The sequence below is a fragment of the Methylobacillus caricis genome, from assembly GCF_020532705.1.
Taxonomy (GTDB): Bacteria; Pseudomonadota; Gammaproteobacteria; order Burkholderiales; family Methylophilaceae; genus Methylobacillus; species Methylobacillus caricis.
The window spans coordinates 402,149-459,819 of sequence record NZ_JAJAVD010000004.1 but is presented as its reverse complement, the minus strand read 5'-3'; the positions used below and the strand labels follow the sequence as shown (position 1 = coordinate 459,819).

The following is a 57,671-nucleotide window of genomic DNA, read 5'->3' as shown; positions in this document are numbered from 1 at the left end:
CCATCAATGGCGGTGCCGGCAATGACACCATCGACAGCGGTGGCGGTGACAATATCCTGAATGGCGGTTCGGGCAACGACCGAATCATCAGCCGCGATGGTAGCAATACGATTGATGGCGGAACCGGCACCGACACGGTGGAATATGCAACCAGCCACTCCGTTTATGTTGACCTGCGCAATGAAGAGACCCGCGATTTAACCAATAACAATCTAAAAGACACACTTGCTAACATAGAAAATATTATTGGTTCAGGAGGAGACGATCTGCTGATCGGTGATCAAAATGCAAATCGCATCGAAGGCGGCGCAGGCAACGATACGATTGAGGGCATTGCCAATACAGGCACTGTTGGAGACACGCTGATTGGTGGTACTGGAACAAATACCATCAGCTACGAACATGCAACAACCACTGGTACAGTCACTGTTAACCTAGCTACAGGAAAAGGCCAAGTAGGCTCATCTCAAGAAGATACATTGAGTCAGTTCACTCACATTATCGGATCAAAAGCTGCTTCAAACACCTTAACAGGCAATAATGGCAACAACGAAATTACAGGTGGAGACCTGGCCGACAAACTAAATGGTGGATCGGGTAACGATACATTGATTGGCGGAGGCGGTAATGACACCCTGATTGGTGGCAACGGAAATAACAAATTGTATGGTGGCGATATATCAGGTGCTCTGACCACAGAAAAAAATACTGCCAGTTATGAAACCATGAGTAATACCCAGCATGTATATGCTTATCTCAAGGACGACGGCACAGGATGGGGGTATGTAAACTCAGGGGCTAACACCCCTGATGAAAAAGCCATCATCACAAACACTGGAAATGTTGCGATTGATGAATACATGAATGGCATCCAAAACCTCACCGGCGGTAAGGGAAACGATCTATTAGCTGGCAACTCAAAGAGCAACCATATTATTGGCGGCGATGGGAGCGATACTCTAATTGGCGGCGGCGGTAACGATATACTGGATGGTGGCTCAGGCACCAATAACTGGGTTTCTTATGCCAATGTAGCTGGCACCGGGAACATTGGTACGATTGATTTATCTGCTGGTAAAGCAACGATTACAGGCGCTGATAACCCACTACACAATAGTGCTAGTGGTGATACGCTCCTGCATATTCAGAATGTCATTGGCACACAAGGAAATGATGTTATCTATGGCAGTACCGAGAACAATACAATTCGTGGCGATGCAGGCAATGATACGATCATCGTCACCGGCACTGGACAAGGCGGTAACGACATCGTTTATGGCGGGAATGGCAATGACATCATTACAGCCTCGGTAGATGAAATACAAGGCGGGGGTAGTACTTATTCAAATCGCTTCACTCTAATAGATGGTGGTCAAGAGGCTGGCAGTAAGGATACCTTAATCCTAAAAGGACTCACTACCGATCCATTCAACTTCTCAACCTTTAGAACAGGCTCTGGAGATGGAAGAGCAGAAGTCACCAATATTGATGTGATTAATGTACGTGAAGACACTCCTATCTCGACAGCCTTCTCAATTGATGCATTATCTATAGAGAAAATTACTGGTGGAACTAACGAGTTAACGATCAAAGCGAATATTAGCGACTCGATATTCATTGTAGGAAATCTGATCGGCACACCATCCACCAGCTCTAATAATGGCGAAACTACAACAACATACACATTAAGTTACACCGATTCTGCAAACCAAGCACAAACAGCAACTGTTCACTGGGTAGTTGCTTAATTTGGAAAACAGTACGCAAAAATCTTCTGTTGCTTTCTCCAGCCTGAAAAGCTTATTAAGTCGACATTGGCTTGAAGTCGGACTCTCCAGCCTATTGATCAACAGCGGCCAGATCCTGCTGCCGCTGTTCTCCATGCTGGTGTACGACAAGATTGTCAGCAATGGCGTATTCGAGACGTTATGGGCGCTGGTGATCGGCATGCTGATCTTCATCGCCTTGGACGTGGGCATGCGCGTGACCCGCAATTGGACAGTGGAGCGGGTGGCAGCGGACATGGCGCGCAAGACGGATGAGGGGCTATGGCACAAGCTGCTCGCGGACCGCGACATGCCGTCGGGCGGCGTCGCTACTTTTCTGGCGCATTACCGCGACCTGACCAATGCGCTCAATTTTGTTTCCTCCACCTATTTACTCGCCATAGCTGATTTGCCGTTTTACCTGCTTTATATGCTGGTGATCGGTTTTATCGCCTGGCCCGTGATGATTCTGGTCGGGGTGTTGACCCTGCTTTATGCTGGAATAGGTTATCTGCTTCAGCTACAGACGCTCAGGCTTAATCGCGAGACAGAACATAAATCCACGCAGCGCATGGCATATATCGGCGAAGTGCTGCAAGGCATGGAGATTGTGCGCACGGTGCCGGGCGTGACGGGATTATTGCAAGGTTGGCGTACGCAGTCTGAAACAGTAAGTGAGTTGGAGTCTGCACGCCGCCTTTCAGCCAGCCACAGCAACACATTGTCTGCCGGCATGATGACATTCACCACGGTATCTGTACTGGCATTGGGCGCATACCTGATTGAGGCGCGAACATTGTCGGTGGGTGGGTTGATTGCCTGCTCACTGCTTGCCGCCCGCGCCATGATGTTGGTGACATCCTTGTACCTCGTGCTGGGGAAATGGGAAGACTTTACCCGCTCTGCCAAGCGCATGGATGCTCTGCTAGAAAGCGGCAAACAGGCACAAGGTGTAAGTGATGAGGTGGAGCAATCGGCACCGCATGCCTCATTTGCGGTCAGCAAGCCGCAAGCCAAGGGGGATATTACCTTGCTGCGCCTGACCAAGCGATATCCAGATCGTCCTGCTGCCCTTGAAAATGTCACCTTGAATATAGTGGCGGGTGAGAAAATCGGCCTGTTGGGTCGCCCTGGCGCTGGCAAGACTACACTCCTGAAAGCCATTGCCGGCTTGAGTATTATGGATGAAGGTGAAGTGTTGATTGATGGCTACGAGTTGCATGCTATTTCACCTGCAGACCGGGCAAAATGGATGGCCTACAAACCGCAAGACCCGGTGCTGTTTGCGGGTACGCTGGAAGCCAATCTGCTTCTGGCCGGCGTGAAACCGCAAAGCGAACGCATGGAACAGGCGCTGTGGGCATCTGGACTTGATGAAGAGTTGCGTCAGGGAAGGTTGACCTTGACCATGGCGATTGCTGATCGGGGAAGTAATCTTTCAGGTGGGCAACGGCAGAAAGTGGCATTGGCACGTGCTTTTGCCCAGCAGAGTTCCATTCTTTTACTGGATGAGCCCAGCCTGGGGCTGGATCCAGAAGGTGAGCAGTCACTTGCCATACGTTTACCGCAGCTGGTGGGTAAGGGAAACCTCATCATGATTAGTCACAGTGCGGCCATGATGTCCGCAGTGCAGCGTATTGTGGCGATGGATGGTGGAAAGATTGTGGCAGATGGCCCTAAGGAAAAACTATTGCGTTCAGCTTAGTGAAACATAGAATTAAAAAAACCAGCAATCGCTGGTTTTTTATTGGACTCTACTTCTGCATCGCTCTCTGGATTTTCTGGTCTGTCTTGTATTCACTCAATGCGTATACAGACCAGATTGCTGCTGGAATCCAGCCGATCACTGTAATTTGCAGGATAAGGCAAATGATGCCGGCAATTGGGCGGCCTATGGTGAAAAACTGCAACCAGGGCAGGAAAATAGCAAGTATCAAGCGCATTTCAATCTCCTCTTCATCTATATCTTATTGAACGCCAGTTTAGCCCAGAATCTTTTCCAGGGCGAATAACTGCTCTATCGTTTCGCGCTGGCGGATCAGGTGTACTTTGTCGCCATCCACCATGACTTCTGCAGCTCTTGGGCGGGTGTTGTAATTGGAACTCATGCTCATGCCATAGGCGCCGGCCGAGAGAATGGCAAGCAGGTCACCTTGCTTCAGTGCAAATTTGCGGTCATGACCGAGGAAGTCGCCGCTTTCACAGACCGGGCCGACAATCTCGTACACCGTATCGGCATCTTCTGTGGCAGGAGTCACTGCTGCAATCTCATGATATGCATCGTAGAGCGCCGGACGCATGAGGTCGTTCATGGCCGCATCCACAATGGCAAAATTCTTGGATTCCGTATGCTTGAGATACTCGACCTTGGTGAGTAATGCGCCAGCATTTCCAACCAAGGCACGGCCAGGTTCAAACACTAGCTTGACTTGACGGTCACCCAGTTTTTTCAGCATTGCTTGGGCATAGGCGGAAAATTCAGGAGGAGTTTCATCTGCATAGCAGATGCCGATGCCACCACCGACATCAATGTGCTGTATATGGATGCCGGCTGTTTCAAGCTGATCAACCAGCGCCAACACGCGATCAAATGCATCCAGGAATGGGGAAAGCTCGGTCAGCTGGGAGCCGATGTGGCAATCAACACCATGTATTGCAATGTTGGGTAATCCTGATGCACGTTGATATAAGCTGAACGCATCTTCATATGCCACGCCGAACTTGTTGTTCTTGAGGCCAGTGGAAATATAAGGATGGGTCTTTGCATCCACGTTGGGGTTCACGCGCAAGGAAATTGGCGCTGTCTTGCCCAAACGGCCAGCAACGGCATTCAATCGCTCAAGTTCACTGGCTGATTCGACGTTAAAACAATAGATGCCGGCTTTCAGGGCTGCCTCCATCTCGACCTCAGTTTTACCAACACCGGAGAAAACCACCTTGGCTGGGTCGCCGCCTGCTGCAAGCACACGGGCGAGTTCACCGCCAGAAACAATATCAAAGCCTGCACCCAGGCGGGCAAACAGGTTGAGTACTGCCAGGCTTGGGTTCGATTTCACTGCGAAGCATACAAGGTGGTCTGTGTCAGAGAACCCTGCCTGGAAACGCGTGAATGCAGATTCCAGAGCTTGCCTGGAATACACATAACAGGGCGTACCAAACTCTGCTGCAATATTGGTGAATGGGACATTTTCGGTGTGAAGTGTGCCGTTTTTGAGGCTGAATGAAGTCAAGGTCTGGCTCAGGAAGTTATTTTTGCGGAGTGCTGTTTTGCGGGTACTCTTTCTCGGGGATATATAAATCTCCTTTTGTACCGCATGCAACAAGCATTAAGCTAGCAATCAATATGAACAGGATTGTGCGCATTATGTAATTAATTCAAAGATTTTATTTTAGCATAAAGGCGGGAGTCCTCTGAAATAGACCGCTTATCTGCACCGTATTGCCGAATATCGGCTGAGAGTGGATATCGTGCTATTTTTTGAGGATGATATATGAGTGCAAAAGGGGAAAGATATGCAATCCAGCAATAAGGGATTTACGTTGATCGAGCTCATGATTGTGGTGGCTATCATCGCAATCCTTGCATCCATTGCAGTGCCTTCCTATTCAAAATATGTGGCGCGTGCCAAGGTTGCAGAGGCAATCTCACAATTGTCGGATATCAGAAACCGCATGGAGCGCAGCTATCAGGACCGGCGTCTCTATGACTGTAGCCAGGTGGCAATGCCAGCCAGCCCTGCTGTGCGGTATTTCACCTATGCATGCAGCAATCCCAATGGTAACCAGACTTTCCTTATTACTGCGACAGGCGTGGCTACCGAAGGAGTGAGTGGATATAGCTTCACCATCAATCAGGACAATGCACGCCGCACCACAGGGTTTCCTGACTCAACGGTGCCTGCAAATTGCTGGATTACAAAACCTGGTGGTAGTTGTTAATGACAGAGTTCTCCCAAAAAGGATTTACGCTGGTAGAGCTGGTGATCACGATGACGATCGTGGCTATTCTGCTGGCCGTTGCCGTTCCTAGTTTTCGCAGCATGCTGGTCAATTTCCAGATCCGGTCCGCAGCAGAGGGCTTGAATAGTGGATTGCAACTTGCCCGGGCAGAAGCTATACGCCGTAATGCCAATGTGATTTTTACATTAGGGGTTGGGCCATCTTGGTCGATTGGTTGCCAGGTGGTGGTAGCCGACAGCGACTCGGATGGTGTTGATGATTGCCCCGAGGTGATACAGGAAAAACCTTCGGTTGAAGGGGCGGCAGCTGTGACGATAGAGGTTTTGCCCGCTGCGGCCAACAAAGTGACGTTCAATGGTTTGGGACGTGTCACTTTCAATAACGATGGTAGCAATGTATTGCGGCAAGTGGATATTGATTCAGCCGGTATCGATGCTGCTGACACTCGAAACATGCGTATCCTGATCCGGGGCGGCAGTGTGCATTTTTGCGACCCTAACGTGACAACAGTCGGAGACCCTAGGGTATGTGCGTAAAGGCAGAAACGCCAGTCAAGTCACCATTCATATTGCCAAAACAGCAAGGCTCTATCCTGCTTGAAGGATTGATCGCAATCCTGATTTTCTCCATGGGTATCCTTGCCATTGTTGGTTTGCAGGCTTCCGCCATGAAAACAGTATCGGATTCCCAATATCGACTTGAGGCAAGTTACCTTGCCAACCGCCTGGTGGCGAATATCTGGACGGCAGGACCTTCCGGAATTGCCAATTACGGCTTGCCTGGGGGGAGCTCATCTGACTTGGCCTTGTGGCTGGCCGATGTGAAAACTCGCCTGCCGGGGGCTGAAAACAAGGCGCCTACAGTGATAATCGATGGTGATGCCACAGCCGGATTCACAGCGACCGTGACTGTATTCTGGCAAAGCCCGGCAGAAACAGAGCCGCATAGTTATACCACTATTGCGTATATCAATAGCAATCCTACGCCTTGAGTACAGATATGAAGAGACACGATAAGGGTTTTAGCTTGGTTGAAGTCATGGTCGGGATGACTATAGGCCTGCTTGGCCTGTTGGTGATCGCACAGGTCTTGTCGATTACCCAGAGTAGCAACCGGACCACCAGCACAGGCGGTGATGCGCAACAAAACGGTGCGTTGGCCTTATTGGCAATTGAGCGCGACATTCGTCAATCCGGGTATGGCATGAATGTGTCGCAGAATCTGGGCTGTCAGGTGGTGGGTATTGATAGCACTACGGGACGGGATGTTCGTTTTCTGTTCACCCCTGCAGTCATTACACAAGGACTGGATACTGCCCCTGATGTGATCCAGCTGACCTACAGCAATGCCAGTATGGTCACCAGCCCATCTGCATTGATGCAGACCATGGCAAGCGCCGATGCGGATTATGTCGTTTCCAACCGATTTGGTTTTACCGTGAATGATGTCCTTGTCGTTGCGGCACCCGGCCAGGAATGTGACTTGACACAGATTACTGCGACCCCTGGCACTCCTTATCAAAATAATATTACCCATGCTGCCACAGCACGTTATCGCGGTAGCCAGATATATAGCAGTGGTGCACAAATCTACAACATGGGACGGAATCCGGTCAGCAACCGTTATTCGATTGTGGATGGCGGGCTCCAGGTGCTCTCCGAGATTACGGGTGAGACGGAGTTGATTGCAGATGGCATCGTCGATTTGCAGGCCGATTATGGATTGAACCTGGATGGCGATACGGAAAACACCGTGGACGAGTATCGCGCATCGCCAGACCTGGATGGCAATGGTGTAATCAGTTGGGATGAATGGGAGAAAGTCATCGCCATTCGTGTTGGGCTAGTGAGCCGCAGTAGCAAGAAGGAAACAGATAACGTCACCACTGACTTACCCACATGGGTGGGCGGCCCATTCAGCAATGTGGCCAATCTGGCAGATTGGCAGCAATACCGTTACCGGGTGTTTGAAACCACAGTGGTAATACGCAACATCCTATGGAAGCCTCCCACATGAAGACATCTATGCGAACACACCATGCCCTGTCACGCCAGCGTGGGGTTGTGCTCATGGTGGCGTTGGTTGTATTGATTGCCATGACGCTTGCGGGCTTGGCCTTGTGGCGTGCCGTAGATTCCGGCAACGTGATCGCCGGCAATCTCGCTTTCAAGCAATCCGCGACTATGTCTGCAGACCGGGGCCTGCAGGCAGCATTGGTATGGCTTGATAACAACCGCAATGCACTGCATAACAATAACCTCCCCCACGGTTATATCGCCAACACCCTCATAACAGAGCCGGACTGGTATAGCAATGCTATCTGGAACAATGCGGTGGATGTAGGTACCGATGCTGCCAGTAATCGTGTGCAATATCTTATTCATCGCTTGTGTACTACTACTGGTGCTTATAATGGAGAAGACGGGGCAGGGCAGGTAAATAATTGTTCAACTTCTTTGTCGAAAAGCCCTGCTACCAATGCCAATGCCGGTAATGGGATTGGAGTTGATTCTCCTGCGTATAGTACTACTCCATCTGTATATTACCGGATTACGGTTCGGGTACTTGGGCCACGAAATACAACTAGTATCGTTCAGGCAACCGTTATGGTGCCGGTTTGATTTATGGGAATAATAGCCCTCTTGGGGATGACAATAATGAAACGGAAAATAACGATCAGATTAAGTATGTTGTTGACCTGTTGGATGTTGGCAAATAGCTGGTTAGCTCATGCGGCAGTAACAGATATTTCGAGTAATCCTCTTTCCACGGCGTCTGGTACGGTTATTCGTCCTAACGTTATGTTTGTACTCGATGATTCAGGTAGTATGAACTTTAATTTTATGCCTGATCATGTAGGCTATACGCAGACTGGTAATAAATGTCGTTCTGGAAGTACAGGACGTACAACTATTTCCTGTGCCGGTACATCGCAGACTGGGTATCAAAAGCCAACTGCAGGTGGCGATCCTCCCGTCTATAGTCCTCATTTCAACGCTATCTATTACAATCCAGCTATTAGTTACTCGCCACCTACAAATCCTTGTGATGTGTCGCAATCACTGCCAACGATGAACGGTACAAATACAAATGGTTGGGCTGCGGTCAGAGTACAAGGGCATACGTTAAATAACAGTTGTGTACAGAATTCATCCATAGCCAATATTCTCTCTGAATACCCGGAACTTGCCTATTGCCGTAATACCTCAGATTGCATGCGCAATGGCATAAATCAGCGAACAACAACAACTAATAGTGCCTTTGACAATCGCGATGGCGATTATGACTGGCCTTATGGTAACTATACTACTCGACGTACAATTAACAGTAACCCACATTACTTTCTAATCACTCCTCGAGAATACTGTACGGATAGCACACTAAGTATTTGCGTGCTTGCTACTAGTGCTAGTACTACTCATCCAGTACCTGCATATGTGAGGTATTGCGCCTCAGCCGATGATGTCGACAGAGTGGATGTTGTTAGTGGAACTTCCGGTGGTAGCAATAAATGTCAGGCTAAATTGGATGCGAACCATCTTCGGGCCCGCTATGGCAATTTTGTGCGTGTAGACATTACTTCTGGAAATACTTATACAAAGTATCCAGATAGAATTGATTGCTTAGGAAACACTTGTAGTTATGCAGAAGAAATGACCAATTTTGCTAATTGGTATGCCTATTACAGAACACGTCTGTTTACTATGAAAACTGCTGCTGGTCTGGCATTTTCCACAATAGATAATACCTATCGTGTAGGTTTTCTTACTATTAACCCAGGTTCACCGGTATCAACTAATAAGTACCTGAAGATTGATGAGTTTGAGCCTGCCCATAAAACAAACTGGTATAAAAAATTCTATTCGACAGATGCGTCTGGCGGCACTCCTCTACGGCAGGCATTGTCCCGCGTTGGCAGGCATTATGCTGGTGTGATTAACGGCATTAATTCTGGTATGAGTGACGATCCCGTACAATTTGCTTGTCAACAAAATTTCACTATCTTGACGACGGATGGTTATTGGAATGGTGCTGCTGGAGTAACCATTGGCAATGGTAGTATCGGAAATCAGGATAATGTAGATGGCGGTTATTCGAAGCGTAGCGATGGGGCATATGATGGTGCGATCAGTGGAGCAAGCGATACTTTGGCAGATGTTGCCATGTATTACTACAAAACAGATCTACGGGATATGGAAAATAAAGTACCGACTACCAGTAAGGATAAAAATACCGCTCAGCACATGAATACTTTCACACTGGGTCTTGGCCTAGATGGTGAACTGGATTATCGCTCTGATTATGAAATTGTTAATGAAGGACATTTTGCCGAGATCAAACAAGGATTGCGTAATTGGCCCAAGCCAGATGCAGATTCGCCTACAGCGTTGGATGATTTATGGCACGCTGCAGTGAATGGGCGAGGCCTATACTTCAGTGCTAAGCAACCAAATGAGCTTATTTCAGGTTTGCGTCGCGCGCTGGCTGGAGTTTCTGATCGCACAGGATCGTCTTCTGCCGCTACCACTAGCACTCCCAATATCACTCAAACTGATAATAAAGTATTTAGTGCAACTTACCGTAGTTTATATTGGGATGGAGAATTACTATCGCAAGTGATTAATCCGGTTGATGGAACCATTAGTGAAACCGCAGAATGGGGTGCTCAGGCCAAACTTAATGCTTTGGCGGGAGCCTCTTCTGATAGTCGGAGGATTTATAAAATCAAGAGCAATGCCCCATTGCTAGAAAATTTTTCTTGGGAAAGCATGACGTCCGAGCAAAAGGTTTATTTCAGCAATAAATGTGACGTACTTTCACAATGCAATGGTTTCAATGAAAGCACCAAAGTCATTGCGAACTCCGGTCAGAATATGGTGAATTATTTGCGAGGGCAATCAGGAAATAGTGGGGAGTCTGTGCAAACAGACAAAGCTTATCGACTACGCAACAATGTTTTAGGAGATCTGGTTTCCTCAACACCCGCTTATGTCAAGCAGCCTAATTACAATTATGCCGATAATGTGGCACGTAATTACCAATCATTCAAGAATGAGCAAGCTGGTCGCCATGGTATGGTATATGTTGGCGGAAATGATGGAATGCTGCATGCATTTAATGCAGAAACTGGTACGGAAAGCTGGGCTTACGTGCCTCATTCTATAATGCCTAATATGTACAAGTTGGCAGATAAAAACTATGGCGAAAGTCACCAGTATTTTGTTGATGGTTCGCCTCAAGTTAGGGATTTCTATGACACTACAAGCAATACTTGGCGGACTATTCTTGTCGGGGGATTTAATTCTGGCGGCCGCGGATACTACGCTCTAGATGTGACGAATGAGGATAATCCCAAGGCATTGTGGGAGTTTTGCCATAGTAGTGCGCATTGCCAATTGTGGGATGAAGATTTGGGCTATACCTATGGTAATCCAGTGATTGCCAAAATGCCCGCAGGTAGTGCCTATGCTGGGCGATGGGTAGTTATGCTTACCTCCGGCTATAACAATATTTCACCTGGTAATGGACAGGGTTATCTTTATATTGTCGATGCACTGACTGGAGCGTTGCTACAAAAAGTAGGGACGGGTGTAGGAACATCTACAACTCCAAGTGGATTTACCAAGTTAGCAAGCAGTGTTGGTATTAACGGAAATGCTGATGTAGATGCGACCGTAGTTGCATTGTATGGCGGGGATCTGGAGGGTAACTTATGGAAATTGGATTTGCAAACTAATGCCGTTACGATTTCAAGGATGGCAACACTGTTGGATACCGCAGGCATTGGGCAGCCAATCACTACTAGGCCTATCGTCGGTAAGGTTCCCTCTGTTACTGACCCTGTTGTGTTTGTTGGTACAGGCCGATATCTCGGTTTAAGCGATGTCGGCAATAATCAGCGACAGTCGATATATGCTATACGAGATAATGGCACAAGTTACAATGGCCGCTCTTTGACACAGAGAGTGATTACTCAGGGGGATAATACATCTTCAATCTCTGGAGATAATTTAGATTGGGCCAATGGGGGATGGTATGTAGATCTGCCAGGTAACCGTGAGCGCGTTAATATTGATCCACAGCTAAGTAGGGGAACATTGGTTGTGGCAAGCAACAGCCCAGAGATCAATAACGAGGGATCTGCTGCCGATGGTTGTTCGCTTGGAGGTACTGCAAGATTATATCAATTCGATTACCGGACTGGTCTCATGATTCCAGGGTCCACCACTTTTGGGGTTACGCTCCCGATTGGCTCTGTTGTAGGTTTGACTATTATGAGCTTGCCGAATGGTAAATTAATCGGAACAATGAGTGGTCCCGATGGTGAAAAACCTCAAGTCCCAATTGATACAGTAGCATCTGACCAAGCTTCCAGGCGAACAGGCTGGCGTGAGCTGACTAAGTAAGCTGGTAATTAAGGAGTTTAAAAAGCCAGGGGTATCCCTGGCTTTTTTATTGCCGCAATCTGCCCTCTAGTTTATCCAACAATATTGCCGCAGGGTTGCAGTCTGTCTGTGCCGCAATCTCCACCATACCCGTTGGGCTGGTCACGTTGATCTCCGTCAGGTGGTCGCCAATCACATCAAGGCCTACCAGGAATAGGCCTTTTTGCTTTAACACTTTCCCTACGGTATTGGCAATGTGCCAATCACGCTCACTTAGTGGTTGCGCGACGCCTTTGCCGCCTGCGGCCAGGTTGCCACGCGTTTCGCCATTTTGGGGAATGCGGGCCAGTGCGTAGGGGAGTGGCTCTCCATCGATGACGATGATGCGCTTGTCTCCCGCTGAAATCTGCGGCAGGTAGCGTTGTGCCATGATGGTCTGTTGACCATGCTGGGTAATGGTTTCCAGGATGACGCCAAGGTTGGGATCGCCATTTTTTAGCCTGAATACACTGCTGCCGCCCATGCCGTCTAGTGGCTTGACTACGATATCTCCGTGCTCGATGAGAAATTCGCGGATCAGTTCCTGCTGGCTGGTGACCAGGAAGTCAGGCACGAATTGCGGGAAGTTGAGTACCGCCAGTTTTTCATTCCAGTCGCGTATGGCAGTGGGGTTGTTGAAGACGCGGGCACCTTGATTGACTGCCTGTTCCAGCAGGTAGGTGCTGTAGAGGTATTCATTGTCAAAAGGTGGGTCCTTGCGCATCAGGATGGCATCGAACTCTTCTGGGGCAGCTTCAGTCGTTGCTCCCAATCTGTACCATGTATTGCCTGCATCGAAATGGAATGTTTGAGCCCTGATGCGTAGCTTGTCATGGCGGAGTAGCAAATCATGTTGCATGGCGATAAACAATTCATGGCCACGGTTCTCTGCTTCGCGCATGATGGCAAGGCTGGTGTCCTTGTATGGCTTCAGGCTTTCCAGTGGATCGAGAATAAATGCAATGCGCATGCTTAGTTTTCCGGGTCGCTTTCCTGCAATTCTATAGCGGCTGCCAGCAGGGCAAGCCGGGCAACTACGCCATAGGCGTAAAAGCGGTTAGGGACGGCATCAGGAGCTCCGGCACAATCGGGGGTGGAGCAAGGTGTTTCAAAGGCCAGTGGTTCAAAATGCATGCCCGGGGCATTGAGGTTTTCATCCGCGCCGCGAGAGGTATGTACGCGGTAGAAGCCGCCCACCACAAAGTGATCCATCATATAAATCACCGGTTCGGCAACGGCATCATTGAGGTGTTCAAAGGTGTATACCCCTTCCTGAATAATGACTTCGCTCACTTGCAAGCCTTCCTTGACCACAGACATTTTGTTGCGTTGCTTGCGGTTGAGGTCGCGGACATCATCGGGAGATTTCACCGTCATGATGCCCATGCCGTAGGTGCCTGCATCGGCTTTGACAATGACAAACGGTTCTTGGGTTACACCATATTCAGCATATTTCAGACGTATTTTCCCGAGTAGTTCTTCCACCTTTGCCGCCAGGCATTCTTCTCCGGTACGAGCATGGAAATCTATTTCGCCGCAAGTTTCAAAATATGGATTAAGTAGCCATTCGTCGATATCAATCAACTGTGCAAATTCTTTCACTACCCGGTTATAGGCGGCAAAGTGCTGTGATTTGCGCCTGGTCGCCCATCCTGCATGCAAAGGTGGAATGATCGACTGTTCCAGATTCTGCAGGATATCCGGAATGCCGCTAGACAGGTCGTTATTCAGCAATACAGCGCAACTGTCAAAGTCATCCAGTACAAGGCGGTTGCCCTTGCGCTTGACCGGTTCGAGGAGAATGGTGTTGCCATCATGGGTTTCCAGGAAGGTGGGCGCTGTAATTTCAGGTGAAATGCTGCCTATGCGTACTTCAAGGCCTGCTTGGCGCAGTATGTGGGTCAATGCATAGATATTGCGCAAATAGAAAGTATTGCGTGTGTGGTTTTCCGGGATGACCAGAAGCCTGCGAGCTTCAGGACAGATTTTCTCGACAGCGATCATGGCCGCTTGTATACAAAGGGGCAGAAAATCCGGGTTCAGGTTATTGAATCCACCAGGAAAGAGGTTGGTATCGACTGGAGCCAACTTGAAACCGGCATTGCGCAGGTCTACAGACGCATAGAACGGCGCGCTGTTTTCCAGCCATTGGGTACGGAACCAATGTTCAATGCGCGGCATACTTTCCAGTAGACGCTTTTCCAGGGTGAGTAGGGGACCGTTTAAAGCAGTAGTCAGGTGGGGAACCATAAAGGATTTATTAGCCTGTCATTTTCTAGAATGACGCTGATTTTAGCCTAGATGCATGTAAAGGGCTAAAAAAAGAGGGCGCTTAATGCGCCCTAGAGGAGGAGGAGATAATGCATAAAACTAGGCAGTAAGATGTTCCGAGTCTTGCGACGTAAAGATCAAATTACGCTTGCTTAATAACTAGCAATTGCCGTGCCAGTTTTTGACCCTGAATATTTGGGTATCTTGGGGCAGGAACACAATAAAACGTCATGGAATGGTGCAACTCTGCTCTGATTTAGTGCGCGTTGTTATAGCGCAACTGCATAAAAAAACGGGCGCCTAGGCGCCCGTTTCGCATTGCAATACTGCTAACTAGGGATTAATAGTGGTAAGCACGTTCACCGTGTTCGGAAGTATCGAGGCCTTCGCGCTCAGATTCTTCACTGGCACGCAGGCCAATCACTATATCGACAATCTTGAACAGGATGTAGCTGCCAATACCGCCCCAGATAATAGTGACGCCAACAGCCACGGCTTGTGCATACAGCTGGCTACCCATGGTGACGCCTTCTTCATAACCTACACCACCGAAATCTGCACTCATCAGGATGCCAGTGCCGAGAGCGCCGATCAAGCCTGCAACACCGTGGATGCCGAAAACATCCAGGGAGTCATCATAGCCAAGCTTGATCTTGAGGCTGGTAACTGCCCAGAAGGCGATGACGCTAGCCACGAAGCCAAGGACGATTGCACCAACAGGGCCGAGGAAACCACAAGCCGGTGTAATGGCGACCAGGCCTGCAATAGCACCGGAAACCGCACCCAGCAAGGAAGGTTTGCCCTTGAACAGCCATTCAGCGAACAACCAACCCAATACGGCAGCAGCGGTAGCTGCTTGTGTATTGATCATGGCGAGGCCGGCAATACCGTCAGCAGCCAGTTCACTGCCCACGTTGAAACCGAACCAGCCGACCCATAGTAAGGATGCACCGACCATGGTCAATGTAATGCTATGGGGAGGCATGGCTTCCTTGCCGTAGCCTATACGTTTGCCAATCACAAGGGCCCCTACCAATGCAGCTATACCTGCGTTCAAGTGAACAACGGTGCCACCAGCAAAGTCAGCTGCGCCAAGTTCACCCAGGAAGCCACCACCCCATACCATGTGGGCGATAGGGATATAGATGAATGTGACCCATAACGCCAGGAAGGCCAATACTGCAGGGAATTTCATGCGCTCCGCAAAACCACCCACAATCAGCGCTGGTGTGATCGCTGCAAAGGTGAGCTGGAATGTGACGAATACATATTCAGGAATAGTGCCGCCATCCAGCAGAGTGTCAGGCGTAATGCCTGACAGCAGTGATTTGCTGAAGCCGCCAATATAGGCATTGAGGCTGCCACCATCAGTGAATGCGAGACTATAGCCATATACCACCCAGATAATGGACATCAGCGCTGTGGCCACAAATACCTGGGTAAGAACGGAAACCATATTCTTGGTGCGGACCAGGCCGCCGTAGAATAAAGCGAGGCCAGGAATAATCATGGCAAGCACCAGCACCGTAGCTACGATCATCCAGGCAGTATCGCCGGCGCTCAACGTCAATGCAGCTTCTGAAGCTGGTTCGGTGGCAGCTGGTGCCGCTTCTTCGGCAGCGGCAGGAGCCACTTCAGTAGTGACGGTTTCGTCAACTACAACGGTTGTTTCTTCAGCCAGTGCCAGGCCGGAAAAGCCCAATGCGCTGACCAATGCAATCATGGAGAGAATTTTTTTCATGACATACCCCTTAAAGCGCATCAGCGCCGGTCTCGCCGGTACGGATACGATAGACCTGCTCAAGATTGAAGACAAAAATCTTGCCATCGCCAATTTTGCCAGTAGTTGCAGATTTTTCAATTACTTCAACTACCTGGTCGAGCAGTTCGTCCTTGATGGCGACTTCCAGTTTTACCTTGGGTAGGAAATCGACAACGTATTCGGCACCACGGTACAGTTCCGTGTGGCCTTTCTGGCGTCCAAACCCCTTGACTTCTGTAACGGTGATGCCTTGTACGCCAATGGCGGAAAGAGCTTCCCGTACCTCGTCAAGCTTGAACGGCTTGATGATAGCGGATACGAATTTCATAGTGGCCTCCTCATGTTTTAAATACATAAGGCAAGGCATGCGCCTTGCCCCTGTTTAAACCAGACTTATTAGAAAGTCTTTTGTACGAAGACGGTCCAGTTTTCCTTGCCGGAGAACACTGGGCCGTAAGTGAAAGCGCCACGGTCAGCATCGGTGTCGGTATAATAACCACCAACAACTATGCCGTTATCCCAAGCCTTGCTCAAGCCCAGTTTCCAGTCAGTATAGTCAAAATAGCTAGGACCATTACCGAATTCTTGGCGGCCTACGTGAGCGATTGCGCTATAGCCGCTGTCGCCAAATGGGATGTCCAGTGTCAGGTCGACATAACTCGCACCACGGCCTTCAAAACCAAAGGCAGATTTGCTTGGAGACCAGGAGTACTTGGCGGAAACCCACTTGTAGGAAATACCACCGTAGATTTCGGTCGTATCGGCGTTATAGGTGCCGCTTACGGAATTGCGGCGGCCTGGATAGATGTACTGGTTTACGCCGACGTCGTAGGTAATGCCGGTTTCGCCGATTTCAGCGGTGTAGCCTGCATAGATATCCCACTCCATGCTGGAGCTGTTATAAGCACGGCCATCATCTACTTCTGTATCTGCCAGCCAGCTGATGCTGGAAGCCCAGGTGCCAACATAGAAACCGCTGGAGTGGGAATAGTCCACACCGCCTTGGACCGCTGGACGGTCACCGGATTGGCTGGTGCCGCGGAAAATGTAGTTGCTGGTAAGGCCAATGTTATATGTCACAGTATGTGGCGAGGTTGGCTCAGCAGCTGGAGCAGCTTCTTCGGCCATGACAGCGGCAGGTGCTGCAAAAGTGCCAATGATGGCAGCAAGTAGAAGCGAATTACGCATGATTTACCCTTTCAAGGATTTTAAAGTTAAACGACAACGAGAATTCTGCATGGGTTAATAAGCAACACCTGTGCCATAAAAACAACATCCTTTTAAAACAAATGTTTAGTGGGTATTTTTTGATGTTTTTAGTGTTAATTCATTGGTATTCACCTGATAACTATTGATAAGTGGTTGAGTTGATTGTTTTAAATGGGATTTTTTCCAGTAAAAAACCTGATAAACTTCGTTTGTTTTTCTACGGAAATTAAAAATGGATTCAGTTTTTTTTGATGATTTATCTAAAAAAATCAGGGATATATATTCATCTGTGCCAGCAGGGGGCATAGAGCGTAATTTAAATGCACTGTTGCAGGGCGCATTCACCAAACTGGAGCTTGTTTCACGCGAAGAGTTTGATGTGCAAACTGAGGTCTTGCGCCGCACACGTGAAAAACTTCAGCAACTGGAAAAACAAGTAGCTGAGTTAGAGGCTGGCTTGGGATCACGTTCCTGAGATGTCCCTGGCCGTTTTGCATAGCCGCGCCTTGGTCGGCATGGATGCTCCCGAGGTGGTGGTAGAGGTCCATTTGGCAAATGGCTTGCCCAGTTTCACCATTGTCGGTTTGCCCGAGGCGGAGGTTAAGGAAAGCAAGGACAGGGTCCGCGCTGCCTTGCAGACAGCCAGGTTTGATTTTCCTGCGCGGCGTATTACCGTTAACCTGGCGCCGGCTGACCTGCCTAAGGAAAGTGGCCGGTATGACCTGCCGATTGCCCTGGGTATCCTGGCTGCTTCAGGCCAGATCCCGGCGAATCAGCTTGATCAATATGAGGTTGCAGGCGAGTTGGCATTGACTGGCGAACTCAGGGCGGTAAGGGGTGCGTTGGCAATGACGCACAAAGCCACCAGGAATGGCCGGGCCTTTATCCTGCCCCAGGATAGTGCATCCGAAGCATCGCTGGTGGGTGATGCCAAGGTATTGCCAGCACAAAGTCTTTTGCAGGTTTGCGCTCATCTTTCCGGCCATGAGTTGCTTGTGCCTCAACAGGCAAGCGAGCTGGCAACGGTAGCGGATTACCCGGATTTTGATGAAGTCAAAGGCCAGTTGCAAGCCAAGCGGGCGCTTGAGATTGCAGCCGCGGGGGGACATAGCCTTCTGATGTCGGGCCCGCCCGGGACTGGCAAGTCCATGCTGGCGGCACGCTTCCCTGGCATATTGCCGACGATGACGGAGGAAGAGGCGCTTGAGTCTGCAGCCATTCAATCACTTAATGGCGCATTCCGGCAGGATGCCTGGCGGAAACGGCCGTATCGTGCGCCCCATCATACGGCCTCTGGCGTGGCATTGGTGGGTGGCGGCGGGGTTCCCAGGCCCGGCGAGATATCACTTGCTCACCATGGGGTGTTGTTCCTTGACGAATTGCCTGAATTTGATCGCAAAGTTCTGGAAGTATTGAGGGAGCCTCTGGAGTCTGGGCATATCACTATCTCACGCGCTGCGCGGCAGGCTGACTTTCCCGCGCGTTTTCAGTTGATTGCGGCAATGAATCCTTGTCCCTGCGGATATCTGGGCCATTTCAATGGTAAATGCCGTTGTACACCGGATCAGGTGGCGCGCTACAAGGCCAAAATATCCGGTCCGTTATTGGACCGGATTGACATGAATATAGAGGTGCCGGCCTTATCTGAAGATGAGTTGGTCAATTCTGCTGCCGGTGAGCACAGTGAAGCCATCAGGCAGCGGGTGGAGGCAGCAAGAGACATCCAACTCAAGCGCCAGGGCAAAGCCAACTTCCTGCTTGGCAGCAAGGAAGTGGATCTGTTCTGCCAGCCTGATGCTGCTGGCCTCGTATTATTGAAGCAGGCGATCAGTCGCTTGAATTTGTCCGCGCGTGCATATCAGCGCATCCTCAAAGTGGCACGTTCTATTGCTGATCTGGCGGGTGCAGAGCAGATTGCCCCTGTGCATATTGCCGAGGCGGTGCAATACCGCAGGTTTGAAGCCTGATATGCCACACGCCTTGAACAGCTGGCGTGAGGAAAAGCGGGCGGCACATCTTTATCGTGAGATAGCGACTATCGAGAAGGATGCGGTTATCCGCAAGATGTTCCTGGCACTTGCGCAGGAGGCTGCAAACCAGGCAGATATCTGGGAAGGCAAGTTGACCCGGGATGGGCATGCTGTTCCCGTTTATGTCCCGGACTTGCGGACGCACTTGCTGGTATGTCTGTTGCGGTTTTTTGGAATGCTGCCTATGCGGCATATACTCGCCGCCAGCAAAGTGCGGGGGCTGTCTGTCTATTCCAGCAAACGGACAGTGGCTGGGCACCCAATGCCAACCAGCCTGGAGGAAATAGGCGCGCGGCATCGCACCATAGGGAATAGTGGCGGTTTGCGCGCAGCCGTGTTTGGGGTCAATGATGGCCTGGTGTCCATCGCCTGCCTGGTATTGGGCGTGGCTGGTGCAGCAGCCAATGTGCAAGTGATTTTGCTCACGGGGATCGCCGGATTGCTGGCCGGAGCTTTTTCCATGGCAGCCGGGGAATATATTTCCATGCGTTCGCAACGGGAGATGTTTGAGTACCAGATCGGGCTGGAGCGCGAGGAACTGGCACAATATCCCGAGCAGGAAGCTGCCGAGCTGGCCTTGATCTATCAAGCACGCGGCCTGGATAAAGAGGAGGCGCAGGCACTGGCACAACGCATGATCGCTGATCCGGAGTTGGGCCTGGATACCCTGACGCGTGAGGAGCTGGGCCTGAACCCGGATGAGTTGGGTTCTCCGTGGCTTGCCGCAATGTCATCATTTACTGCGTTTTTGCTGGGCGGCGCTATTCCATTGCTGCCCTGGTTGCTGGCGATGCAGTCCCGTGCACTGGAAACCGCTGTTGCATTGACGGCGATGGCATTACTGCTCATTGGAGCGGTACTGGCACTGTTTAGCGGGCGCAGCATGGTGTATGGCGGCGTACGCATGCTGTTGATAGGTGCAACAGCAGGCTGCCTGACATACTGGATAGGCAGTTTGCTCGGCGCCAACCTGGCCTAGCAGAACGTTTCCAATTCAACCCCGATTTTTTTTGAGGTGTTTTTCTCAGAAATACAGAGGTTTAGTTGCGCCAATGAGTGTCCTCCCTTGCAGAGGTGTTTTATAATCACGCCCTGACATTTTCGGTCTGGTCACTAACCTGGCCGCCAGTTTTTAAGGTTCTGCATGAAACAAAACATGATTTCCCCAACTGAATTGCTGCTCCGGGACATATTGTCGCGCCGTATCATGGTGCTGGACGGTGCGATGGGAACCATGATCCAGCAATACAAGCTGACAGAGGAAGATTATCGTGGCGGCCCGAATGGCCGCTTTGCCGATTTTGCGGCACCTGCGGGTGAACGTGAACTATTCGTCAAGGGTAATAACGAGCTGCTCACCATGACGCAGCCGCATATTATCCAGGAAATCCATGAAAGATATCTGGCGGCAGGTGCCGATATCATAGAAACCAACACGTTTGGTGCGACCAGTGTGGCCCAGGACGACTATTTCATGTCGCACCTGGCCTATGAAATGAACTTGGAAGCGGCCAAGCTGGCGCGAGCAGCCTGTGATAAATATTCCACGCCAGACAAACCGCGCTTCGTTGCCGGCGCACTTGGCCCCACGCCCAAGACCGCTTCCATTTCGCCCGATGTGAATGACCCTGCAGCACGGAATGTCACGTTTGACCAACTGGTGGAATCCTACTTGGAGCAGACCCGGGGACTGGTGGCAGGCGGTGCCGATATCCTCATGGTTGAGACCATCTTCGATACGCTCAACTGCAAGGCTGCCTTGTTTGCCATAGAAACCTATTTTGAGGAAACCGGCAAACGCTGGCCCATCATGATCTCCGGCACGGTGACCGACGCATCCGGCCGTATTCTGTCCGGCCAGACCGTACCCGCGTTCTGGAATTCAGTACGCCATGCCCGTCCGTTGACTATCGGCCTCAATTGCGCGCTGGGCGCTGCCCTCATGCGGCCTTATGCCGAAGAACTGAGCAAGGTTGCGGATACCTTTGTCTGCATCTATCCCAATGCGGGCTTGCCCAATCCGATGTCGGATACCGGCTTTGACGAAGAGCCTGCCGATACCTCAGCCCTGCTCAAGGAGTTTGCCGAGAGTGGCTTTGTCAATATCGCTGGGGGATGCTGTGGCACTACGCCGCCGCATATCCAGGCGATTGCGGAAGTCGTCAGGGATATTGCTCCCAGGCAAGTGCCACGGATTCCGGTTGCCACCAGGCTGGCCGGCCTGGAGCCATTCACCATTGATGAAGGCTCGCTCTATGTGAATGTGGGCGAGCGGACCAATGTGACAGGTTCCAAGGCATTTGCGCGCATGATCCTCAACGAGCAATACGAAGAAGCCCTCATCGTGGCGCGCCAGCAGGTGGAAAACGGCGCCCAGGTTATCGATATCAATATGGATGAAGGCATGCTGGATGCCATTCATGCCATGACGCACTTCCTTAACCTGGTGGCCTCGGAGCCGGATATTGCCCGCGTGCCCATCATGATCGACTCTTCCAAATGGTCGGTGATCGAGGCTGGCCTCAAGTGTGTGCAGGGCAAGTCAATTGTCAATTCGATCTCCATGAAGGAGGGCGAAGAGGAATTCCTGCGCCAGGCGGTTCTGTGCCGCCGCTATGGCGCTGCAGTGATCGTCATGGCATTTGACGAGGTTGGCCAGGCAGATACCTTTGAGCGCAAGATCGACATCTGCAAGCGGGCATATGATCTGCTGGTGGAAAAGGTCGGCTTCCCGCCTGAAGACATTATCTTCGACCCGAATATTTTTGCGGTGGCGACCGGGATCGAAGAGCACAACAATTATGCTGTCGACTTTATCAATGCCACACGCTGGATCAAGGAAAACCTGCCATACGCCCGTATTTCCGGCGGGGTGTCCAATGTCAGCTTCAGCTTTCGCGGCAATGAGGCTGCGCGCGAGGCTATCCACACCGTGTTTCTTTACCATGCGATCAAGGCAGGTATGACCATGGGGATCGTCAACGCAGGCATGATAGGGGTTTATGACGACCTTGGTCCTGAATTGCGCGAGCGGGTGGAGGATGTTGTGCTCAACCGCCGCGAAGATGCCACCGAACGCATGATCGAGTTTGCCGCCACGCTGGCCGCTGGCGGCAAAAAGCAGGAAGTGACGCTGGATTGGCGCGGTACCGAGGAAAATCCGGTCAGCGTGGAAAAACGGCTGGCACATGCCATGGTGCACGGAATTACCGAGTTCATCGTCGAGGATACCGAAGAAGCACGGCAGAAAGTCATGAATGATGGCGGACGTCCTATTCACGTGATCGAGGGGCCATTGATGGACGGCATGAACGTGGTAGGCGACTTGTTCGGCCAGGGCAAGATGTTCCTGCCGCAGGTGGTGAAGTCTGCCCGTGTGATGAAGCAGGCAGTGGCTCACCTGGTGCCGTTCATCGAGGAAGAAAAGCGCATCGAGGAAGAGCGTACCGGCATCGTCGCCAAACCCAAGGGCAAGATGGTGATCGCTACCGTCAAGGGCGATGTGCACGACATCGGCAAGAATATCGTCTCCGTGGTGTTGCAGTGCAACAACTTCGAAGTGGTGAACATGGGCGTGATGGTGCCCTGTGCCGAAATCCTGGAACAGGCCAAAGCCACGGGGGCGGATATTATCGGTTTGTCAGGCTTGATTACGCCCTCGTTGGAGGAAATGGCATACGTGGCGCGTGAAATGCAGCGCGACCCGTACTTTCACGGTCTTAAAATGCCATTGCTGATCGGCGGAGCCACTACTTCACGAGCGCATACCGCGGTGAAAATAGCGCCGCACTATGATGGCCCGGTGATCTACGTGCCAGATGCATCACGCTCGGTATCCGTGATGCAGTCCCTGCTGACGCCTGAGCAGCGTGATAATTATATTGCCGATATTGAGCTGGATTATGAGCGCGTGCGCACCCAGCATGCGAACAAGAAGGGCACGCCCATGCTCAGCATAGCGGATGCGCGGGCCAACAAGGCCAGGCTGGAATTCACCGGGGAATATGCGCCGGTCAAGCCCAAGTTCATCGGCAGGCGTGTGTTCAAGAATATCGACCTAGCAACTATTGCCCAATATATCGACTGGGGCCCTTTCTTTCAGACCTGGGATCTTGCCGGGCCTTATCCTGCCATTCTCAAGGATGAAATCGTCGGCGATGCGGCCACCAAGCTGTTTGCCGAAGGCCAGGCCATGTTGAAAAAAATCATAGAAGGGCGCTGGCTGACGGCAAGCGGCGTAGTGGCCCTGCTGCCCGCCAATAGTGTCAATGACGACGACATCGAAATATATACCGATGACAGCCGTACCGAGATAGCCTTTACTTACTATGGCATGCGGCAGCAGACGCAGAAGCCCGTAGTGAATGGCGAGCAACGCCCCAACCAGTGCCTGGCCGACTTCATTGCGCCCAAGGATTCGGGGGTAGCGGACTATATCGGCATGTTTGCCGTTACTGGCGGGCTGGGCATAGAAAAATATGAAAAGCGCTTTGAAGATGCGCATGATGATTACAGCAGCATCATGCTGAAATCGCTCGCAGACCGCTTGGCTGAAGGGTTTGCCGAGTATCTGCACGAACGTGTGCGCAAGGATTTATGGGGCTTTGCCGCTGATGAAGCCTTGAGCAACGAAGAGCTGATTAAGGAAAAATACCGCGGCATCCGTCCGGCGCCTGGCTATCCGGCCTGCCCCGACCATACGGTCAAGCCGGATATGTTCAATGTCATGAAATGCGAGGAAGTGGGCATTACGCTGACTGATTCGTTTGCCATGATGCCGGGGGCTGCCGTTTCCGGATTCTATTTTGCCCATCCTGAATCCAGGTATTTCAGCGTGGACAAGATCGGAGAGGATCAATTGCTGGATATGGCAATGCGAAGAGGATTGCCCAAAGAGTATCTGGAACGCTGGCTGGCACCCAACCTGTCCTAGCAGGGCAGGCTGACTTTGCTACAATGAACCTAACCAATTAACCACTATAGCTATGCATATCCACATCCTCGGCATTTGCGGTACTTTCATGGGTGGTATCGCTGTGCTGGCCAAACAGGCCGGCCACCGCGTTACCGGTTGCGATGCCAATGTCTATCCGCCAATGAGCACACAGCTTGAAGCACAGGGTATAGAGCTGATAGAAGGATTTTCGCCTGAACAGGTCTCGCTCAATCCGGATATCTACGTCATTGGCAATGTGGTGACGCGGGGTAACCCGTTAATGGAGGAAATACTCAATCGCGGTTTGCCTTATATCTCGGGTCCGCAGTGGCTGGCAGAGAATATACTGCATGCACGGAATGGCGAGCCCGGCAAATGGGTACTTGCCGTGGCGGGTACCCACGGCAAGACCACGACTACCTCCATGCTGGCCTGGATACTCGAATATGCAGGCCTGGCGCCAGGCTTCCTGATTGGTGGCGTGCCGCAGAATTTCGATATCTCTGCACGTTTGCCTGGCGTACCTGCGCAGGATGCGCATAGCATTTCGCCTTTTTTCGTGATTGAAGCTGATGAATATGACACGGCCTTCTTCGACAAGCGTTCCAAGTTTGTGCACTACCGTCCGCGTACCGCCGTTCTCAATAACCTGGAATTTGACCATGCGGATATCTTTGCCGACCTTGCGGCCATAGAAACCCAGTTCCATCACCTGGTGCGTACTGTTCCGCATAATGGTCTGGTGGTTGCCAATGGCAGGGAAGATAGCCTTAAGCGGGTGATAGCCCGTGGTTGCTGGACGCCGGTGGAGTATTTCGGCAGTGATTGGCAGGCATATGAAATCGATGCGGCGGGCAGCTTCAGTATTAGCCTCAAGGGTGAGCCGCAAGGCCGGGTAGCGTGGGACCTGCTGGGAGAGCATAACAGGATGAATGCATTGGCTGCGCTGGCTGCAGCGCGCCATGCCGGTGTTGCAGTGGCTACCGGTATTGCCGCCCTGACCGAGTTCAAGAACGTCAAGCGCCGGATGGAAGTGCGTGGTGTGGTGAATGAGGTCACGGTATATGATGATTTCGCCCACCATCCGACTGCCATTGCCACCACTGTTGAGGGGTTGCGGGCGAAAGTGGGCCAGGCCAGGATATTGGCGGTATTGGAGCCCCGCTCCAATACCATGAAGTTGGGTGTCATGAAAGATGCCTTGCCGGAGAGCTTGCATGAAGCTGACCAGGTATTCTGCTATGGAGCCAATTTGGGATGGGATGCCGCAGCCGCATTGCAGCCCATTCAGCACAAGGCAGCTACATTCGATGACCTGCATGTGTTGGTCGAGGCGATAGTGGCAGAGTCGCAGCCAGGTGATCACATACTGGTAATGAGTAACGGCGGTTTCGGTGGAGTACACCAGAAGCTGCTGCAAAGGCTGGCACAGTGATTTTACCAGCCCTGAAAGGCATGGGAGTTCTGGGCTGGGCTCTGTTGTTGTCAGCGGTATTTCACCTTATCCTGATCCTGGCAGTCAATTTTGAGGCACCTGCGCTCAAGTTCATCAAGGACAAGATTCCTCCGCTGGACGTGGTGCTGGTAAATGCCAAAACCGACTCCAAGCCCAAAAAAGCAGATGCATTGGCGCAGGCCAACCTCGACCGTGGCGGCAATACCGATGCAGACCGGCAGATGAAAACTGCCCTGCCCCCCCCAAAAAAGAAAAAAACCGAGGTTGCACCCAAACAGGCGGCTGAGGCATCTGTTGCTTCACGCCCAGGACGTGAAGAGAAAGAGCAGAAACAGCAGGATAAAGTGGCTGAACTTGAGCGTCAGGCACAAGAACTCATGACCCAGCTTGATGCCAAGAAAAAGCTGGAGTCTGCTCCAGCCCAGAGTACTACCACCTCCACGCCGGATAATGGCCAGCAGCAAGATGCTCCCAAGAACCTCAACGCCAGGGATCTGGTCGCTTCCAGCCTGGATATTGCCAGGTTGGAGGCGCAGATTGCCAAACAACAGGATGAATACCAGAAGCGCCCCAAACGCAAGGAGCTGGGTGGCCGTACGCAGGAGTACCGCTTTGCCACCTATGTGGAATCTTGGCGGCAGAAGGTGGAGAAAATAGGCAACCTGAATTATCCCGAGGCTGCCAAAGAGCAAAAGCTCTACGGGAAACTGGAGCTTTCGGTCGATATTAAGGCGGATGGCTCCATAGAAAAAATTCGTATTACCCGTAGTTCAGGCCATAAAGTGCTGGATGACGCTGCCAGGCGCATAGTGGAAATGGCGGCGCCTTATGCGGCTTTTCCTGAAGATATCCGCAAGGATTTCGATATCATCGGGATTACACGTACCTGGACGTTTACCAAGGAAGACAGCCTGGCGACACAATGAGCTCCATCTTGAACGCCATGTGATCTTCCTGCCTGAACCAGAGCAAAGGCAGCAAGAGCGGTTGTGGCAACCTGGGTGCGGCAGAGGGTTTGGCATCAGCAGCTCAGCCGGAATGACAGGAGGATGCGCATCAACCGGGCAGGTTGTTTTGACCGTTGCGGCAGCCGGGCTGGGAACCTATCCCGCAACCAGTTTAATGATACCGGTACGTGAGCAGGTTGAGTCCCATGTCCACCTGGTTATATCTAAATGGCCAGAAAGACCTGCTCCCCCTTGTTAAGCCGGCGCTGGATGGCATCCTTGAGCGCTTGGGCTATGGTGGGGTCCAATACCTGGGGTAAGGATTCCCGACGGCTCTGCCCCCAGATTGGATTGGGAAAATGGCGGTCACGCTTGAATCGTGGGATGACATGCCAATGCAAATGCGGTGTCATATTTCCCAGGCTTGCAAGGTTGATTTTTTCCGGGCGGATCACTTCCCGCACGGCTTCCTCTACCGCAAATACCACGGTCATGAGTTGATCACGCTCATCCGCTGACAAATCGCTCATTTCCTTTTTATGCTTGTTCAGGACCACTCGGCAAAACCCCGGATAGTCTGCATCATCTATGCGAACCACCCGGCACAAAGCGCTTTGCCAGAGGAGATCACCACCGGGAGTGGAGCATAGTTCGCAATTCTTCATGGAGGTATCTTTCTTTTACTTGTTGGTTGATTGGCAGAATTTATTACGGAAAGTTTCTGCGCCAGCCGGAACTCTGGCTGTCAATCCCGGTCTTTCCTTCGGCGTTATCCCATAATCACTGTAATGAACATTTCAATTTCCTACCGCCGTAGCCCTACAGGACAACAATTATAATGACTATCTCCCGATATTTCGCTAGGCGGCGTCTAATGCTGGCGATTACAGGCCTTGCCGTGTTGCTGATTGCCGCTTATCTGTTCCGGTTGGAAGCGCTGGCTTGGCATATGTGGAGCAGCTCACGGCACTCCCCTGCATCTACCATGAATCTGAAACATTACACAGTGGAGCATGAAGCGATAGCAATTCCCGGTGTGGGTGCCGATCTTTCCGATTTGAGCTACAACCGTGAAACCAATACCTTGTTTACCGTTTCCAACAAGCAGCCCTTGATCGTCGAGCTGGGCCTTGATGGCCAAGTGCTGCGCAAGGTGCATGTCAAGGGTATTGCCGACATGGAAGGCATTGCCCATGTCGGTGGTAACCGTTTTATTCTACTCAACGAGCATGAACATAGCTTGGTGCTGACCAATTTGGAGCCAGGGATAGAAGAGATAGATGTTACTCATGATCCCAAATTGACACTTGCTATGTATGCAGTGGATAACAAGGGGTTTGAGGGAGTGATGTGGGATGCCGACAATCAGCGAGTGCTGCTGGCGAAAGAGCGCGCGCCCAAGCGCGTGATTGCCGTGCATGGCTTCGTAGATGCGCTGCCCGGCCAGCCTATAAAGTTGCGGATAGAGAAACTGGCGCAGACTTCATCCCATGGTTTGCGCGACCTTTCAGCCATCAGTTACGACCACACCAGCGGCAACATACTGCTATTGAGTGATGATTCGCGGATGGTTGCCGAATATGACGACCAGGGAAAAATGTTGGGGACGCTGGCTCTCTGGCACGGTTTTCATGGCCTGGATCGCAATATCCCCCAGGCCGAAGGACTGGCAATCGGGCCGGATAAGCGCATTTATGTGATCAGCGAGCCAAACCTGTTCTATGTCTTCAAGCCCGTGGTGACAAGCTCAGCACATATCTAGACTTTGTCAGTGAATTGCGTGAATCCCTGGATAAATCGCTGCAGGTCTTGCTTGACCCTGGCATCCTGTAATTGGCCATGTTCGTCAAATACCTCGTGTGCATGTGAAACCAGCAAACGATCAGGCCAGTGATAGGCACCCAGCTGTTTAAGCACGGAGAGCCACGCATTCTGTGATAACAGGGTGCCGAAGCCGGATGGCGTGGCACCTATCAATGCAAATGCGCGCTGGGCAAAAACTTGCTGGATATCAGTAGCAGGCCGCGAAAGCCAGTCGATGGCATTCTTGAATACGCCGGGAATGCTGTTGTTATATTCCGGGGTTGCCAGAATCACGCCATCACTGTCTATGATTTTTTGTTTGAGCGCGCGTACTGCGGTCGGGATGCCTTCCCGCTCTTCCAGGTCACCGTCGTAAAGTGGTATGCCATGCAAGGTCGCCACCTCAATTTCCACACCTGCAGGCGCTAGTGCGCTGGCGGCGTGCAACAGGGCGGTATTGTAGGACTGCTTGCGCAGACTACCGGAGATTGCTAGCAATTTGGCCATGGCGGCGCTCCTTGTTTTTGAGGATCAGATAGAATCAGGCATCACCTTTTGTCACGAGTTCCGCATACTGTTCAAAGGTGATGGTGCCTCCCATGGCTTCCACCAATTGTTTATCTTCGCCATGCAGCACATCCTGCACAATATCCAGGCGCTTCCATTGTGGTGTTGGAGTTTTACAGCCGCTTTGCGGTACGTATTTTGATGTTTCCAGCCGCTGGTGTTTGTGAATGTAGCGTGGGCAGTTGATGAAGATTTCTTCAATATGTACCCGTACCACCAGTTCGGATTCCTGGAATTCAGACAGCAGCGGGTCATGCCGGTCTATGCTTGCCGTGCCATGTACGCGGACGCGGTGCGGGGTTTCAAAGTCGATGAACAACATGCCTATCTTGTTGTTGAGTGTAATGTTGCCCATGGAAAGGTACATGCTGTTGCCATCTAGGCTGGGGAAGGCGAGTGTCTTGTCATCCACAACTTTAACGAGGCCGGGTTGCCCGCCTTTATATGAACACGTAGGGAATCCACGATGATCAACCGTGGAAAGGAAAAAGAAATCGCGGCTGGCGATAAATGCAGCATGCTCCTCCGCAATGGCGGGCACTACAATCAGATCCTTTACCCGGTCCGCCATCTTGACGCTGTCAAAATCCCTTTGCCATGCTCGGTGCTGTTCTCCATAGAAGTCGCCCATCTCACTCTCCTGTCTAAATTTTGAAAAGGATAGTTATGCTTTTTATCAACACATGGTAGAGACAAGCAGCAAGTATCGTCAATGATGGCGTTGGAATAACAAGCGTTTAGCGCTAAGATACGGCTTCATGTTGCTGATGCCTAACCTATCCACTTGAAAAAACTGTTACTGACATTGATGATCGTATTGCTCCCGCTGCATTCTGTGTGGACGATTGCGGCGGGTTATTGCCAGCATGACGCAACTGATAGGGTTGCGCATTTCGGTCATCATACGCATGAGTCTGATACCCCCGTTGGCAACGAGAACGACACTGCTGATGGTAGTGTGCTCACTGCGGGCATTCATCATGATTGCAATATCCATATGCTGAGCTGGCAACTTCTGGATATTCCGGAAATCCAGGCTGTATCTGCTTTCTTCCCCGATTTCCCTTCATATCATTTTATCTTTCCCGAGCGCATAGACCGCCCCAACTGGCCACTCGCTGCCTAATCCAGCGGCTGTCCCATTCAGGCCATCAGTGACGGCCTGCCTTTTCGTAATGGCACGACGCTGGATTCTTCTTGGACTTTTGGGAGAATGCGATGCGTGTTACCTATTACCTTGCCAGCATCGCGCTGGCCGTGCCTTTGATTTCCCTGGGCGCCGACAGCGGTTTTTCCGCTGACAATGCGTACAACAAACTCAGTTTACCTGATGCGCTGGCTTTGGCCCTGGCTGCCAATCCGAATATCCTGGTAGCCGAGCGTGAGCGTGAGGCCAATGTAGGCATCAGCATGCAGGCTGCAACCCGGCGCAATCCTACACTTTCCTCTTCTATCGAGGATACGCGCAATGCCAACCGCCTCACCACCATACAGCTAAACCAGCCCCTGGAGCTGGGTGGAAAGCGCCAGGCACGTATGGAGGCAGCCGGCCTGGGCCTTGATGCTGCAGAAATGGATATTGCAACGCGCAAGGCTGAGATTGCAGCTGCTGTCACCACGGCTTTTTATGAAGTGTTGGCAGCACAAGAGCGCATGCAATTGGCTGCATCTTTTGTCAACCTGGCGCAACGTGCTACCCGTGCGGCCGAGAATCGGGTACAGGCAGGAAAAGTTTCCCCGGTAGAGGAGACCAAGTCCCGCGTGGCTGAATCATCGGTACGCATAGAGGCAACCCAGGCCAGGCGTGCGCTGAACGTGGCGCGTCAGCGCCTGGCTGCGTTATGGAGTGGCAGCGCAGATTTCGATGAAGCAGAGGGAAGCCTGGAATCATTGCCCATATTGCCCGAATTGGCGGAGCTGAGTGTCCAGCTTGCCCAATCCCCTGTTCTTGAGCGTGCACGCCTGGAAATCGGGCGTAGGGAGACAATCGCAAGGCTGGAAACCGCCAAGCGCGTGCCTGACCTCACTGTGAGCGTGGGGGCGCAACGCAACCAGGAATTGGGTATTAACCAGGCTGTGTTTGGACTTTCTGTCCCTATCCCGGTATTTGACCGTAACCAGGGCAATATCCATGAGGCTGTCAGCCGTACTGACAAGGCACGCGTGGAACTGGCAGCCTTGCAGCTCAGCATGCATACCAATTTGTCAGCGGAGTATGAGCAATGGCTTGCCAGCAGTCAGGAAGCCGAAGCCTTGCGCCTGGATATATTGCCAGGTGCAAGCAGCGCTTTTGAAGCAGCGGCCAAAGGGTTTGAAATGGGGAAATTCAATTTCCTCGATGTGCTGGATGCACAACGTACTTTGTTCCAGGCACAGTCTCAATATCTCAATGCCCTGCTTGGCGTGCACCGTGCACACGCTGAAATCGGACGCTTGCTGGGCAATTCCCTGCAGGCTGCCCAACCGAACAATAAGTGAGTGAGAAAGTACTTACTATGAATAATAACCTTGATAATAAAAGACAGTGGTTGATGATCCTGGGCATTGTTGTGCTGGGAGTTTTACTGGCTGCGTGGATATTGAGCAGCGGGCAATCTGGCAGTGACACGCCGGATGAACATGGCCGCAATCCCCATTATCATGAAGAAAAAAACTCCGAAGTTCCCAAGGGGCCGCATGCAGGCAAACTGCTCCGGCAAGAAGGGCTTGCACTGGAAGTGAGCATATACGAACAGGGAGGCCCGCCGGTATTCCGCGTGTATGCCTATGACGGCGTACGGCCCCTGGACCCGGCAGACCTCCGTGTCACCATGGAAATCGAGCGGCTGGGGCAGCCTGTGCAAATCTTGCGCCTGCATGCGGAACAGGACTACCTGACCAATGAGACCGCCATTGTGGAGCCGCACTCCTTTGAGGTGAAGCTGCTGGCCCAATATGCAGGAAGGCAATACCAGTTTGGTTATGCCCAGCAGGAGATGCGCGTGCAAATGAACGAACGCCAGCTGTCGATGAATGGCATAGAAATCCTCACTGCAGCACCAGCCCGCATCAAGGCCAATCTCAAGTTAATAGGTGAAATCAGGTTGAATGCCGACCGTGCGGTGGTGATAGTGCCGCGCCTGGGAGGCTTGGTGCAATCCGTGACAGTCAATGCTGGCGACCAGGTTCGCAAGGGGCAGTTGCTCGCCATAATATCCAGCCAGCAACTGGCGGACCAGCGCAGCGAGTTGCTGGCTGCCAGGGAGCGCCTGGAGCTTGCCCGCACAACATATGAACGCGAGAAGCAGCTTTGGGAGGAAAAAATCTCTGCCAAGCAGGATTACCTGCAGGCTAAACAAGCCATGCAGGAACAGGAAATTGCCGTGCGTAACGCCCAGCAGAAGCTGGCGGTGCTAGGCGTCAGCCAGTTCCCCAGCCGCGATCTTACCAGTTACGAGATACGCTCTCCCATGGACGGCACAGTGACTCTCAAGCAGGTTGCTGTAGGCCAGGTGTTGCGCGAGGATGATGCCATCTTCAGTGTGGCCGATCTTTCCAGCGTGTGGGTGGAAGCAACGGTTTACGCGCGCGACCTCAGCTTGATACAGCCAGGGCAGCAGGTGACAGTGAGGTCTCCCGCGCTCAAGCTTCAAGCCATTGGCAAAGTGGCTTATATCCAGCCGCAACTCGGTGAGCAGTCACGTACTGCCATGGCGCGCATTGTCTTGCCGAATGCGGATGGCAAATGGCGCCCCGGCGCTCCAGCCGATGTAGACCTGGTGACCGAGGAAATAGAGGTGCCGTTGGCAGTCTCGCTGGAAGGCCTGCAAAGTTTGCGGGACTGGACTGTGGTGTTTGGCCGCTATGGCGATGTATTTGAAGCGCGCCCACTGACGCTGGGGCGCAGCGACGATAAGTATGCCGAAGTGCTGGATGGTTTGTCCGAAGGCGAGCAGTATGCCGCCAAGAACAGCTTTCTTATCAAGGCCGAGCTGGGAAAATCCAGCGTAGCGCATGATCATTAGGAGCCGCCATGAAAACGCATGACACATGGTTTGAGCAGCTCATCAGCTTCTCCGTCTATCAGCCTTGGCTGATCCTGATGATGGTGTTTGTGCTGGCTGCCGCCGGTATTTTCAGCTATCAGAAACTGCCTATAGATGCTGTGCCGGACATCACCAACGTGCAGGTCCAGATCAATACCGAGGCTTCCGGCTATTCGCCGCTGGAAACCGAGCAGCGCATCACCTTTCCGCTGGAAACGGTCATGGCAGGATTGCCGCGGCTGGAACAGACCCGTTCCATTTCCCGCTATGGCCTGTCGCAGGTGACCGTGGTATTCAAGGAAGGGACGGATATCTATTTTGCACGGCAACTGGTCAATGAAAGGATACAACTGGCGCGCGAGCGTTTGCCCGCTGGCATCACGCCTGTGCTGGGCCCTACTTCCACCGGACTGGGCGAAATCTACATATGGGCGGTGGAAGCCAGGGAAGGGGCATTGAAGGGCGACGGCAGCCCCTATAGTCCTACCGATCTGCGAGAAATCCAGGACTGGATCATCAAGCCACAATTGCGCACTGTACTCGGCGTCAACGAGATCAATACGATAGGGGGCTATAACAAGGAATACCAAGTGGCGCCCTATCCCGAGCGTCTTGTTGCGCACGGAGTTGCATTGACCGACCTGGTGGATGCACTGGAGCGCAATAACAGCAATATAGGCGCAGGCTATATAGAAAAATCAGGCGAACAATACCTGATACGCGTGCCCGGCCAAGTGGCGGACGAGGACGATATAGCCTCGGTTGTAGTGGCTACCAGAAATGGCACTCCCTTGCGCGTGAAGGATCTGGCCGATGTCTATATCGGCAAGGAGTTGCGCAATGGGGCGGCGACCGAGAATGGTGAGGAAGTCGTGCTGGGCACTGTGTTCATGCTCATGGGTGAAAACAGCCGGGAAGTTGCTCGGGCCGTGGAGCAACGCCTGCACGCCATCAACCAGACCTTGCCGCCAGGCGTGATAGCTCGTACCGTCTACGACCGTACCTCTCTCATAGAAAAAGTCATAGCCACGGTGAAGGGCAACCTGATCGAAGGTGCCCTGCTGGTGACTGCTGTACTGTTTGTTTTCCTGGGCAATATAAGGGCAGCCTTGATCACCATGCTGGTGATTCCCTTGTCCATGCTGTTCACCTTCAGCGGCATGCTCGGCAGCAAGGTGAGCGCGAACCTCATGAGCCTGGGCGCGCTGGATTTCGGCATCATCGTTGATGGCGCGGTGGTGATCGTTGAGAACTGCATGCGCAGGATGGCCCATGCGCAAAAACGGCATGGGCGGGTATTGAGCCGGGAGGAACGCCGGCAGGAAATACTGGTTGCTGCCAGCGAGGCCAGGCGGCCGTTAATTTACGGCCAGCTTATTATCATGGTGGTGTACCTGCCGATCTTTGCCTTAAGCGGCATAGAGGGAAAAATGTTCCATCCCATGGCTTTTACCGTGGTGGTGGCGCTGCTTGCAGCCATGCTGCTGTCCCTTACATTCATCCCGGCAGCCATTTCGCTGTTCCTCAAAGGAAATGTCAGCGAGAGAACAGGTGGATGGATGATGAGACTGGGCCGCTCATACAGGCGGTTACTGCAACAGGCCTTCAACTATAGCGCGCTCGTGCTGACTATTGCTGTCACCGGCGTAATATTGGGATTGTTGCTGCTGACCCGTATGGGCAGCGAATTCATCCCTAATCTGGATGAGGGCGATATTGCACTGCATGCACTGCGCATTCCGGGCACCAGCCTGGCGCAGGCAGTGGAAATGCAGCGCGAACTGGAGCATACGGTGCGCGAGTTTCCTCAGGTGGAGCGCATATTTGCCAAGATTGGCACCTCGGAAATTGCCACGGATCCCATGCCGCCAAGCATGGCCGATAATTTTGTCATGCTTAAGCCCAGGAAGGAATGGCCTGATCCCAGGCTGCCCAAGCAGGCGCTGGTGGCCAGCCTGCAGGCCGCCATAGGGGAAGTGCCAGGAAACAATTATGAATTCACACAACCGATCCAGATGCGTTTTAACGAACTGATTTCCGGTGTGCGCAGCGATGTGGCAGTCAAGGTGTTCGGCGATGACATAGTGGTCATGGAAGAGGCTGCAGGGCGGATTGCCCAGGTATTGTCCGCAATAGACGGGGGAGATGACGTGAAAGTGGAGCAGGTGACCGGCCTGCCGGTACTTACCATTCAACCCGACCGGCAACTGATCTCGCGACTGGGGCTGAATGTGCAGGATGTTCAGGAGGCCATATCCATTGCAGTGGGCGGGCGTGTGGCGGGGACGCTGTTCAGCGGCGACCGGCGCTTTGATGTTGTGGTGCGCCTGCCGGACGATGTTCGTGCGGACCTCAATGCCATTCGCCGCATTCCGGTGCGTCTGCCTGCAGATGCAAATGCCCAGGCCGGTTTCATGCCGCTGGGTGAGCTGGCCACATTGGAAATCGCCCCTGGCCCCAATCAGTTCAGCCGTGAAAACGGCAAGCGCCGGGTGGTGGTGACTGCCAATGTGCGCGAGCGGGACCTAGGATCGTTCGTGACGGAGGCACAGCTCAAGATAGAACAACAGGTGCAGCTGCTGCCGGGATATTGGCTGAGCTGGGGCGGCATATTCGAACAGTTGCAATCCGCCAGCCAGCGCCTGCTCATCGTGGTGCCGTTGGCGCTGATGCTGGTATTCATCCTGCTCTATGCCATGTTCGGCAGGCTGCTGGACGGCATACTGGTCTTTTCCGGCGTGCCGTTCGCCATGACGGGCGGCATACTCTCGCTCTGGTTGCGGGATATCCCGCTTTCCATTTCGGCAGGCGTTGGCTTTATTGCACTATCAGGAGTGGCTGTACTCAATGGCCTGGTGATGCTGAGCTTCATCCGTCAATTACGCGATGACGGGAAACCGCTGGATTTTGCCATTCTCGAAGGGGCTATTACCCGATTGCGCCCGGTACTTATGACGGCCTTGGTGGCTTCACTGGGCTTCATCCCCATGGCCATCGCGACCGGCACCGGTGCCGAGGTGCAACGGCCGCTTGCGACGGTGGTGATAGGCGGGATCGTATCCTCCACCCTGCTGACCTTGCTGGTACTGCCTGTGCTGTACCGCTTGGCTTACAGGCGTGGACTACAGCACGGGCATTAATGCATCAATCCCCTATATCAGGCGGTGCGCTGAGGGATGAGTTTACGCAAAGGTGCAGGTAAGTGTTGCCTGGAGGTGCCCAGTCCCAAGGCATAACGGATGACTTCACGTTTGAGAGGGCCTTGGTGGTTGGCAAGCCTGAGGCCAAGGTTGCGTGCAAAACGCAAAGGTGCGATGTCATTGCTGAAACCATAGCTGAAGGCATCCATTGCGCGCTGCATCAAGTGGTTGCCGAGCTTGCGCTGCTGTTCATATTGACTTAAGTGGGATAATGCACCGATTTGCTTGTGGTCGTGCCAAGCCTTGAGTAAGAGGTTGCTCAGGACAGCAGCATCCTGGAAGCCGAGGTTGACCCCCTGGCCTGCCAGTGGATGGATGGTGTGAGCAGCATCTCCAATGAGTGCTACGCCCTGACGGACATAGTGAGTGGCATGGCTGCGCGTGAGCGCGAAACTGCCGCGGTGTACCAAGCCTGTAATTTCGGGTAAGGCTTTAGGAAAGTGCTGGCGGAATGCATCCAGTAACGCCGTATCATCGAGAGTGAGCAGACGGCGGACTTCGCTCGGGCGGTGATACCAGACTAGCGAGGCATAGTCTCCCGGCAGCGGAAGTAGTGATTGCGGTCCGTCAGGGGTAAAGCGTTGCCAGGTGATGTCGCGCTCGCCGCCTTCGATGTTGACGGTGGCAACCAAGGCATGCATCGGGTATTGCCGGCTGTCGAGAGCGATGCCGGCAGCCTTGCGCACCTGGGAGTTTGCGCCATCTGCGCCTATCAAGAGTTTTGCCTCGAAGGACTGTCCGCTTGCCAGGCTGATATGGCTGCCTTCAGGATGGTAGTTGATCCGGCTGATCTCATCAGGGCAAAGTACGGTGACGTTTTCATGGTTTTGCAAGGCTTCAAGGCAGGCCAGTTGCACCAGGCGGTTTTCTATAATATGCCCGAGACATGGTACATCGACTTCGGCAGCATCAAAGAGCGTGCTTTGGTCGCGTTGGTTCTCCCAAACCTGCATGCGCCTGAATGGGGCGCTGCGCATGGCAGCAATGGCTGGCCAGGCTTTGGCAGCCTCCAGGAAGCTGATGGAGGCTGGACTCAGGGCAGAAACGCGCAGGTCGGGCGTACTTGCAGGGTCGTAGGGAGCTGGGGCACGGTTTTCCAGCAGTGCAATGTGCATGCCGCTGGGGGCGATTTGGGCAGCCAGTGAGCTGCCTATCATGCCGCCACCCACGATGAAAATATCGACAGCGGTAGTCTTATTCATGGGCATGTTTCGGATGAATGCGCACCAGGATGATACGCGGGCCATTCATTTTCTTGACCACGATATCAAACTGGTCGAAATGAATGCTGTCGCCTTCATTGGGAATATCACCTAGCTTGGAAAGTACCAGCCCCCCTACTGAGTCGACCTCGTCATCATTATCTATTTCCACGCCCAGCGCGCGCTCCAGCGTGAAAATGGGCAGGCTGCCTTTTCCAATCAGCGTGCCGTCGTCCAGTTTGGTCCAGTCATTCTGACTTTGGCGGAATTCGTCACGAATTTCTCCTACCAATGCGCCCAGCATATTGTCGAGGGTGATGAAGCCGACCGGCTCCTGGCCCTTGCGTCCAACAATGGCAAAGTGCGTGGCCTTGCCCTCACGGAAGCGGCGGAACAGTTCGATTGCCGGCATATCGGGTGAGACAAAGGGAGCGGGATGGACAAACCTGCTGAGGTCCTGCAGTTCTTCCGCCTCAAATTTCGCCAGGAATAGGCTTTTCAGGTGGATGACGCCTCTGACTTTTCCGTTTTTCTCCACGAAAGGGTAGCGGCTGTAGCGGTGTTGGGAAATGATTTCCAGGTTCTGCTCGAAAGTATTTTCTGCAGACAGGGAAATGGCTTCATTGAATGGGCGCATGAGGTCTGCGACTTCAAGGTCGCTGAAATCCAGGGTGTGAGCCAGGATATTCCATTCGTCCTTGGTGAGTTCTTCCGAAGCGCGGCTGCTTCGCAATATCAGTTTCAATTCATCGGCGGAATACTGTGCGTCGGCGGCGTGGCCGGTGCTGAGTCCAGCTTTCTGCAATATCCAGTTGGAACTTGTATTCAACATCCAGATGGCTGGGTACATGATCCAGTAAAACGCATAGAGTGGTACGCCTGTCCATAAGCCAACCTTTTCCGCCTGGCGGATGGCGATGGATTTTGGAGCCAGTTCGCCCAATACAATATGCAGATAGGAAATGGTGAAGAAGGCAATGATGAAGGAGGCGCCGTGAATGATTTCAGGTGAGTCTACCCCGATCTGATGCAGCAATGGCTCCAGCAATTTGGCAAACGCCGGCTCCCCTACCCAGCCCAGGCCCAGCGAGGCCAATGTGATGCCAAGCTGGCAAGCCGACAGGTAGGCATCGAGCTGGCCATGTACCTTGGCCAGGATGCGGCCGCGCCAGCCGTAAGTCTTGGCAATGGCCTTGACGCGGGTTTGCCTGAGTTTGACGAGGCCAAACTCGGCTGCCACAAAGAAGCCGTTTAAGAGAACAAGAAAGAATGCGAGCAGTATGAGTAAAAAGTTACTTTCCATGATGATTAGCCGCAGTCAGGCGGTCAAATGCTGATCCCCGCTTGTTGTGCCTGGTTATCGGCATGGTAGGAGGAGCGCACCATGGGGCCACAAGCTGCGTGGGTAAAGCCCATGGCTAGCGCTTTTTTCTCGAATTCAGCAAAAACCGCTGGCGTGACGAAGCGCTTGACGGGTAAATGATGCGGACTGGGTTGCAGGTACTGGCCCAGTGTCAGCATGGTGACATTGTGCGCACGCAGGTCGCGCATCACTTCGATGATTTCCTCGTCGGTCTCGCCCAGGCCCAGCATCAGGCCTGACTTTGTCGGGACGTTGGGGTGCATGGCACCAAATTCCTTGAGCAAGGTCAGGGAGTTCTGGTAGTCGGATCCAGGGCGTGCTTCCTTGTAAAGGCGCGGCACGGTTTCCAGGTTATGGTTCATGACGTCAGGCGGAGCCGCGGTGAGGATTTCTATTGCCCTATCCAGGCGTCCGCGGAAATCCGGCACCAGGATCTCGACCTTGATATTGGGTGAATGGGTACGCACTGACGCAATGCAATCGACAAAATGCTGGGCGCCGCCGTCACGAAGGTCGTCACGGTCCACGCTGGTAATGACCACATACTTGAGGCGCATCTGGGCAATGGTTCGGCCCAGATTCTCCGGTTCCTTCACATCGGGGGGCAGGGGCTTGCCATGGGATACATCACAGAATGGGCAACGGCGGGTACAGATATCCCCCAGGATCATGAACGTGGCAGTGCCGCCACTGAAACATTCTCCGATATTGGGGCAAGAGGCTTCCTCACAGACTGTGTGCAGGTTGTTGTTGCGAAGGATCTGCTTGATCTCCTGAAAGCGCGCGCTGTCAGGTACCTTCATGCGTATCCATTCCGGCTTGCGCATGGCAGGCATAGGAATGATCTTGATCGGGATGCGCGCCATTTTTTCGGCGCTGGTTTCCTTGACCCCGGCTATCTTGCGGGCGGGGGCAATTCTATCGGCTGTTTCTGTCATAAATTCTTCTCTTGCAAGCAGTCAGTATAGCCTAACTGCCGTGACAATTTCTCCAGCAGGCGTGCGCCTGCATTTTCGAAGGGTAGCTCCAGTCCCAGTTCGCTGGCTTGCGTGACTTGTAGTCCCTGATAGCCGCAGGGATCTATGGCAAGGAACGGGCCGATATCCATGTCTATGTTCAGGGCCAGTCCGTGGTAGCTGCATTGGTTTTTCAGGCGTAGGCCGAGGGAGGCAATCTTGGCGCCTTGTACATAAACACCCGGAGCGTCCGTCCTGGCGATGGCGCTTATGCCATGTTCGGCCAGTAATTCAATGATGGCATTTTCCATCACGCTGACCAGCTGACGCACGCTTATACCTTGACGCTTGAGGTCTATCAATAGATAGATCACCACTTGGCCTGGACCGTGATAAGTGATCTTGCCGCCACGGTCTACGAGGATTAAGGGAATATCGGTACGGCTGGGCGAGCGTACATGCTTGCGGTTCAGCCCCAAGGTATAAACGGGAGCATGCTCAGTCAGCCACAATTCATCCGGAGTCTGTTCACCACGTGTGGCGGTGAACTGCTGCATGGCCTGCCAGGTAGCCGCATAATCTGACCGTCCCAGATGGCGGATGATGATGGATCGGGCCATGGTGGGTTTGTTATGCAGCCTGCCCGAACATGGCAGGAGCAATAGACAATATGCTGCGGAAACTGGAGCTTGCGTGGACGCCAACCCAAGTTTCAGGATAGTGCATGAAATTAGCGACAAACGTCATGCTAAAGAACGTACTTGACCTTGGGATGGGAGGTGAGGGTACGATAAATGTCATCCAGCTGCGGCTTGGAGTGCACTTCTATAGTACAGGTGAGGCTGACATATTTGCCCCCACTGCTGGCGCGCATTTCTATACGGCTGGCATCGAAAGCGGGAGCATGCTGTTGAATCAGCAGAAGTATGGTGTTGGCGAACTCGTCATGGGTTTCTCCCATGATCTTGATGGGGAAGTCGCAAGGGAATTCTAAAAGTGTATCTTGATCTTCAGCCATGTGGCACCTGTTGTCGCATTACTGTGTTCTTGAAATCCTGGTACAGCGCATACATTTGCGCAAATAGCGGGCCTGGCCGGCCGTTGCCTACAGGCTGGCTGTCCAGGCTGATGATGGCGAGTACTTCCTTGGTGGATGAGGTCATCCACAATTCGTCAGCAGCACGCACACGGCCTTCACTGAGAGGACCTATCTCTACCTTGATGCCGTTTGATGCAGCCAGCTCCAACACTACATCATAGGTAATTCCTGGCAACATATGTCGGTCTTTGGGGGGTGCCAGCAGCACGCCATTTTTTACGGCGAATATATTGCTGCTGGTGCCTTCTGTCAGCATGCCGTCACGGAACATGATGGTTTCGGCAACACCTGCATCCACGGCTTCCTGTTTCAATAGAACATTGGCCAGTAGGGATATGGCTTTTATATGGCACCTGTCCCAGCGAATATCAAGTGCGCTGATGGCAGCTACCCCCTGATCCACTAGCGCCTGGGCCGGCGTTTCCAGCGGCAGGCTCATGGCCAGTATGGTGGGCGACACTCCCGCTGGAGGAAACGCCTGGTCGCGCGGGGCTACGCCACGCGTGATATGCAGGTAAAGCGACTGGTCCGTCAATTCGGCATTGGCCTTGATCAATGCCAATGCCACTTCGCGCCATTGTTCCCGCATCAAGGGGGCTTGAATGCGTACGGCCTGCAGGCTTTGCTGCAAGCGCTGCAAGTGTTCGTCCAGGCGGAACGGCTGGCCTGAATATACTGGTATTACTTCATAAACGCCGTCGCCGAAGATAAAGCCACGATCCAGTACCGGGACCGTGGCCTGGGAGAGGGGCAGGAATGTGCCGTTCAGGTAAACGGTTTGGCTCATGCTTGCCCGGTACCCGTGCGCATTGAGTTATTCGAACAGCAGCTTGATGCTGTCCAGCATGCGGCCGAAAATGCCAGCGACTTCAACACCCTTGGCTGCTACCAGCTTGTGTTCGGCGATCACCTTGTCATCCAGGGTGAACTCGATCTTGCCAACCTGCTGACCGGCACTGATGGGCGCGACCAGTGGTTGCTGGCTAGTCACCTTGGCTTTGACGCGTGCATATTCCCCCTTTGGCAAGGTGATGGAGACATCCTTGGCAACAGTGGCAACCACATTGTTTTCTGCGCCTTTCCATACCTTGAGCGTGCTGACTACCGTACCGCGCTTGTAAACCAGTTTGGATTCATAGAACTGGAAACCGTAGTTCAGTAGTTTCTGGCTTTCGGTGGCACGGGCAGAGTCCGAGGGCGCGCCGAGTACCACGGAAACCAGGCGGGTGTCCCCGCGTTTGGCCGAAGTCACCAAGCAATAGCCCGCAGACTTGGTATGGCCGGTTTTCATGCCATCCACATAGGGGTCGAGCCATAACAGGCGGTTGCGGTTAGGCTGGCTGATCTTGTTATAGGTATATTCCTTCATGGAATAGAGGCGCTTGTACTGGTCCGGGTAGTCACGGATCAGTGCGGTGGCCAATAATGCCAGGTCATGTGCTGTGGTGTAGTGCTGGGGGTCTGGCAGGCCAGTGGCATTGACATAATGGGTGTCGCGCATGCCCAGGCGTGCAGCTTCCTTGTTCATGAGGTCGGCAAAACCCTCCTCGGAACCAGCGATACCTTCAGCCAGTGCAATGGATGAATCATTGCCTGACTGGATAATGGTGCCATGCAGCAGTTCGTCGACGGTTACGGGCTTGTTCGGCTCAATGAACATCTTGGAGCCTTCCACTTTCCAGGCCTTGACGCTGACCGGCAGGGTATGTGTGGGAGAAAGGTGACCGTTCTTCAGCGCCTTGAACGTGAGGTAGGCTGTCATGATTTTGGTCAGCGAGGCGGGTTCCACACGAGAACTGCCATCCTGCCCGGCAATTACCTTGTCGCTGTTGAAGTCATACAACTGGTAAGACTTGACAGCCAGTGCAGGCGGAGGTGGTATATCGGCAGCCTGAACGCCCAGTGCAACAATGCTGAAGGCAGCGGCGGAAACGAGGGCCGTGATTGGTCTGGTGTAGCTACTAAATAGGTCGGACATATCTTCTTTTACTCAAACTTAAGGAGGAGGGGGTGTTAATCAGCAAGCCTATTATTGACGAATGACAATCGCATTGGTGCTCAGCACCTGCTTGATTTTTGCTGCCGCGGCTTCCGCCTGCTGGCGGCTGCTATATGGCCCCAGGCGTACCCGATAAGTTCCGGCATTATACCAATTCTCCACCTGTACGTTGTCTGTCAGATTATGCTGTTGCAGGGTTTCCACCAGGCGATCACCATTGGCCTTGAGGGAGAACGCACCCACTTGTACATAATCTCCGGCAACCGGCTGGTTAATGGCAGTCTCGTTCATGGCGTTTGTCATGGTGTTGGCTGGTGCATTGCTTTCTGCGGGCGGCAGTGGTTGGTCCCCAGGGGCCGCAGGTTTGGAGGCTTGTGGCGATGCCGCAATGTTAGTCGCGGGAATGGTCTTGCCGTTTGTGTCCAGTGCTTCCACATCAACGATGCCACTCCCTTTTTCAATCAATCGCAATTTATAGGCTGCGGCATAGGAAAGGTCTATCAGTCTGTCGTCATGGAATGGCCCGCGATCATTGATGCGCACTATGACGGACCGGCCATTTTCCGGGTTGGTGACGCGTACATAGCTGGGCAAGGGCAATATGGTATGGGCACCCGTCATGCTGTACATATCATAGACCTCGCCGCTGGAGGTTTTCTGGCCGTGATACCGTTTGCCATACCAGGAAGCCACGCCGCGTTGCTTGTATGGACTGTGCTCCGTCATCGGAGTATAACGGCGTCCTAGCGCGCTGTAGGGGCGGTTGGCTCTTGGTAAGGGAGTTTCTGCCCGCGGTACTGCATCAGGAATGTTGTCGATATCCGCAGGGGGATTATCGCCAGGGCCGTCATCTAGATAGTAGCCGCCTTTTTTCGGCACAGGTTGCTGCATAGTTGGAGTCTGGGTTTTGCCTGCATCAGGTTTGACGCTGGTGCCGCCACCACAGGCGACCAACAGCAGGCTGAAAATGGCAGGAAGAAGGTAGCGTGCTGAATTCATGGATGTTATGCAAAAAGCAGGGAGCGTTTCGCGTTTTTCCTTTCATGTCATGAAGTGACGAGTTTCTTGTGCGTATGGATACTCATCAAAATACCAAATCCCAGCAGCAGGGTCACCAAAGAGGTGCCACCATAGCTGATGAGTGGCAGCGGAACGCCAACGACAGGCAGAATGCCACTGACCATGCCTATGTTAACAAACACATAGGTAAAGAAGGTCAGTGTGATGCTGCCAGCCAGCAGGCGGCTGAATGTGCTTTGTGCCTGGGCGGCAATGACCAGTCCGCGGCCAATGATCAGGGTGAATAATAGCAGGAGCAGGAGGTTGCCCAGCAAGCCGAATTCCTCGCCGAATACGGCAAAGATGAAGTCTGTGGTGCGTTCAGGCAGGAAATCCAGTTGTGATTGTGTGCCATTGAGCCATCCTTTGCCTGCCAGGCCACCGGAACCGAGCGCAATGCTGGCTTGTATGGTGTGATAGCCCGCGCCGAGCGGATCCTGGTAAGGATCGAACAGGATTTCAATACGCTTGCGCTGATAATCATGCAGCATGCTCCAGAGGATGGGGGCCATAATGCCAACGCTGACGACGGCGCCGAGCAGCAGGCGCCAGCTCAAGCCCGCCAGGAACAGGACATAAAATCCCGAGGCGCCGATCATCAGGGAAGTGCCGAGGTCTGGCTGCTTCATGATGAGTCCCACCGGCACTGCCAGCAATATGGCGCCAACCAGGTAATCTTTCATGGTGGACAAAGAATCGCGGCGGGCAAAGTACCAGGCCAGCAACATGGGCATGGCGATCTTCAGCAGCTCTGAAGGCTGAATTTTGGCCACACCTATATGCAGCCATCGCCTGGCACCATGGCTGATCTCGCCAAACAATGCCACGGCGATCAGTAACAGCACGCCAATGACATAAGCCGGTAATGCAATTCGTTCCAGATGCTGGGGCGGTATATTGGCTGCAATCCACATCAGGCTCAAGGCCACGGTAATATTGACAGCCTGGGAGGTGAGTTTGTCCATGCTCTGGCCGGATGCGCTATAGAGTACGCACAATGCCACGAGGATGGTAGCGATCAGGCTGCCCATCAGGAATCCGTCTATATGTTTGACGAAATGCTTGAGCAGTTTATTCATCATGGCCGTGCTCTTCTGGTGCTTGCTCAATGACGGCGCTTGGAGGCTCTACCGCTGGCTGGGTGGGTTTGGGTTCCTTGCCCAGCAGGTAATAGTCCATGACGCGGCGGGCAATCGGGCCAGCGGTAGAGCCCCCATGCTTGCCATTTTCCACGATGACTGCAATGGCTATCTTGGGATCTTCGGCGGGTGCATAGGTAATGAATAATGCGTGGTCAAGATGACGTTCAGCCATTTTGCTTTCGTTGTATTTCTCGTTTTGCTTGATACCCACGACCTGGGCAGTACCAGTCTTGGAGGCCATCAGGTATTCAGCATCTGCTCCCAGCCGCGCTGCGGTGCCGCCGGGCAAGGTAACATCCATCATACCCTGTTTGATTAACTCTACGTTTTTCGGGTTCAGGACAATCTGGTCAGAGACGACCAGGGGGACAGGATGTATCCGCCCTTCCTTGTTTTCCTGGATGCTGCTCACCAGGTGTGGCTGCATGGCCCTGCCGTTATTGGCAAGAATCGCCGTTGCTTGTGCAAGTTGCATAGGGGTGACCAATGTGTAGCCCTGCCCGATGCCCACAATCACGGTCTCACCCGGGAACCACTTTTGCTTGAAGCGGCGCGCCTTCCATTCTGGTGTGGGGAGTAATCCACCCATTTCTCCCTTGAGGTCAATGCCTGAGGGTTTGCCGAAACCAAAATGACGGACGAAGTCTGTCAGCTTCTCTATTCCCAGTTCGACTGCCAAGCCATAAAAAAAGGTATCGCATGAGACGGCGATAGCCTTACGGATATCGACCATGCCATGACCACCTGCTTTCCAGTCACGATATCGGTGAGTATTGCCTGGCAACGTGAAAAAGCCGGGATCGCTGATGCTGAAAGGCGGCGCTCGCTTGCCCGCTTCCAGCCCGGCAAGCGCAACAAATGGCTTGAAGGTGGAGCCAGGGGGATAAATGCCACGCAGGGGGCGATTGATCAAAGGCTTGTCCAGTGATTCATTAAGTTCTTTCCAGCTTTCACTATCGATGCCATCAACAAACAGGTTGGGGTCGAAATTGGGTTTGCTGACGTAAGCCAGCACTTCACCTGTGCTCGGCTCAATGGCGACCAATGCGCCGCGGTAATTGCCAAAAGCTTCCTCGGCAATGCGTTGCAGCTTGCTGTCTATGGAGAGGATCAGGTTGTTGCCAGGCACTGGCGGTGTGCTTGAGAGGGTACGGACAGCATGGCCGCCCGCATCAGTTTCCACCTGCTGGAAGCCAGTGATGCCATGCAGTTGCGATTCATAATACTGTTCCAGGCCACTTTTGCCGATATGGTCGGAACCTTTGTAATTGGAAAGGTCGCCAGATTCTTTCAAGTGTTCCAGGTCTCGGTCATTGATGCGCCCGATATAGCCGATCAGGTGCGAGCCCAGTTCCCCTTGGGGATATTGACGGAAAAGCCTCGAGCGGATTTCCACACCGGGAAAGCGGAATCGATGGACTGCAATTTTGGCAGCCTCCTCCTCATTCAGGTGCGTGCGGATAGGTACGCTCTCGAAGCTGTGGGTCTGGGATCGCAATTTCTTTAAACGTTTGCGGTCATTGCTGGTGATCTCGATCAGTTTGGCCAGCTCATCGATAGTTTCTTCAACGCTTTTTTCTACCTTGGCTGGGGTAATTTCCAGGGTGTAGACAAAGGAATTCTGTGCCAGTACCACTCCATTGCGGTCCATGATAAGTCCCCGATTGGGCACGATCGGCACCAGCGAAATGCGGTTATTTTCCGCCATGGTCTGGAAGTAGTCGTACTTTGAGAACTGCAGGAAGACGAACCGGCTGATCAGTATGCCGAAGCAGATGAGTACCAGCAGGCCGCCAGTCGCGAGGCGTATACGAAAATCGTACTGTTCCTTCTTGTAGTTCTTCAGTTCGGAGCGTGATCTCATTGTTGTCTGGCTATCTCGTGTAAATGCCAGGTTCAGGCCTGATTGGTGCGGCCATCAATATTGATACGCGAGAAAATGACAAATTGCCACAACAGGATACCGCTGATACTCGGAAAGAAGTATTCCCACCCAGGAACCTCGCCGCCAGAAAATAACTTGAGGATCAATACAGTGACCTGGGTAAAGATCAGCAGCAGGAATACATATCCAGCCTGCTGCCAGATATTGAACAGTGCCAGGCGACGTTGATAGGTCACGGCAAAAAATGCGGTGAGTGCAAATGCCAGAGCGTATTGGCCAAACAGGCCGCCGGTGATCAGGTCAACTACTAGTCCCGCGAACCAGGCCGTGCCGATATTGCAGAGGTGTGGGGCGCGCAGGGTCCAATACAACAGGGTGAGTAGAATGAATTCCGGGCGCATCACCAGCGCAATGCCGGACCAGGGCAGCATTTGCAGCACCAGTGCTGCAAGCAGTGAGAAATATACAGGTTTCAGGCTAGTTGTTCGCATGACGTTTAGTCGGAGCTACCTTTTTGCTGCGTTCGGATGTTGAAGTATTTAAGGTGCTTGTGCTGGCAGGCAGTTCAGCCTTGGGGATACTGACAATTAGCAATTGCCGATGATTCTCTATGCCAGCCAGCGGTTTGCAGACGATATGGGCAAAAGGAGAGTCAGGCGTTGTATCCACCATTACCACCTCTGCGACTGCCAATCCAGCAGGATAGATACCATCTATGCCGGAAGTGATGAGCTTGTCACCTTTGCGAATGTCGACGTTCGCGGGCAGGGAGGGCATCTCAATAGTGGCATCTCGCCCGCTACCAAAGGCAATGGCCCGCAATCCATTACGCGCTACTTGTACGGGCACTGCCAGCTCTTTATCCGTGACCAGTGTGACTTCACTGCTGAATGGGTAAACGCGGGTGACCTGGCCGACTACACCGGTTTCATCAATAGCGGCCTGACCTGCGACAACTCCCTGGCGAGAACCCAGATTGACCACAATTTTATGAGAGAACGGGTCGCGGCCCATATGCAGGATTTCAGCCAGTCGTGCAGGCTGGCTTGAAATCAGTGCTGCTCCCAAAAGGCTGCGCAGGCGTTCATTTTCCACCTCCAGGGCCTGAAAACGCTGCAGCTCGGCTGCATGTTCCAGAGCTTGCGTTTTGAGCTGGATATTTTCCTTCACCACGGTAGTTTGGGTGTGCAGGTATTGGCTGGAGTCGTCTATCAATCTGAGGGGTGCATTTGCAATGACCTGCAATGGGTGCAACAAGGCAATAAAGCCCTGGCGTACTTCCACCAGGTAATGCAATCTGGCATCGGTGGCGATGAGTACCAGAGAAAGTACGGCAAAAAAGAACAACCTCGCCGTGGCGCTGGGGCCGCGCACGAAAAAGCCTGTATGGTGTTGAGATTCTATGGCTCGTGCCATTAGAAGCATGCCCTGCTGTGAGGTTGTTTCATTATGAATTGGTTGGTCGGATGAAAAAGTGCGTCCGATAAAAAACAGGCCATTGTGACATGGCCTGTAGTGCAGCAATAATGTCCAGGCTTACTCGTAGGCAAACACATTGCCTAGTTTGTCCATTTCTTCCAGTGCACGGCCACAGCCACGTGCAACACAGCTCAATGGGTCTTCAGCCACAATCACTGGCAGGCCGGTTTCTTCCAGTAGCAGGCGATCCAGGTCACGAAGCAATGCGCCGCCACCTGTCAGTACCATGCCTTTCTCAGCGATATCAGCGCCCAGCTCTGGTGGTGTCTGCTCCAGCGCGGATTTCACAGCACCTACGATGGCGTTCAGCGGCTCTGTCAGTGCTTCCAGGATTTCGTTACTGGAGATGGTGAACTTGCGTGGCAGGCCTTCTGCCAAGTTGCGGCCTGTCACTTCCATTTCGAGCACTTCCGAACCGGGGAATGCAGAACCGATCTGTTTCTTGATGAGCTCTGCAGTTGGCTCGGAAATCTGCATGCCATAGTTGCGGCGGATATAGTCGATAATCGCCTGGTCAAACTTGTCGCCACCAACCCGTTCGGACTTGGCGTAGACAATACCGCCCAATGAGATCACGCCAACTTCAGTGGTGCCACCGCCAATATCCACCACCATGGAGCCGGTAGCTTCTGCGACGGGCATGTTGGCCCCGATCGCTGCCGCCATTGGTTCCTCAATCAGGTAAACCTGCCTTGCGCCAGCCATCTCTGCGGATTCCTTGATCGCACGGCGCTCAACCTGGGTTGAGCCTACCGGTACACAGATGATGATGCGGGGGTTGGGGCTGAACAGGCGAGATTCATGAATCTTGCGGATAAAATACTTGAGCATCTGCTCGGTGATCGTGAAATCGGCAATCACGCCGTCTTTCATGGGGCGGATCGCAGTGATGTTGGCTGGCGCTCGGCCCAGCATGCGCTTGGCTTCCAGCCCAACTGCCAGCAAGGTTTTCTTGCCGGTTGGACCGCCTTCCTGGCGAATGGCAACTACAGATGGCTCGTCTAGGACAATACCCTTGCCACGTACATAGATAAGGGTGTTTGCGGTGCCAAGGTCGATGGCGAGATCGTTGGAAAAATAACTATTTAAAAGACCGAACATTGTTTGTATCCTGAGCGAGCTGCCGCAGGTCATGCAGGCATGAGGCCGCGGCTGAAGATGTGCGTAAAATCAAGTTATAATACCCGATATCTCATAGAAATTTAAGATTTGGATTGATAAATGTCACTGAGTACAACCGACGTTAAACGGATTGCGCACCTGGCACGCATTGCGGTCAGCGAAGCTGAAGCCGAGCAGACCCTGCAAAAGCTTTCCGGCATTCTCGGCCTGATCGAACAAATGCAGGCTGTAGACACCACAGGTATTGCCCCCATGTCGCATTCGCAGGATGTGACGCAGCGCCTGCGCGAGGATGTAGTGACCGAGTCCAACCAGCGCGAGCTGCTGCAGTCCATTGCCCCTGCAGTGGAAAATGGCCTCTACCTCGTTCCCAAAGTCATCGAATAGTTTCCTGGATCATGATAAATAAAAGCCTCAAAGAGCTGGCAGCCATGCTTGCCAGCAAGGATATTTCCAGCGTTGAACTAACGCAGGAGTATCTCAATCGCATAGACCGTCATAACCCCGAGATCAATGCCTATATTTCGCTGGACCAGGAGAAAACCTTGGCCCAGGCAGCTGCAGCCGACCAGATGTTGGCGCAGGGCACTGCTTCTGCCCTGACGGGCATCCCTATCGCGCAGAAAGATATTTTCTGTGCCAAGGGCTGGCAGACCACATGCGGTTCCAAAATGCTCGAGAATTTCATTGCCCCTTATGATGCGGGCATTATCGAGCGCTTCAATGCCGTGGGATCGGTCAATCTTGGCAAGACCAATATGGATGAGTTTGCGATGGGCTCTTCCAATGAGACCTCTTATTACGGCAAGGTGCAGAACCCGTGGGACCGCCGCCGCGTGCCGGGCGGCAGCTCCGGCGGCAGCGCCGCCGCCGTGGCAGCGCGCCTCTGTGCGGCGGCCACTGGCACCGATACCGGCGGTTCCATCCGCCAACCTGCTTCCCTCTGTGGCTTGTCTGGCCTGAAGCCAACCTATGGGCTGGCTTCGCGCTATGGCATGATCGCTTTTGCCTCCAGCCTGGACCAGGCGGGCCCCATGGCCAAGTCCTGTGAAGACATGGCGCTGATGATGAATGTCATGACTGGCTTTGACGAGCGCGATTCTACCAGCCTCAACCGTGAGAAAGAGGACTACACTCGGGATCTGGGCAAGCCATTGGCTGGCCTAAGAGTCGGTTTGCCAAAAGAGTATTTTGCCGAAGGCCTGGAGGCAGGGGTTGCCAAGGTGGTTGAGGCAGCAATAGACGAATATCGCAAGCTAGGCGCTGAAATCGTGGATATCAGCCTGCCCAACACCATGCTTTCCATCCCAGTCTATTACGTGCTGGCGCCTGCAGAGGCATCGAGTAATCTCTCGCGTTATGACGGCGTGCGTTTCGGCCACCGTGCCGCAGAGTATGACGACTTGATGGATATGTATTGCAAGAGCCGTGCTGAAGGCTTTGGTGCTGAAGTGAAGCGCCGCATTCTGATCGGTACTTATGTGTTGAGCGCTGGTTACTATGATGCCTATTACCTCAAGGCGCAGCAGATCCGTCGCCTGATTGCACAGGATTTTGAACGTGCCTTCGAGCAGTGCGACATCATCCTGGGTCCTACCGCGCCTTCTACCGCTTTCAAGGCAGGTGAAAAAGCCGATGATCCAGTCGCCATGTACCTACAGGATATCTATACCATCGCAGTCAATCTGGCTGGCTTGCCAGGCATGAGTATCCCGGCCGGTTTTGCCCCTGCTGACGATGGCAAGGAGTTGCCGGTGGGCCTGCAGGTCATAGGCAATTATTTTGATGAGGCGCGCATGCTCAATGCCGGGCATGCCTATCAACAGGTTACAGATTGGCATACCCGCATGCCTGAAGGAATTGCATAATGGAATGGGAAGTCGTCATCGGGCTGGAAACCCATACCCAGCTCAACACTAAATCCAAGATTTTCTCTGGCAGCAGCATCGCCTTTGGCTCTGAGCCCAATACCCAGGCCAACGTGGTCGATATCGCCCTGCCAGGCGTCTTGCCGGTGCTGAACAAGGAAGCAGTGCGCTGTGCTATCCGCTTTGGTTTGGCGGTGGATGCTGAAATTGCCCCACTATCGGTGTTTGCCCGCAAGAATTATTTTTATCCTGACCTGCCCAAGGGCTACCAGATCAGTCAGTATGAGCTGCCGGTGGTGGGCAAGGGCTCGCTGACTATACAGGTGGGAGAGCAGGAAAAAACCATACGCATTACTCGTGCCCATCTTGAAGAGGATGCCGGCAAGTCTGTGCATGGCGCCAGCCCTGGCCAGTCAGGCATAGACTTGAATCGTGCCGGTACGCCGCTACTGGAAATCGTGACCGAGCCAGATATGCGCTCTGCGGCAGAGGCTGTGGCCTACGCCCGCAAGCTGCATGAACTGGTGCAATGGATCAATATCTGTGACGGTAATATGCAGGAAGGCAGTTTCCGCTGCGATGTCAATGTGTCTGTGCGCCGCAAGGGTGACGAGAAGCTGGGTACGCGGCGTGAGATCAAGAATCTCAACTCCTTTCGCTTCATGCAACAGGCCATCGAGTATGAAACCCGCTGGCAGATAGAAACACTGGAAGACGGCGGCAAGATAGAACAGGCTACGGTGCTGTTCAATCCGGATACGGGCGAGACCCGTGCCATGCGCAGCAAGGAGGAGGCCAATGATTACCGTTACTTCCCTGACCCTGACTTGTTGCCGCTGGCAATTTCAGCAGAGGACATTGAGTCGATCAGGAGCGAAATGCCGGAGCTGCCAACTGCCATGAAATTGCGCTTTGAGCAGGCATATGGATTGTCTGCTTATGATGCCGCCGCACTGACAGCTTCACGCAATGTGGCCAATTACTTCACCACAACTCTGGAAGCCTTCGGCGGAGAAGCCAAGCTGGCTGCCAACTGGGTGATGGGCGGTGTCAGTGCCAAGCTGAACGAGGAGGACAAGGATATTGCCAACTCGCCAGTTTCACCTGAATTGCTTGCTGGCTTGCTCAAGCGTATTGCCGACAATACCATCTCCAGCAAGATTGCCAAGGAAGTGTTTGAGGCCATGTGGTCAGGGGAAGGCAGTGCTGACGAGATTATCGACAAGCAAGGCCTGAAGCAGGTGACCGACAGCGGGGCGATTGAGGCTATCGTAGATGAAGTGCTCGCAGCTAATCCTGCAATGGTTGAGGAGTTCAAGGCGGGCAAGGAGAAAGCTTTCAATGCCCTGGTAGGCCAGACCATGAAAGCTTCCAAGGGCAAGGCCAACCCAGCCCAGGTCAACGAGATACTCAAGCGCAAGCTGGCTGGCTAGTGAATCTTTACTGGCGTTGCTGGCCGGCGCTGTCGCTGGCTGGTACGCCAGTTTTTAGCTCGGTAAAACGCTTCCTGTCATTGTCGAAACGCTGGCGGGTGGCGTCCATATGCTGTTTTCTTTCCACAATCTGCTCATCAATCTTGCCTATCTCCAGATTGACATCCTTGATATCTTTTTTAAGCTCCTCGGGAATGGGTTTGTTGCGCTTTCCCAGGTCGGCAGCCGATTGCTTCAGATTTTGCAGGCGGCTGCTGGCGCTTAGCTTTCTTTGCTCCAGTCCTTCCAGCATCACTTGATCCATTTGCAGGTTGCGGTCACGTGCAAGGTCAATTTCCTGTTCGGACGAGTAAACGGACTGCAAGGTACGATCACGCCGGCTCTGCTCTGTTTCCTTGTTGGTATTTACCTCGTTTCCTACGGATTTATCCACGTGATCGCGTTGTGGCATGCCACGCGAATTGATGTTGGTGCTGGGTTTCCCAGCATATTGTGGCGGAATTGTATCGCCATAATGCGTGACGCCATTTTCATCTACCCACTTGATGATCTTGCCTGCTGGTTTGTTTTCGGCTGCGGATAGCAGCATGCTACTGCTGATAGCGAGCGCAAAGACAATGATTGATAGGTGCGGCGAGCGATGCATGACTTCTCCCGTAGCGGTCAGGCGATTTATTGAAATTTTTTAGGGATTCTGCGCCAACTCGGGTCAAGGCTGCAAGCCGTTTTATTGGCTCTCTACTGCGCGCCGCACTGCCTGCCATTGTGCCAGTTTGATTACACGGGGAATGGAGGCATTGGCTGGGCTGGTTGAGGGTAGTTTTTGGTAATGTAGGACGGGTATGAACTGGTTTCTGGCGACATAACGCTGATAGGCCTGTTCCGCCTTGCTTCCATTGAAAAACACGTGTCGAATATTGGGGTAGGCTGCAAAAAAGAGATTGAAATCATTGGCGATGATTGTTGCCTCTTCAATATCACCGTCCAGGCTGCTGCTGCGGAAACATTCCTGCAATACATCCCATACCGCGATTCCATGAGTGTGCAATTGCGCCAGCCTTTGTTGATAAGGCATGGTGGGGAGCGCGCCAAACAGCTCGCCCATGAAAGGCCAGAACAGGTTTTGCGGGTGGGCGTAATACTGTTGCTGTGCCAGCGAGAGCCTGCCTGGCATTGAGCCCAGGATCAGCACCCGGCAGTTCGCATCTGCGGCCGGTGCAAAGCTTTGGACTAGAGCCATCTCATCCGAATATGAGTCTGTTTAAACGCCGTAGCTGCTGCGATAAGCGGCGATGGCTTGCCTGAACTCTGCCAGCTCGGGACTGTTTTCCAGAAACTGGATGAGGTCGCGCAGGTCAGCGATGCTGACTACGGGTAACTGGTGCTGTTCTTGTACTTCCTGTACTGCCGAAAGTGCGCCCAGGCCGCGCTCCTGTCTGTCCAGAGCGATGGCTACACCGCAGGGAATGGCGCCGCTGGCCTTGATGATGTTGACAGACTCCCGTACCGAGGTGCCTGCTGAAACGACATCATCTACGATGAGCACCCGGCCTTGAAGCGGCGCGCCGACGATGGTGCCACCCTCGCCGTGGTCCTTGGCTTCCTTGCGGTTGAATGCGAATGGAATATTGTGACCCTGCCTGGCCAAGGCAATCACGATGCTGGCTGCCAAGGTAATGCCTTTGTAGGCGGGGCCAAACAGCATGTCAAACTGTACGCCGGAGCGGATAATGGCGGCGGCGTAGAATTCCCCTAGCTTCATCAGGCTTTCGCCATCGTTGAACAGGCCCGCATTGAAGAAGTATGGGCTGAGGCGGCCAGCCTTGGTTTTGAACTCGCCAAAACGTAATACCTGCTTTTGGACGGCGAATTGGATAAAATCTTGCGTGGAATCTGACATGGCGAGAAAAGAAAGGTTAATGTGTTGCGTATTATATCCGTGAATCTGAATGGTATCCGCTCCGCGGCGAATAAGGGGTTTTATCCCTGGTTGCAGAAACAAGAGGCAGATATTGTCTGCATGCAGGAGCTGAAGGCACAGGAAGCCGATATGACAGCCGAGATGCTGCAGCCTGAACGGTATTATGGCTATTTTCATTACGCCGAGAAAAAAGGCTACAGCGGTGTGGGAATTTATTCACGGCAAAAGGCGGATGCGGTGGTTGTGGGCCTGGGTATTCCCGATATCGACGGTGAAGGCCGCTATCTGGAAGCGCGGTTTGGCAATCTCAGCGTAGTGTCGCTTTACCTGCCATCAGGCTCCAGCGGTGAAGAGCGCCAGGCATTCAAGTTCAGTGTCATGGAAAGGTTTATGCCTCATCTGGAGTCGTTGATCCGTGAAGGGCGTGAAGTCGTTATCTGTGGCGACTGGAATATTGCCCACCAAGAGGCTGACCTCAAGAATTACAAGGGCAACCGCAAGAACTCCGGCTTCCTGCCTGAAGAGCGCGCCTGGATGACTGACCTGTTCGGCCGTGTGGGCTGGGTGGACGTGTATCGTTTGCTGCATCCTGATACCACGGATGCCTGTTACACTTGGTGGAGCAATCGTGGCCAGGCATGGGCCAAGAACGTGGGCTGGCGCATCGACTACCAGATTGCCACTCCAGGCTTTGCCTCGCATGCGGTAGCTGCCACTATCTACAAGGATGAGCGTTTCAGCGATCATGCCCCATTGACCGTGGATTACCAATCTACACTCTAGGATGTATAAATGATTAAGCAGGGCTGGGTGCAAACCCTGATGGCTGTAGTAAGTGGCCGTATGCTGGTTGCCCTGATGATGGGGTTTTCTTCGGGCTTGCCCTTGTTGCTGACTGGGTCTACCTTGCAGGCCTGGCTTAAGGACTCGGGGGCCGACCTCACCATGATAGGGGCGGCAGCCCTTATAGGCTTGCCTTATACCCTAAAATTCCTTTGGGCTCCGTTGTTTGACCGATATACCCTGCCTTTGCTTGGCCGCCGCCGCGGCTGGCTGGCCTTGTGCCAGGGAGCGCTGGCCCTGGCATTGCTTTGTCTCAGCATCAGCGATCCTGCGAGTAACCTATGGGGGGTTGCACTGGCGGCACTATTGGTGACATTTTTCTCAGCCTCGCAGGATATCGTGGTAGATGCCTACCGACGGGAAAGCCTGACGGACCAGGAGTTAGGGCTGGGGGCTGCCATGTTCGTCAATGGTTACCGCGTCGGTATGCTGCTTGCTGGCGGCGGTGGTCTGATACTCGCAGACCTGTTTTCATTTCCGCAGATGTACCAGTTGATGGCATTGTTCATGGGGCTCGCTATCCTGGTGACCCTGTTTTCGCCTGAGCCGCGTGAAGTAGCAGGCAGTCCCCGTACCTTGCAACAGGCCGTGATCGAACCATTTATCGAATTTTTCCAGCGGCCGGAGGCAATTTCCATTCTTGCTTTCATCTTGCTCTACAAGCTAGGTGACACCCTGGCTTCAGCCATCAATGTGCCGTTTTATCTGGATATTGGGTTCAGCAAGAGCGAGATAGGGGCTATCGCCAAGCTGTTCGGTTTTTGGGCTACCTTGATTGGGGGCACGCTGGGCGGCATCTGGATCCTGCGCATTGGCCTCTATCGTTCGCTATGGATATTCGGCTTTCTGCAGATGGCGTCTACTTTCGGTTTTGTCCTTCTGGCCAATGTCGGATACAACCTGCCCATGCTCACGGGCGTGATCGCTGTGGAAAACTTTACTGGCGGCTTGGGCACAGCGGCTTTTGTCGGTTTTATGGGAGCAATGACGGATCGCCGCTTCACTGCTACCCAGTATGCGTTGCTTTCCAGCCTGATGGGGGTGCCACGCGTCATCTTGTCTACGCCGACTGGATGGATGGTGGGGCAGATGGGCTGGTCTAGCTTCTTTATCCTGTGCACAGTGCTGGCTATTCCTGGCTTGCTCATGATCAGGCGCTTCCGAGGCTGGGAACGCAATGCCTGAGTTAAGCCTGTTTGCAGCCTTTCTGGTGGGCTTGCTGGGCGGTGGTCATTGTGCGGGGATGTGTGGGGGTATTGTCGGTGCAGTCAGTATGAGCATGCCGGGGAGCAGACCTAGATTGTCACTGCTCCTAGGCTACAACCTTGGGCGCATAGGCAGCTATACCGTGGCCGGCATGCTTGCGGGCGCACTCGGCGCTTCCAGCTTCTTTCTGCAGCACGTGATACCCGTTGAGAGAATCCTCTACGCCTTCGCCAATATCATGTTGATTGTTCTGGGGCTGTACCTGGCCGGAGTCTGGCATGGCGTAGTCTATTTGGAGCGCATGGGGGGCAGGCTTTGGAAGGTGCTGCAGCCATTGAGCAAGCGCTGGTTGCCGGTGCGTTCCTTGCCGCAGGCTGTTGTATTGGGTTCAATTTGGGGCTGGCTGCCTTGCGGCCTGGTTTATAGCGTGCTGGTGGCGGCGATTGCCATGGCAGATCCCGTCAATGGCGGGTTGTTGATGCTTGCATTCGGCCTTGGCACGCTGCCTACATTGCTGGCAATGGGCATGGCGGCGGTGCGGCTCAAAGCCTGGTTACAGAATCCATGGTTGCGGCGTATCAGCGGCGGGATGGTGATATTGTTCGGCCTGATAGGCCTTTTCAATCTTTACCGCATGTTTTGAAAAAGCCCATCAGGCCCGACAGCCTCTCGCGGGCGTGCGATATGGCTGACAGTTTTCGGCTGGCGCTAGTAAGTAATCGGCCAGGCCTGCTCAA

53 protein-coding genes (2 of these 53 running past the window's edge) are annotated in these 57,671 nt (G+C 53.0%); 25 read left to right on the top strand and 28 right to left on the bottom strand.

Features of this window, described 5'->3' with window-relative positions:
• Together LG200_RS12545 and LG200_RS12540 are read left to right on the top strand one after the other, a co-directional pair.
• On the top strand, window positions 1-1,748 hold the 3' portion of the coding sequence (locus LG200_RS12545; protein WP_226757967.1) for a beta strand repeat-containing protein. It extends 1,378 nt beyond the left edge of the window; only the last 1,748 of its 3,126 coding nucleotides appear in the window; its start codon lies beyond the left edge, outside the window; the stop codon is at window positions 1,746-1,748.
• 1 nt (window position 1,749) lies between these two features.
• The gene (locus LG200_RS12540) at window positions 1,750-3,471 is read left to right on the top strand and encodes a peptidase domain-containing ABC transporter (RefSeq protein ID WP_226757966.1); all 1,722 of its coding nucleotides are present in this window, start codon (window positions 1,750-1,752) and stop codon (window positions 3,469-3,471) included.
• 49 nt (window positions 3,472-3,520) lie between these two features.
• On the opposite strand, the gene LG200_RS12535 is transcribed toward LG200_RS12540, so the two are convergent.
• From LG200_RS12535 to lptM, 3 genes are read right to left on the bottom strand one after another with little or no spacing between them, the layout of a single operon-like run.
• Entirely contained in the window at window positions 3,521-3,709 is a 189-nt protein-coding gene (locus LG200_RS12535) for a YqaE/Pmp3 family membrane protein (RefSeq protein ID WP_226757965.1), read from the bottom strand.
• Window positions 3,710-3,748: 39 nt separating this feature from the next.
• The gene (gene lysA, locus LG200_RS12530; protein ID WP_226757964.1) at window positions 3,749-4,996 is read right to left on the bottom strand and encodes a diaminopimelate decarboxylase; all 1,248 of its coding nucleotides are present in this window, start codon (window positions 4,994-4,996) and stop codon (window positions 3,749-3,751) included.
• 16 nt (window positions 4,997-5,012) lie between these two features.
• The gene (lptM, locus tag LG200_RS12525) at window positions 5,013-5,129 is read right to left on the bottom strand and encodes an LPS translocon maturation chaperone LptM (protein ID WP_226757963.1); all 117 of its coding nucleotides are present in this window, start codon (window positions 5,127-5,129) and stop codon (window positions 5,013-5,015) included.
• A gap of 150 nt (window positions 5,130-5,279) precedes the next feature.
• Between lptM and LG200_RS12520 the strand changes: the two genes are divergently transcribed.
• From LG200_RS12520 to LG200_RS12495, 6 genes are read left to right on the top strand one after another with little or no spacing between them, the layout of a single operon-like run.
• Window positions 5,280-5,705 (top strand): type IV pilin protein, encoded by a 426-nt coding sequence (locus LG200_RS12520; RefSeq protein WP_226757962.1) that lies wholly within the window; start codon window positions 5,280-5,282, stop codon window positions 5,703-5,705.
• On the top strand, window positions 5,705-6,262 hold the full coding sequence (locus tag LG200_RS12515) for a GspH/FimT family pseudopilin (RefSeq protein WP_226757961.1): 558 nt from the start codon (window positions 5,705-5,707) through the stop codon (window positions 6,260-6,262). Before LG200_RS12520 ends, LG200_RS12515 begins: the two co-directional genes overlap by 1 nt.
• Window positions 6,253-6,717 carry a type IV pilus modification PilV family protein gene (locus LG200_RS12510; protein ID WP_226757960.1) on the top strand — a complete coding sequence of 155 codons (465 nt, stop codon included), beginning with the start codon at window positions 6,253-6,255 and terminating at the stop codon, window positions 6,715-6,717. The genes LG200_RS12515 and LG200_RS12510 overlap by 10 nt, the downstream gene beginning before the upstream one ends.
• An 8-nt stretch (window positions 6,718-6,725) precedes the next feature.
• On the top strand, window positions 6,726-7,742 hold the full coding sequence (locus LG200_RS12505) for a PilW family protein (protein WP_226757959.1): 1,017 nt from the start codon (window positions 6,726-6,728) through the stop codon (window positions 7,740-7,742).
• Window positions 7,739-8,347: a pilus assembly PilX family protein gene (locus LG200_RS12500; protein WP_226757958.1), complete on the top strand. Its 609-nt coding sequence runs from the start codon at window positions 7,739-7,741 to the stop codon at window positions 8,345-8,347. The genes LG200_RS12505 and LG200_RS12500 overlap by 4 nt, the downstream gene beginning before the upstream one ends.
• 36 nt (window positions 8,348-8,383) lie before the next feature.
• Window positions 8,384-12,133, top strand: a complete 3,750-nt coding sequence (locus tag LG200_RS12495; RefSeq protein WP_226757957.1) for a pilus assembly protein — start codon at window positions 8,384-8,386, stop codon at window positions 12,131-12,133.
• Between the two features lie 46 nt (window positions 12,134-12,179).
• Here LG200_RS12495 and gshB read toward each other — a convergent pair whose 3' ends face one another.
• The 5 genes from gshB to LG200_RS12470 all read right to left on the bottom strand — a co-directional run bounded on the left by gshB (window position 12,180) and on the right by LG200_RS12470 (window position 17,372).
• Window positions 12,180-13,121 (bottom strand): glutathione synthase, encoded by a 942-nt coding sequence (gene gshB, locus LG200_RS12490; protein WP_226757956.1) that lies wholly within the window; start codon window positions 13,119-13,121, stop codon window positions 12,180-12,182.
• A 2-nt stretch (window positions 13,122-13,123) separates the two neighbouring features.
• Window positions 13,124-14,401 (bottom strand): glutamate--cysteine ligase, encoded by a 1,278-nt coding sequence (gene gshA, locus LG200_RS12485; RefSeq protein WP_226757955.1) that lies wholly within the window; start codon window positions 14,399-14,401, stop codon window positions 13,124-13,126.
• 361 nt (window positions 14,402-14,762) lie between these two features.
• Window positions 14,763-16,163, bottom strand: a complete 1,401-nt coding sequence (locus tag LG200_RS12480) for an ammonium transporter (RefSeq protein ID WP_226757954.1) — start codon at window positions 16,161-16,163, stop codon at window positions 14,763-14,765.
• Window positions 16,164-16,173: 10 nt separating this feature from the next.
• Window positions 16,174-16,512, bottom strand: coding sequence for a P-II family nitrogen regulator (gene glnK / locus LG200_RS12475; RefSeq protein WP_025869913.1), 339 nt, complete (start codon window positions 16,510-16,512; stop codon window positions 16,174-16,176).
• Between the two features lie 68 nt (window positions 16,513-16,580).
• Complete coding sequence (locus LG200_RS12470; protein WP_226757953.1) at window positions 16,581-17,372, bottom strand: TorF family putative porin; 792 nt, start codon at window positions 17,370-17,372, stop codon at window positions 16,581-16,583.
• A 253-nt stretch (window positions 17,373-17,625) separates the two neighbouring features.
• Here LG200_RS12470 and LG200_RS12465 point away from each other — a divergent pair, with 253 nt between their 5' ends.
• The 6 genes from LG200_RS12465 to LG200_RS12440 all read left to right on the top strand — a co-directional run bounded on the left by LG200_RS12465 (window position 17,626) and on the right by LG200_RS12440 (window position 26,741).
• On the top strand, window positions 17,626-17,868 hold the full coding sequence (locus LG200_RS12465; RefSeq protein ID WP_226757952.1) for an accessory factor UbiK family protein: 243 nt from the start codon (window positions 17,626-17,628) through the stop codon (window positions 17,866-17,868).
• Window position 17,869: 1 nt separating this feature from the next.
• A complete protein-coding gene (locus tag LG200_RS12460; RefSeq protein ID WP_226757951.1) occupies window positions 17,870-19,360 on the top strand; it encodes a YifB family Mg chelatase-like AAA ATPase in 1,491 nt (496 codons plus the stop codon).
• A gap of 1 nt (window position 19,361) precedes the next feature.
• Window positions 19,362-20,402 (top strand): VIT1/CCC1 transporter family protein, encoded by a 1,041-nt coding sequence (locus LG200_RS12455; RefSeq protein WP_226757950.1) that lies wholly within the window; start codon window positions 19,362-19,364, stop codon window positions 20,400-20,402.
• Window positions 20,403-20,567: 165 nt separating this feature from the next.
• Window positions 20,568-24,356 (top strand): methionine synthase, encoded by a 3,789-nt coding sequence (metH, locus tag LG200_RS12450; RefSeq protein WP_226757949.1) that lies wholly within the window; start codon window positions 20,568-20,570, stop codon window positions 24,354-24,356.
• Window positions 24,357-24,408: 52 nt separating this feature from the next.
• Window positions 24,409-25,794, top strand: coding sequence for a UDP-N-acetylmuramate:L-alanyl-gamma-D-glutamyl-meso-diaminopimelate ligase (gene mpl / locus LG200_RS12445; RefSeq protein WP_226757948.1), 1,386 nt, complete (start codon window positions 24,409-24,411; stop codon window positions 25,792-25,794).
• Window positions 25,791-26,741 carry an energy transducer TonB gene (locus LG200_RS12440; RefSeq protein WP_226757947.1) on the top strand — a complete coding sequence of 317 codons (951 nt, stop codon included), beginning with the start codon at window positions 25,791-25,793 and terminating at the stop codon, window positions 26,739-26,741. Before mpl ends, LG200_RS12440 begins: the two co-directional genes overlap by 4 nt.
• A gap of 245 nt (window positions 26,742-26,986) precedes the next feature.
• Here LG200_RS12440 and LG200_RS12435 read toward each other — a convergent pair whose 3' ends face one another.
• The gene (locus LG200_RS12435; RefSeq protein ID WP_226757946.1) at window positions 26,987-27,427 is read right to left on the bottom strand and encodes an HIT family protein; all 441 of its coding nucleotides are present in this window, start codon (window positions 27,425-27,427) and stop codon (window positions 26,987-26,989) included.
• A gap of 209 nt (window positions 27,428-27,636) precedes the next feature.
• On the opposite strand from LG200_RS12435, the gene LG200_RS12430 reads away from it, so the two are divergent.
• Complete coding sequence (locus tag LG200_RS12430) at window positions 27,637-28,524, top strand: SdiA-regulated domain-containing protein (protein WP_226757945.1); 888 nt, start codon at window positions 27,637-27,639, stop codon at window positions 28,522-28,524.
• Here the strand turns inward: LG200_RS12430 and LG200_RS12425 are convergent.
• Complete coding sequence (locus tag LG200_RS12425; protein WP_226757944.1) at window positions 28,521-29,072, bottom strand: NADPH-dependent FMN reductase; 552 nt, start codon at window positions 29,070-29,072, stop codon at window positions 28,521-28,523. The two genes, LG200_RS12430 and LG200_RS12425, sit on opposite strands and share 4 nt — an antisense overlap.
• A gap of 34 nt (window positions 29,073-29,106) precedes the next feature.
• Window positions 29,107-29,763 carry a pyridoxamine 5'-phosphate oxidase family protein gene (locus LG200_RS12420; RefSeq protein WP_226757943.1) on the bottom strand — a complete coding sequence of 219 codons (657 nt, stop codon included), beginning with the start codon at window positions 29,761-29,763 and terminating at the stop codon, window positions 29,107-29,109.
• Window positions 29,764-29,916: 153 nt separating this feature from the next.
• Here LG200_RS12420 and LG200_RS12415 point away from each other — a divergent pair, with 153 nt between their 5' ends.
• The 4 genes from LG200_RS12415 to LG200_RS12400 all read left to right on the top strand — a co-directional run bounded on the left by LG200_RS12415 (window position 29,917) and on the right by LG200_RS12400 (window position 36,297).
• Window positions 29,917-30,258, top strand: coding sequence for a hypothetical protein (locus LG200_RS12415; RefSeq protein ID WP_226757942.1), 342 nt, complete (start codon window positions 29,917-29,919; stop codon window positions 30,256-30,258).
• Window positions 30,259-30,350: 92 nt separating this feature from the next.
• Window positions 30,351-31,610, top strand: coding sequence for a TolC family protein (locus tag LG200_RS12410; protein WP_226757941.1), 1,260 nt, complete (start codon window positions 30,351-30,353; stop codon window positions 31,608-31,610).
• Window positions 31,611-31,627: 17 nt separating this feature from the next.
• Window positions 31,628-33,136, top strand: a complete 1,509-nt coding sequence (locus LG200_RS12405) for an efflux RND transporter periplasmic adaptor subunit (RefSeq protein WP_226757940.1) — start codon at window positions 31,628-31,630, stop codon at window positions 33,134-33,136.
• Between the two features lie 8 nt (window positions 33,137-33,144).
• Window positions 33,145-36,297: an efflux RND transporter permease subunit gene (locus LG200_RS12400; RefSeq protein ID WP_226757939.1), complete on the top strand. Its 3,153-nt coding sequence runs from the start codon at window positions 33,145-33,147 to the stop codon at window positions 36,295-36,297.
• Between the two features lie 17 nt (window positions 36,298-36,314).
• On the opposite strand, the gene LG200_RS12395 is transcribed toward LG200_RS12400, so the two are convergent.
• The 13 genes from LG200_RS12395 to LG200_RS12335 form a co-directional block, all read right to left on the bottom strand.
• Entirely contained in the window at window positions 36,315-37,559 is a 1,245-nt protein-coding gene (locus LG200_RS12395; protein ID WP_226757938.1) for an FAD-dependent monooxygenase, read from the bottom strand.
• Window positions 37,552-38,862 carry a hemolysin family protein gene (locus LG200_RS12390; protein ID WP_226757937.1) on the bottom strand — a complete coding sequence of 437 codons (1,311 nt, stop codon included), beginning with the start codon at window positions 38,860-38,862 and terminating at the stop codon, window positions 37,552-37,554. Before LG200_RS12390 ends, LG200_RS12395 begins: the two co-directional genes overlap by 8 nt.
• A 23-nt stretch (window positions 38,863-38,885) precedes the next feature.
• Window positions 38,886-39,860: a lipoyl synthase gene (gene lipA / locus LG200_RS12385; protein ID WP_226757936.1), complete on the bottom strand. Its 975-nt coding sequence runs from the start codon at window positions 39,858-39,860 to the stop codon at window positions 38,886-38,888.
• A complete protein-coding gene (gene lipB / locus LG200_RS12380; RefSeq protein ID WP_226757935.1) occupies window positions 39,857-40,498 on the bottom strand; it encodes a lipoyl(octanoyl) transferase LipB in 642 nt (213 codons plus the stop codon). The genes lipA and lipB overlap by 4 nt, the downstream gene beginning before the upstream one ends.
• A 128-nt stretch (window positions 40,499-40,626) precedes the next feature.
• Complete coding sequence (locus LG200_RS12375) at window positions 40,627-40,896, bottom strand: HP0495 family protein (protein ID WP_226757934.1); 270 nt, start codon at window positions 40,894-40,896, stop codon at window positions 40,627-40,629.
• Complete coding sequence (locus LG200_RS12370; protein WP_226757933.1) at window positions 40,889-41,764, bottom strand: D-amino acid aminotransferase; 876 nt, start codon at window positions 41,762-41,764, stop codon at window positions 40,889-40,891. The genes LG200_RS12375 and LG200_RS12370 overlap by 8 nt, the downstream gene beginning before the upstream one ends.
• 27 nt (window positions 41,765-41,791) lie before the next feature.
• Window positions 41,792-42,955 (bottom strand): D-alanyl-D-alanine carboxypeptidase family protein, encoded by a 1,164-nt coding sequence (locus LG200_RS12365; protein ID WP_226757932.1) that lies wholly within the window; start codon window positions 42,953-42,955, stop codon window positions 41,792-41,794.
• A gap of 51 nt (window positions 42,956-43,006) precedes the next feature.
• The gene (locus LG200_RS12360) at window positions 43,007-43,975 is read right to left on the bottom strand and encodes a septal ring lytic transglycosylase RlpA family protein (protein ID WP_226757931.1); all 969 of its coding nucleotides are present in this window, start codon (window positions 43,973-43,975) and stop codon (window positions 43,007-43,009) included.
• Between the two features lie 47 nt (window positions 43,976-44,022).
• Window positions 44,023-45,117 (bottom strand): rod shape-determining protein RodA, encoded by a 1,095-nt coding sequence (rodA, locus tag LG200_RS12355; RefSeq protein WP_226757930.1) that lies wholly within the window; start codon window positions 45,115-45,117, stop codon window positions 44,023-44,025.
• Complete coding sequence (mrdA, locus tag LG200_RS12350; protein WP_226757929.1) at window positions 45,107-47,041, bottom strand: penicillin-binding protein 2; 1,935 nt, start codon at window positions 47,039-47,041, stop codon at window positions 45,107-45,109. Before mrdA ends, rodA begins: the two co-directional genes overlap by 11 nt.
• 32 nt (window positions 47,042-47,073) lie before the next feature.
• On the bottom strand, window positions 47,074-47,553 hold the full coding sequence (gene mreD, locus LG200_RS12345; protein WP_226757928.1) for a rod shape-determining protein MreD: 480 nt from the start codon (window positions 47,551-47,553) through the stop codon (window positions 47,074-47,076).
• A complete protein-coding gene (gene mreC, locus LG200_RS12340) occupies window positions 47,540-48,478 on the bottom strand; it encodes a rod shape-determining protein MreC (RefSeq protein WP_226757927.1) in 939 nt (312 codons plus the stop codon). Before mreC ends, mreD begins: the two co-directional genes overlap by 14 nt.
• 120 nt (window positions 48,479-48,598) lie before the next feature.
• Complete coding sequence (locus tag LG200_RS12335; RefSeq protein WP_226757926.1) at window positions 48,599-49,642, bottom strand: rod shape-determining protein; 1,044 nt, start codon at window positions 49,640-49,642, stop codon at window positions 48,599-48,601.
• Between the two features lie 120 nt (window positions 49,643-49,762).
• Between LG200_RS12335 and gatC the strand changes: the two genes are divergently transcribed.
• The 3 genes from gatC to gatB are packed head-to-tail and all read left to right on the top strand — an operon-like array spanning window position 49,763 to window position 52,964.
• The gene (gatC, locus tag LG200_RS12330) at window positions 49,763-50,050 is read left to right on the top strand and encodes an Asp-tRNA(Asn)/Glu-tRNA(Gln) amidotransferase subunit GatC (RefSeq protein WP_226757925.1); all 288 of its coding nucleotides are present in this window, start codon (window positions 49,763-49,765) and stop codon (window positions 50,048-50,050) included.
• Between the two features lie 11 nt (window positions 50,051-50,061).
• Entirely contained in the window at window positions 50,062-51,531 is a 1,470-nt protein-coding gene (gene gatA / locus LG200_RS12325) for an Asp-tRNA(Asn)/Glu-tRNA(Gln) amidotransferase subunit GatA (RefSeq protein WP_226757924.1), read from the top strand.
• Window positions 51,531-52,964 carry an Asp-tRNA(Asn)/Glu-tRNA(Gln) amidotransferase subunit GatB gene (gene gatB / locus LG200_RS12320; RefSeq protein WP_226757923.1) on the top strand — a complete coding sequence of 478 codons (1,434 nt, stop codon included), beginning with the start codon at window positions 51,531-51,533 and terminating at the stop codon, window positions 52,962-52,964. Before gatA ends, gatB begins: the two co-directional genes overlap by 1 nt.
• Window positions 52,965-52,971: 7 nt before the next feature.
• Here the strand turns inward: gatB and LG200_RS12315 are convergent, their stop codons facing one another.
• The 3 genes from LG200_RS12315 to pyrE all read right to left on the bottom strand — a co-directional run bounded on the left by LG200_RS12315 (window position 52,972) and on the right by pyrE (window position 54,864).
• Window positions 52,972-53,610: a DUF4124 domain-containing protein gene (locus tag LG200_RS12315; RefSeq protein ID WP_226757922.1), complete on the bottom strand. Its 639-nt coding sequence runs from the start codon at window positions 53,608-53,610 to the stop codon at window positions 52,972-52,974.
• 81 nt (window positions 53,611-53,691) lie between these two features.
• Window positions 53,692-54,204 (bottom strand): DNA-deoxyinosine glycosylase, encoded by a 513-nt coding sequence (locus LG200_RS12310; RefSeq protein ID WP_226757921.1) that lies wholly within the window; start codon window positions 54,202-54,204, stop codon window positions 53,692-53,694.
• A 21-nt stretch (window positions 54,205-54,225) separates the two neighbouring features.
• Entirely contained in the window at window positions 54,226-54,864 is a 639-nt protein-coding gene (gene pyrE, locus LG200_RS12305; RefSeq protein ID WP_226757920.1) for an orotate phosphoribosyltransferase, read from the bottom strand.
• A gap of 24 nt (window positions 54,865-54,888) precedes the next feature.
• Here pyrE and LG200_RS12300 point away from each other — a divergent pair, with 24 nt between their 5' ends.
• The 3 genes from LG200_RS12300 to LG200_RS12290 are packed head-to-tail and all read left to right on the top strand — an operon-like array spanning window position 54,889 to window position 57,577.
• On the top strand, window positions 54,889-55,668 hold the full coding sequence (locus LG200_RS12300; RefSeq protein WP_226758256.1) for an exodeoxyribonuclease III: 780 nt from the start codon (window positions 54,889-54,891) through the stop codon (window positions 55,666-55,668).
• Between the two features lie 9 nt (window positions 55,669-55,677).
• Complete coding sequence (locus LG200_RS12295) at window positions 55,678-56,913, top strand: AmpG family muropeptide MFS transporter (protein WP_226757919.1); 1,236 nt, start codon at window positions 55,678-55,680, stop codon at window positions 56,911-56,913.
• Complete coding sequence (locus LG200_RS12290) at window positions 56,906-57,577, top strand: sulfite exporter TauE/SafE family protein (RefSeq protein ID WP_226757918.1); 672 nt, start codon at window positions 56,906-56,908, stop codon at window positions 57,575-57,577. Before LG200_RS12295 ends, LG200_RS12290 begins: the two co-directional genes overlap by 8 nt.
• A 65-nt stretch (window positions 57,578-57,642) precedes the next feature.
• Here the strand turns inward: LG200_RS12290 and metW are convergent, their stop codons facing one another.
• A protein-coding gene (metW, locus tag LG200_RS12285; RefSeq protein ID WP_226757917.1) for a methionine biosynthesis protein MetW crosses the window boundary here: on the bottom strand, window positions 57,643-57,671 show its 3' end. It continues 595 nt past the right edge of the window; only the last 29 of its 624 coding nucleotides appear in the window; the start codon falls outside the window, past its right edge; its stop codon occupies window positions 57,643-57,645.

What these genes read in the sequence shown, in the direction of transcription:
- LG200_RS12535 (WP_226757965.1), bottom strand. Translation starts at nt 3,709, where the DNA reads ATGCGCTTGATACTTGCTATTTTCCTGCCCTGGTTGCAGTTTTTCACC.
- lptM (WP_226757963.1), bottom strand. Translation starts at nt 5,129, where the DNA reads ATGCGCACAATCCTGTTCATATTGATTGCTAGCTTAATGCTTGTTGCA.
- LG200_RS12520 (WP_226757962.1), top strand. Translation starts at nt 5,280, where the DNA reads ATGCAATCCAGCAATAAGGGATTTACGTTGATCGAGCTCATGATTGTG.
- LG200_RS12515 (WP_226757961.1), top strand. Translation starts at nt 5,705, where the DNA reads ATGACAGAGTTCTCCCAAAAAGGATTTACGCTGGTAGAGCTGGTGATC.
- LG200_RS12510 (WP_226757960.1), top strand. Translation starts at nt 6,253, where the DNA reads ATGTGCGTAAAGGCAGAAACGCCAGTCAAGTCACCATTCATATTGCCA.
- LG200_RS12505 (WP_226757959.1), top strand. Translation starts at nt 6,726, where the DNA reads ATGAAGAGACACGATAAGGGTTTTAGCTTGGTTGAAGTCATGGTCGGG.
- LG200_RS12500 (WP_226757958.1), top strand. Translation starts at nt 7,739, where the DNA reads ATGAAGACATCTATGCGAACACACCATGCCCTGTCACGCCAGCGTGGG.
- LG200_RS12495 (WP_226757957.1), top strand. Translation starts at nt 8,384, where the DNA reads ATGAAACGGAAAATAACGATCAGATTAAGTATGTTGTTGACCTGTTGG.
- gshB (WP_226757956.1), bottom strand. Translation starts at nt 13,121, where the DNA reads ATGCGCATTGCATTTATTCTCGATCCACTGGAAAGCCTGAAGCCATAC.
- gshA (WP_226757955.1), bottom strand. Translation starts at nt 14,401, where the DNA reads ATGGTTCCCCACCTGACTACTGCTTTAAACGGTCCCCTACTCACCCTG.
- LG200_RS12480 (WP_226757954.1), bottom strand. Translation starts at nt 16,163, where the DNA reads ATGAAAAAAATTCTCTCCATGATTGCATTGGTCAGCGCATTGGGCTTT.
- glnK (WP_025869913.1), bottom strand. Translation starts at nt 16,512, where the DNA reads ATGAAATTCGTATCCGCTATCATCAAGCCGTTCAAGCTTGACGAGGTA.
- LG200_RS12470 (WP_226757953.1), bottom strand. Translation starts at nt 17,372, where the DNA reads ATGCGTAATTCGCTTCTACTTGCTGCCATCATTGGCACTTTTGCAGCA.
- LG200_RS12465 (WP_226757952.1), top strand. Translation starts at nt 17,626, where the DNA reads ATGGATTCAGTTTTTTTTGATGATTTATCTAAAAAAATCAGGGATATA.
- LG200_RS12460 (WP_226757951.1), top strand. Translation starts at nt 17,870, where the DNA reads ATGTCCCTGGCCGTTTTGCATAGCCGCGCCTTGGTCGGCATGGATGCT.
- LG200_RS12455 (WP_226757950.1), top strand. Translation starts at nt 19,362, where the DNA reads ATGCCACACGCCTTGAACAGCTGGCGTGAGGAAAAGCGGGCGGCACAT.
- metH (WP_226757949.1), top strand. Translation starts at nt 20,568, where the DNA reads ATGAAACAAAACATGATTTCCCCAACTGAATTGCTGCTCCGGGACATA.
- mpl (WP_226757948.1), top strand. Translation starts at nt 24,409, where the DNA reads ATGCATATCCACATCCTCGGCATTTGCGGTACTTTCATGGGTGGTATC.
- LG200_RS12435 (WP_226757946.1), bottom strand. Translation starts at nt 27,427, where the DNA reads ATGAAGAATTGCGAACTATGCTCCACTCCCGGTGGTGATCTCCTCTGG.
- LG200_RS12430 (WP_226757945.1), top strand. Translation starts at nt 27,637, where the DNA reads ATGCTGGCGATTACAGGCCTTGCCGTGTTGCTGATTGCCGCTTATCTG.
- LG200_RS12425 (WP_226757944.1), bottom strand. Translation starts at nt 29,072, where the DNA reads ATGGCCAAATTGCTAGCAATCTCCGGTAGTCTGCGCAAGCAGTCCTAC.
- LG200_RS12420 (WP_226757943.1), bottom strand. Translation starts at nt 29,763, where the DNA reads ATGGGCGACTTCTATGGAGAACAGCACCGAGCATGGCAAAGGGATTTT.
- LG200_RS12410 (WP_226757941.1), top strand. Translation starts at nt 30,351, where the DNA reads ATGCGTGTTACCTATTACCTTGCCAGCATCGCGCTGGCCGTGCCTTTG.
- LG200_RS12405 (WP_226757940.1), top strand. Translation starts at nt 31,628, where the DNA reads ATGAATAATAACCTTGATAATAAAAGACAGTGGTTGATGATCCTGGGC.
- LG200_RS12400 (WP_226757939.1), top strand. Translation starts at nt 33,145, where the DNA reads ATGAAAACGCATGACACATGGTTTGAGCAGCTCATCAGCTTCTCCGTC.
- LG200_RS12395 (WP_226757938.1), bottom strand. Translation starts at nt 37,559, where the DNA reads ATGAATAAGACTACCGCTGTCGATATTTTCATCGTGGGTGGCGGCATG.
- LG200_RS12390 (WP_226757937.1), bottom strand. Translation starts at nt 38,862, where the DNA reads ATGGAAAGTAACTTTTTACTCATACTGCTCGCATTCTTTCTTGTTCTC.
- lipA (WP_226757936.1), bottom strand. Translation starts at nt 39,860, where the DNA reads ATGACAGAAACAGCCGATAGAATTGCCCCCGCCCGCAAGATAGCCGGG.
- lipB (WP_226757935.1), bottom strand. Translation starts at nt 40,498, where the DNA reads ATGGCCCGATCCATCATCATCCGCCATCTGGGACGGTCAGATTATGCG.
- LG200_RS12375 (WP_226757934.1), bottom strand. Translation starts at nt 40,896, where the DNA reads ATGGCTGAAGATCAAGATACACTTTTAGAATTCCCTTGCGACTTCCCC.
- LG200_RS12370 (WP_226757933.1), bottom strand. Translation starts at nt 41,764, where the DNA reads ATGAGCCAAACCGTTTACCTGAACGGCACATTCCTGCCCCTCTCCCAG.
- LG200_RS12365 (WP_226757932.1), bottom strand. Translation starts at nt 42,955, where the DNA reads ATGTCCGACCTATTTAGTAGCTACACCAGACCAATCACGGCCCTCGTT.
- LG200_RS12360 (WP_226757931.1), bottom strand. Translation starts at nt 43,975, where the DNA reads ATGAATTCAGCACGCTACCTTCTTCCTGCCATTTTCAGCCTGCTGTTG.
- rodA (WP_226757930.1), bottom strand. Translation starts at nt 45,117, where the DNA reads ATGATGAATAAACTGCTCAAGCATTTCGTCAAACATATAGACGGATTC.
- mrdA (WP_226757929.1), bottom strand. Translation starts at nt 47,041, where the DNA reads ATGAGATCACGCTCCGAACTGAAGAACTACAAGAAGGAACAGTACGAT.
- mreD (WP_226757928.1), bottom strand. Translation starts at nt 47,553, where the DNA reads ATGCGAACAACTAGCCTGAAACCTGTATATTTCTCACTGCTTGCAGCA.
- mreC (WP_226757927.1), bottom strand. Translation starts at nt 48,478, where the DNA reads ATGGCACGAGCCATAGAATCTCAACACCATACAGGCTTTTTCGTGCGC.
- LG200_RS12335 (WP_226757926.1), bottom strand. Translation starts at nt 49,642, where the DNA reads ATGTTCGGTCTTTTAAATAGTTATTTTTCCAACGATCTCGCCATCGAC.
- gatC (WP_226757925.1), top strand. Translation starts at nt 49,763, where the DNA reads ATGTCACTGAGTACAACCGACGTTAAACGGATTGCGCACCTGGCACGC.
- gatA (WP_226757924.1), top strand. Translation starts at nt 50,062, where the DNA reads ATGATAAATAAAAGCCTCAAAGAGCTGGCAGCCATGCTTGCCAGCAAG.
- gatB (WP_226757923.1), top strand. Translation starts at nt 51,531, where the DNA reads ATGGAATGGGAAGTCGTCATCGGGCTGGAAACCCATACCCAGCTCAAC.
- LG200_RS12315 (WP_226757922.1), bottom strand. Translation starts at nt 53,610, where the DNA reads ATGCATCGCTCGCCGCACCTATCAATCATTGTCTTTGCGCTCGCTATC.
- LG200_RS12310 (WP_226757921.1), bottom strand. Translation starts at nt 54,204, where the DNA reads ATGGCTCTAGTCCAAAGCTTTGCACCGGCCGCAGATGCGAACTGCCGG.
- pyrE (WP_226757920.1), bottom strand. Translation starts at nt 54,864, where the DNA reads ATGTCAGATTCCACGCAAGATTTTATCCAATTCGCCGTCCAAAAGCAG.
- LG200_RS12295 (WP_226757919.1), top strand. Translation starts at nt 55,678, where the DNA reads ATGATTAAGCAGGGCTGGGTGCAAACCCTGATGGCTGTAGTAAGTGGC.
- LG200_RS12290 (WP_226757918.1), top strand. Translation starts at nt 56,906, where the DNA reads ATGCCTGAGTTAAGCCTGTTTGCAGCCTTTCTGGTGGGCTTGCTGGGC.